Here is a 57,317-nt window from a genome sequence, read left to right as displayed (position 1 = left end):
AGGAGCACCCGGACCTGATCAACGCCGGCAAGGAGACGGTCACCGTGACGCCCGGCGCCGCGTACTTCGACTCCGCGTTCTCCTTCGGCATGGTCCGCTCCGGCCGGATCGACGTGTCCGTGCTCGGCGCGATGCAGGTCTCCGCGCACGGCGACCTCGCCAACTGGATGATCCCCGGCAAGATGGTGAAGGGGATGGGCGGCGCCATGGATCTGGTGCACGGGGCACGCCGGCTGATCGTGGTGATGGAGCACGTCGCCCGCGACGGGTCGCCGAAGATCGTCCAGGAGCTCACGCTGCCGGCCACGGGACGCCGCGTGGTCGACCGCATCGTCACCGACCTCGCCGTCGTCGACGTCACCCCGGACGGTCTGCGGCTGGCCGAACTGGCCCCGGGCGTCAGCGTGGAGCAGGTGCGGGCGGCGACGGCCGCCGACCTGCTGGTGCCGGAACCGGCCGCCTGACGCCGCCGGGCCCGGGGCCGCCGCCCCGGGCCCGGCAGCCGCCGAACCGCCGTCTCAGGCGCGGGCGACGGGAGAGGCGGCCACGGCGTCGCGCACATGCGCGGCGACGGTCCGGGCGCCGGAGAGGCCGAGCACGATCGAGTAGTGGTTCTCCCCGGGGACGAAGTGCAGCGCCACCCCCTCGGCCTCAAGGCCGGACGCGGCGACCACGTCCGGCGCGTAGAGCCCCACCGGTTCGTCCTGCAGGCCGCGCTCGGCCCACAGCATCTCGGCCGGAACGGTCAGTTCGTGGATCGCGGCGAAGACCTCGGGGTTGCGGAGTTCGTCCTCGGCGTCCTCGCGGATGGCCGCGGCGCGGCAGGCGGACCGCAACTCCGGCTCCGCACCGGTGAGATCCCGGTCCAGATAGGCCTCGACGTCCGGGCCGCGCAGTTCGGCGAACGCCGGATGGCCGGCCCAGAACGCGTGGTAGGCGGCGCGGTCCTCGAACGTCATCTCCAGCTTGCGCATGGCCGGGCCGATCACCGCGTGCAGCACGGCGTCGATGTCCGCGCCCTCCGGCACCGGGAAGCCCAACCCGCCGTCCACCAGCACCAGCCGGGAGTACCGCAGGGGATCGCGCCGGGCGGCGACGCACGCAACGAACCCGCCCATCGAGTGCCCGGCGAGCACGGCCCGCTCCACCGCGAAGTGGTCGAGCACCGCCCGCAGGTCGTCGGCGTGCCGGGCCATCGAGGCCGGGCCGGCGACGTCGCGGCTCAGGCCGCGCCCGCGCAGGTCCGGGGCGATGACCTCCACCCCGTCGAGCTCCCCGGCCACCCGCGTCCAGGCCAGCCCGTTGCTGGCGATGCCGTGCACCGCCAGCAGCGTCCCGGCCCCCGGGCGGCCCGGCCAGCGCCGTACCGCCAGCCGCCCGCCGTCCACCTCGACGCCCGTGTCCTCGTACTCCCGCTGCTGCTGCATCCGCTGCCTCGCCCTCTCCGCCGTGCCGTACGGCCCGAGCAGGATAGGGACCCGCGGGGCCCGCGGTCATGGGGTCCGGCCACACACCCGGGAGCCGCGCTGTGTGGCCGGGCGGCATCCGGCGCCCCGCGAGGCGCCCTTCTCCGGTGGGTGGCGGCTGTGCCGACCGCTCTGACGGCGGATCAGGTCCGCGGGCCGGGTGCGAAGCCCCGCGTGCACCACGTCGTGCCGTCCGGGCGCACCGCGAACGCCTCGACGCCCGGCAGCTCCCGCAGCCACGCAGGCGCGGCCGGGCCCATCGCGACGGCCGCGGTGGCCAGCACGTCGGCGTCCGTGAGGCCGCGGCACACCACCGTCACCGACGCGAAGGCCTGTTGCGGGGGCCGGCGGGTGCGCGGGTCGAGGATGTGCGCGCCGCGTTCGGCCGGGCCCGACGTCGCCACCGCGAGATCACCGTCGGCGTCGACCGCGGTGACCAGGGCGCCGGACCGCAGCGGGTCGCTGACACCGATGCGCCACGGCCCGCCGTGCACCTGGACGTCGCCGCCGCCGTTGACGCAGACCGCGTCGGCGCCCGCCGAGCGCAGCATCGCCGCCGCCCGCTCCACCGCCCAGCCCTTGACCAGTCCCGTCGGGTCGAAGCCGCCGGTGTACCCGGCGTCGAACCAGCCGCCGGTGCGGCGCCGCGCCTCGTCGCAGAGCCGGTGGACCTCCCAGACCTCGGGCGAGCAGGCGGACAGCGCCAGTGTGCCCGCCCGCAGCCGGCTGATCTGGCTCTCGGGCCGGTAGGTCGAGAACACCGCGTCCACGTGCCGCAGCCACTCGGCCGCCCCGGCCAGCGCCGCCGACGCCCGTCCGGCGTCGCCGCCGCGGACGTCGAAGGAGAACACCGTGCCCATGGTGTGCTCGACGTGCCGCAACCGGAGGTCCCCGGCCGGCTCCGGCCCCGAGGCCCCGGGCGCCCCGGGGATGTCACGCGTCGTCGTCATGCCGGCCACCGCGCCGTCGTGCCCGTCGCCATCTCAGAGTCCGGCCTTGTCGAGCGCGCTCTGCAGCGACTGCACATAGCCCTCGCTCGTGTAGGTCGCGCCGGACACGGAGTCGATCCGGGCGCTCTGCGCCGACAGCGTCTCCTGGGTGAGCTGCGGCACCGCGAAGCCGGAGATCTCGCTGTCGCGCGGGTTGTCCTGCGGCAACTGGACGGCGTTCACCGCGGTGATCCGGCCGCCGGTCAGGGTGATCCGCAACTGGACCGGACCGTAACGGGTCTGGATCGTGTCGCCGTCCACGGTCCGCTTCGCGGTGGACGACGAGCCCCCGCTCTTGGAGCCCGACGAGGGCGACGGCGACGCGGACGCCCCGCCCGAGGACGATCCGGCTGAACCGGACGTCCCGGAGGACGGCCCCGTGCCGGTGCCGCCGGACGGCGAGCCCGTCGCGGTCGGCCCGGGCGCCGACCCCGCCTCCGCCGGGGACAGGGCGCCCACGGTGGCGTGCGGCTTGAGTGCCAGCAGCACCAGACCGCCGGCGACCGTGGAGACGGTCGTCAGGACGATCCGCCGCAGGGGGCGGGAGGGAAGTGCGCTCATCGTCGGACCCTCACAGTTCGAAGGACTCGTGGTGGATACGGGAGGAGGGCACGCCCGCTTCCCGCAGGGCGTCGTAGGCCATCCGCATCAGCCCGGGCGGCCCGCACAGGTACACGTCGTGGAGCTCGATGTCCGGCAGCGCGGCCCGCAGGCCCCGCGCGGTCAGCACGGGACGGCGGCCGTCCGGGGTGTTCAGCGCGAACTGCAGCCGGGCGCCGCGGGCCGCCGCGATCGACTCCAGCTCGTCGCGCAGCGCGAGATCCGCCTCCGACCGGGCCCGGTAGATCAGCGTGAGGTCGCCGGGCCGGGCCGGCAGCGACTCGAAGAGCGCCCGCAGCGGGGTCACCCCGACGCCGCCGGCCAGCAGCAGCACCTTCTGCCGCGTCCGCCGATCGGCGGTCAGCGCCCCGTAGGGACCCTCCGCCCAGATCCGCGTCCCGGGCCGCAGCCGGGCCAGGGCGGCGCTGTGCGCACCGACCTCCTTCACCGTGATCCGCAGCATGCCGGGCCGCGGCGCCGCCGAGAGGGAGTACGGGCTCGCCGTCCACCACAGCCCCGGTGCCAGGAACCGCCAGCGGAAGAACTGGCCCGGCCGGGCCGCGAGCTCCGGCAGCCGCTCGCCGCGCACCACCACCGACACCACGTCCGGCGACTCCCGCACCACCGTGTGCACCCGCAGCCCGTGCCGCAGGTTCTGCCGCAGCGGGACCAGCAGCCGGAACCACAGCACCGCCGCGGCGGCCGACAGGTACAGCGCGTACCACAGCACCCGGGCCGGCTCGTTGCCCGCGAACTCCGCGCCGAGCGCGAGCTGGTGCCAGAACGCCAGGAAGATCGCCACGTAGGTCAGCAGATGCAGGTAGTACCAGGTCTCGTAGCGGACCTTGCGGCGCACCGCCCGCACCGACACCGCGCCCACGACGAGCAGCAGCAGCCCGCCGATCGTCCCCTTGATCATGTCCGGATAGGTGAAGGCGACCGTCCACGCCTCGCCGACCACGCCGCTGTGCGCCTGCACCGCGTAGCCCCACAGCACCAGCGTGATGTGGGCCACCAGCAGACAGACCGTGTAGCGGCCCGCCATCGCGTGCCAGCGCGCCACCCGGTCACTGCCCACTCCCTGCTCCAGCGTCGGGATCCGCGCCATCAGCAGGACCAGCAGCGCGCAGCAGTAGCCGGACAGCAGCCCGGCGATCCGGCCCGCGCCGATCAGCCAGTCCGCCGTGCCGACGACGGACCCCGTGTCCTGCCACCACAGGCCCACCACGACCGCCGCCCCCAGCCAGCCCAGGGCCAGCACCGTCGCTGCGGGGGAGCGCCGGCCGGTGGGGGCGGCGGCCGCGTGCCGGGCCGTGCGCGGGGGAGAAGCGGTGCTCATGCGGAGGTTCCTTTCGTGGCCCTTCGAGGGCGTCCGTCCGCCACTGTGCGGGGGAAACCTCTGAGCGAGCTCTGAACGGTCCCGAACGCCGGACATTCACAGCTGATCCAGAGGCACCGGTGCCCCGGTGGTGAGGCTCGTCATGGATGCTGGAGGCACCATGAACAGCAGCCCCCACCCCCTGGCCCATCCGGACGGCACCCCGGTCCGCGTCCTGGTCGTCGACGACGAGCCCGACCTCGCCGAAGTGCTGGCGGGCGTCCTCGGCTACGAGGGCTGGCAGGTGCGCACGGCCGGCGACGTCGCCACGGCCGTCGCCGAGGCCCGGTCGTTCCGGCCCGATGCCGTCGTGCTCGACGTGATGCTGCCCGACGGCGACGGGCTCGCGGTGCTGCGCGAGCTGCGCGCGGGCCAGCCGGACGTGTGTGTGCTCTTCCTCACCGCGCGCGACTCCGTGGAGGACCGCATCGCCGGCATCACCGCGGGCGGCGACGACTACGTCACCAAGCCGTTCAGCCTGGAGGAGGTGCTGGCCCGGCTGCGGGGGCTGCTGCGCCGGGCGGGCATGACCCGGGCCCGCGGCGACGCCGCCGTCCTCACCGTCGGCGACCTGGTGATGGACGAGGACGCGCGCGAGGTGACGCGCGGCGGCGAGGTGGTCGAGCTCTCCCCGACCGAGTTCGAGCTGCTCCGCTACCTCATGCGCAACCCCAGGCGGGTGCTCAGCAAGACGCAGATCCTCGACCACGTCTGGTCGTACGACTTCGGCGGGCAGGCCCACGTGGTCGAGCTCTACATCTCCTATCTGCGGCGCAAGATCGACGCCGGGCGCGAGCCGATGATCCACACGGTGCGCGGCGCGGGCTACCTGCTGAAGGCGGCGCCGTGGTGACGGCGCGGCCGCCGCGGCCCCGGCCCCGGGCGGCGTTCCGGCGCCTCCCGTCCCCCCGGGCCCTGCTGCCCCGGACGCTGCGGGCCCGGCTGACCTGCGGGCTCGTGGTGCTGCTCGCGGTCAGCTGTGCCGCCGTCGGCATCGCCGCGGTCCTCGGGCTGCGTGCCTTCCTCACCGAGCGGGTCGACCAGCAGCTCGCCGAGGCCGGCGGCCGCTTCCCCGCCAGCCTGGAGCACCCGGACCACGCGGCGGGGGGCAAGGAGCCGGACGGGGACAACGCCCACGTCGACACCCGCCGTCAGGCGCCCGGCACCTTCGGGGCCCGGCTGCTGCACGGCACGGTCACCGGCGCGGCCGTGGTCCGGTCCGGCGCCGACACCACCGTCACGCTGACCGCGGCCGACCGGTCCGCGATCGCCGCGATCCCGGTGGACGGGCACTGCCACGCCCTGGACCTCACGGTGCTCGGCGACTACCGGGTGAGCGCCGTCGACGGGGACGACGGCGACGTCCTGGTCACCGGTATGCCGCTGAGCGGCGTCGAGGACGCCGCGCACCGGCTCATCGCGGTCGAGGCCGCGGTGTTCGGCGGCGCGCTGGTGGTCGCCGGGGCCGCCGGCGCGTTCTGGGTGCGCTGGTCGCTGCGGCCGCTGCGCCGGGTCGCGACGACCGCCGCGTCCGTCACCGCCCTCCCGCTCGACAGCGGCGCGGTGACCCTGCCCGACCGGGTGCCCGACGCGGACACCGACCCGCGGACCGAGGTCGGCCAGGTGGGCGCCGCGCTCAACCGCATGCTCGGGCACGTGGAGGGCGCACTGGCCAAGCGGCAGGCGGGCGAGGAGCGGCTGCGGCGGTTCGCGGCGGACGCCAGCCACGAGCTGCGCACCCCGGTCGCGGCGATCCGCGGGCACGCGGAGCTGGCCCTGCGGCACCCCGAACCCGTCCCGGCCGGGGTGAGCCGGGCGCTGGACCGCATCGCCGCGGAGTCCGCGCGGATGACGGGCATGGTCGACGACCTGCTGCTGCTGGCCCGGCTGGACGCCGGGCGGCCGCTCGCTCGCGAGACCGTCGACCTGACGCGCCTGGTGCTGGACGCCGTCGACGACGCGCGCGCCGCCGGACCCGGCCACCTGTGGAACCTGGACCTGCCCGAGGAGCCCGTCGCGGTGACCGGTGACGGCCACCGCCTGCACCAGATCGCCGCCAACCTGCTGGCGAACGCGCGCGGGCACACCCCCAAGGGCACCCGCGTCACCGTGCGGCTGCGGCAGACCGCGCAGGACACCGAGATGGCGGTCATCGACGACGGTCCGGGCATCCCGGAGGCGCTGCGCGCGACGGTCTTCGAACGCTTCACCCGGGCGCCGCAGACCCGCAGCGGACACGGCGCGGGGCTGGGGCTGTCCATCGTCACCGCCGTGGCCGCGGCACACGGCGGCACCGCGGCCGTCGTCAGCCGCCCCGGCGAGACCACCTTCACCGTCACCCTGCCGACGGCGGGCGGTCGGGCGGACTGAGCGCGTCCCGGCAGATCGTCCGCACGCACGCCCCCACGTCGCGCACCGCGGTGTCGACGACGAGACGGCCGCGGACCCACGGCTCGTACTCCCGGCCGGTGATGTCGTCCCACGTGGGCAGCGGCAGGCCGGGGATGTCGACGGTGCGCTCGGCCGACCGCCGCCGGTGCTCGGACGTGTCCGAGCAGACCGTCTCGACCTCCAGCAGCCGCACTCCCGCGCGGGACGCGACGTCCCGCCACGCGTCACGGGTGACGGCGAGCGGGTTGACGGACTCCGCGATCACGGTGAGTCCCTGCCGCAGATGGTCCTCGGCCAGCGCGTACCCCACGGCGTACCCGACCGGGCCGACCGGGTGCCGGGCCAGGCCGGAGCGGACCACGGCCTGCTCGATGGTGTCGATCCGCAGGTGGACGGCCCCGAGTTCGCGGGCCACGGCCCGGGCCAGCGTCGTCTTGCCGGTGGCGGGCAGCCCGCCGAGACTGATCAGCACACGGCCATCCTGCCCCGAGGCTCCGACAGGGCGGCCCGGCACCGGGCGTGACGCGCGTCCACGCGACTCCGCCCGGTCCCGGATGCCTCCACCGCCGTCTAGCGGTGGCCGTCCGACCGCTTGCGGTGCAGCGTGAACTGCTCGAAGACGGTCAGCTCGCCGTTGGGCTTGTTGACGTTGTAGTAGGTGACGTGGATGCGGGTGGTGTCGCCGGGGAAGCGGCCCGGGTCGACGGTGAACGCCGCGAAGCCGTACGGGTGGTCGATGTCCCGCACGCCGGTCCAGACGGCCTCCTCCTTGACGTAGGTCGAGGTGCGCTTGCCGTTGGACCCGGGGGCCGCCGACACCGCCGTGATCACCTTGGCGGTGCCGTCCTTGAAGAACGCCTGGTTGGTGGTGCCCGAGACGCCACCGCCGCCGAGCACCATGTGCACGGTGCCGAGGCCCGTGTCGATGTCGTCGGTGCGGGTGGACGCCGGGTTCGGCGTGAGGGTCTCGCTGCCGCTGACGACGCCGCGCACCGCGAGCGACCGCTCGTAGTTGTGCTCGTGACCGCAGACCACCAGGTCCACACCGTAACGGTCGAACAGCGGGCCGTACTTGGCGCGCAGGCCGAGGTCGGCGCCGTTGGCGTCGGAGGAGGAGATCATCACCTGGTGCATGGCGACGACCACCCAGTCGACGTCGCGGTCCGCGCGCGCCGCCTTCAGCTCCCGCTCCAGGAAGGCGAGCTGGCGGCCGCCGGAGTAGCCGCTGATGTAGACGTCGCCGCCGTCCTGCAGGGCGTTGTCGTCGTTCTGCAGCACGATCACCCGCACCGAGCCGGCGGTGAACGCGTACCACAGGCCCGCGAGTTCGTCGTCCGTCTCGGTCGACGGCAGCTCGAAGTAGGTCTGGTAGGCGCCCAGGCCGATCGGGCCGTTGCCGCTCTCGATCTCGTGGTTGCCGGCCGCCGGCATCCAGGGGCGGAAGCGCGCCGAACGCGTGTTGTTGGTGAAGAAGTTGTTCCAGGTCCGCACCCGGTCGACGTCCAGGTTGGCGTAGCACAGGTCGCCGTTGAGCAGGTGGAACAGCGGCGCGACCTGCTCGACACCGGTGACGATGTCCTTGGTGGCGGGCGTGGAGTTGGCGTCCAGGCCCACCGCGCCGGCCGCCGTCCAGGTCACCTGCGGCGCCGACTGGTCGCCGAAGCTCGTGAAGGTCAGCGGCTGCCGGCCGCGCGGCGCGGTCCGGAACGTGCCGCTGTCCGGGGTCGCCCCGTCGTGCGACACCAGGTACAGGTAGTCCGTGCCCGGGGTCAGCCGGGACAGCGCCGCGTGGTGGACGTACACGGTGCGGCCCGACTTGCCGTCGGTGTACGTACGGGTGCGGGCCTCGGCGCCGGACCCCAGGCCGTGCCCCAGCGTGCCGTACAGCACCCGCGGGCGCTTGACCGGCCCGTCGGTGATCCACGACACGACCATCTGGGTGGCCGGGTCCTTGCCGAAGGTCAGGTGCAGGCCCTGCACGGGAGGGGCGCCGCCGGTGTCCGGCGAGGGAAGGAAGGCGGGTGCGGCGGCGGCCGGCTCGGCGGCGGCGGTGCCCGCCGTCAGCAGCGGCGCGGCGACCGCGCCCACGCCGGCGGTGCCGAGCAGGCCGACGGCCGTGCGGCGGCTCAGGCGGTCACCCGGCTGCGGGTTCCCGGACGGCTCCGGGGTGTCCATCTGTGCGACCATCGTTGCTCCTCGGTGCAAGGGCGGTGCGGGGTGTGAGAACCCGTGAAGACTCCCGCCCCCCGGCGACGGCCGGTTGAACGCCGCCTGTCCGCCCGGCGTCGGAACGCCGTGTGACCGCGCGGACGCGGCCCCGGCGGGCGGGCGCGGCACCAACGCCCGTACCGGCCGGGGCTGTTCGCGACGCGTACCGCGCCGCGTCATCCCGCGGACACCGGCCGGTCGCCTGCTGTCGCTGCTCTTGGGACCACCGACTCCGGTACCCACCACGCGAAGAGGCTGGTCAGTCATGTCCGAGCTCAACCGCCGGCGATTCCTCCAGATCGCCGGCGCCACCGCGGGCTTCTCGGCCCTGTCCCAGAGCATCGCCCGCGCCGCCGCCATCCCGGCCAGCCGCCGCACCGGTTCGCTGAAGGACGTCGACCACATCGTCGTCCTGATGCAGGAGAACCGGTCGTTCGACCACTACTTCGGGGCCCTGCGCGGGGTGCGGGGCTTCGGCGACCCGCGCCCGGTGACCCTGGACTCGGGCAAGTCGGTGTGGCACCAGAGCGACGGCACCAAGGACGTCCTGCCGTACCACCCCGACGCCGAGGACCTCGGCATGCAGTTCATCGAGGGCCTCAACCACGACTGGATCGGCGGCCACAAGGCCTTCAACGGCGGCAAGTACGACCGCTGGATCCCCGCCAAGGGCACCGGCACGATGGCGCACCTCACGCGGGACGACATCCCGTTCCACTACGCGCTGGCCGACGCCTTCACCATCTGCGATGCCTACCACTGCTCGTTCATCGGCGCCACGGACCCGAACCGCTACTACATGTGGTCCGGCTACACCGGCAACGACGGCCAGGGCAAGGGCCCGGTGCTCGGCAACGACGAGGCGGGCTACGCCTGGACGACCTACCCGGAGCGGCTGGAGAAGGCCGGGGTGTCCTGGAAGATCTACCAGGACGTCGGCGACGGCCTGGACGCGGCCCACTCCTGGGGCTGGATCGAGGACGCCTACCGCGGCAACTACGGCGACAACTCGCTGCTGTACTTCGACAACTACCGCAACGCCAAGCCCGGCGACGCCCTCTACGACAAGGCCCGCACCGGCACCGACGCCGCCGCGGGCGACGGCTTCTTCGACGAGCTGCGCGCCGACGTGAAGGCCGGCAGGCTGCCGGAGATCTCCTGGATCGCCGCCCCCGAGGCGTTCTCCGAGCACCCCAACTGGCCCGCCAACTACGGCGCCTGGTACGTCTCGCAGGTGCTGGACGCGCTCACCTCCAACCCCGAGGTGTGGAGCAGGACCGCGCTGTTCCTCACCTACGACGAGAACGACGGCTACTTCGACCACCTCGTGCCGCCGTACGCGCCGGCCGCCGGCCGCGGCGCGTCGACGGTGAGCACCGACGGCGAGCTCTTCGCGGGCGACGCGACGTACGCGGCCGGCCCCTACGGGCTCGGGCAGCGCGTCCCGATGATCGTCATCTCGCCCTGGAGCACCGGTGGTTACGTGTGCTCCGAGACCTTCGACCACACCTCGATCCTGCGGTTCATGGAGCGCCGGTTCGGCGTGCACGAGCCCAACATCTCGGCCTGGCGCCGCGCGGTGTGCGGCGACCTCACCTCGGCCTTCGACTTCGGCCTGCAGCACGACAAGCCGGCCCACCTGCCCGGCACCGACGCCTACCGGCCCACCGACGACCAGCGGCACCCCAGCTACGTCCCCGTGCCGCCGGCCAACCCGGTGCTGCCCAAGCAGGAGAAGGGCTCCCGGCCCACCCGGCCGCTGCGGTACGCGCCGCTTGCCGACGCGGCCGTGAGCGCGTCCCACGGCACCGTCACGGTCACCTTCGGCGGCGGTGTCGCGGCGGGCGCGGCCTTCCACGTCACCGCGGGCAACCGCACCGACGGACCCTGGACGTACACCACGGAGGCCGGCAAGAAGATCTCCGGCAGCTGGGACACCGCGGCCACCGGCGGCGCCTACGAGCTGACCGTGCACGGCCCCAACGGCTTCCTGCGCTCCTTCGCGGGCTCGGTGGCCAAGAACGGGCCCGAGGTGACAGCCCGCCACGAGGCGTCCGGGCGGATCGAGCTGACCCTGGCCAACGCGGGCCACGCCGACGTGCGGCTGACCGTCCGCAACGCCTACGACGGCAGCAAGGAGACCTTCACCGTCCGTGCCGGGCGGCGCGGGACGCACACCCTGGACCTGGGCCACAGCGGCCGCTGGTACGACCTGACCGTGACCTCGGACCACGACGCGGCCTTCCTGCGCCGCTTCGCCGGGCACGTGGAGAACGGCCGGCCGGGAGTCAGCGACCCTGCCCTCATCACCGGCTGACCCGGCTGCCGCCGGGCGGCACGGGACCGCCGGTCAACGGCCGCGGTCCCGTGCCGCCCTGGCGTAACGGGCCGGCGGAACGCCCAGATGACGGGTGAAGTGGCGGTTCAGATGCGCCTGGTCGTAGAACCCGACCGCGGCCGCCACGTCCGCAGGGCGCTCACCGGCCAGCAGCAGCCGCCGCGCCCGGTCGATCCGCCGGCCGGTCAGGTACGTGTGCGGCGGGAGCCCGTAGGCCTGGGTGAAACACCGGATCAGGTGCGTCGGGTGGGCGTGCAGCACCGATGTCGCCTCGTCCAGCGTGAGGCCGGTCCGGATCCGGGCGTCGAGCAGTTCGCGCAGCCGGGCGGCGAGCCGGTCCGCCTCCTGGCCGGGCGGGCGTACCCGGTGGGCGTCCAGGTGCACCAGCAGGCGCTCGCGGACGAACGCCAGCCGCGACTGCGCCTCCAGCGCGTCGTCCTCGTACGTCAGGGCGGTGTGGAGCCGGTGGATGCGGCGGCGCAGCGGCGCGTCGCCGAGGATCGGCCCGTCCACGGCCGGGCCGGCCAGCCGGTCCGGCAGCACGTCCGTGGTCAGGTACAGGACGCGCTTGCGGAAGCCGGCCGCGCTGACCGTCCTCCCGTCGTGCGGAACGCCCGGCGGGAGCAGCAGCACCCGTCCGGTGTCCGAGGCGCCGTGCCTGCGCCGGTCCAGGGCGAAGTCCACCGCGCCGTCGTCGAGGATCATCAGGTCCCACGTCTCGTGGGTGTGCCGCGGATAGGCGTGGTCGGTGAAGTGGGCGTGCAGCACCTCGGTGATCCCCGGCACGGCGGGCCGCCATGCGCGGAGCTCGTGGGTCCGGGGCCGCTCGGTGGTCACGTCAGGAATGTACAAGACGCCCCCAGGGCGACGGCGAGACGATCCCGGCATGAGCGAAAGCCGCACGACCGGCCCTGCCGCCGGAAAGACCGCCACCCGCAGCGGGACACCCGTGAACATCGCCGCCTGCCTGGCCCGGTTCGACGACCACTGGGCGCAGCGCACGATCGCCGCCGTCAACGACTACGAGGTGAAGGCCGCCAAACTGCTCGGGGAGTTCGTCTGGCACCGTCACGAGGACACCGACGAGCTGTTCCTGGTGGTCAGCGGCCGGCTGACCGTCCAGCTCCGGGACGGCGACGTCGTCCTCGGCCCGGGGGAGCTGTACGTGGTGCCGAGGGGCGTGGAGCACTGCCCGCGCGCCGATGAGGAGACCGCGGTCCTGCTGCTGGAACCGGCCGGCACCAGCAACACCGGCACCGCCGGCGGACCTCGCACCCGGGCGGCCGTCCCGCTGGACTGACCGGCGCCGGCGCCGGCCCCCGGCGCCCGGTCCGGGCCCGCGACCGGCCGGTGCTCAGCCGCCGCCGGCCGGGCTCAGGCCCGGATCGGTCACCGCGCGGCGGGCCGCGGCGAGCAGGACGTCCTGCAGGACGCGGGCGGCCCGCGGCGGGGCGACGTCGCTGCGGTGGGCCAGGGCGACCGTCCGGCGCAGGCCCGGGCGGGCGAGCGGGGTCACCCGCAGTTCGCTGCCCGCCCGCGCGGCCACCATCGTCGGCACCACGCCCAGGCCCAGGCCCGCCTTCACGAACCCGAGCACCGCGTCCATCTCGCCGCCCTCCACCGTGAAGTACGGCTCGAAACCGGCGGACCGGCAGGCTGCCAGCGTCAGCTCCCGCAGGTCGTAGCCGTGCCGGAACATCACCATCGGCTGCCCGGCCAGGTCGGCGACGCGCAGCGGGGACCGCGGCGCCTCGGCGTCCACCGACGAGACCACCACCAGGTCCTCCTGGAACAGCTCCACCGTGGTCAGCGCGGGCGACGGGCTCGGCAGCGGCAGCACGACGAGTGCCAGGTCGAGCGCCCCGCGGGCCAGCTCCCGGACGAGGTCGTGCGAGCCGCCCTCCTCGACGAGGAGCTGGATGCCGGGATGCCGGTCGTGGAAGTCCCGCAGCACATCCGGCAGCAGGCCGGTGCACAGGCTCGGCGGGGCGCCCAGCCGGACCCGGCCGCGCCGCAGCTGGGCGAGTTCCATCACCTCGTGGCGGGCGGTGTCGGCGTCCGCGAGGATCCGCCGGGCCAGCGGGAGCAGGGACTCGCCGGCGTCGGTGAGCGTGATGTTTCCGCGGGCCCGGCTGAACAGCGGCGCCCCCAGCTCCTTCTCCAGCGCCCGGATCTGCTGGGACAGCGACGGCTGCGAGACGTGCACCGCCTCGGCGGCGCGGGTGAAGTGGCGGGCGTCCGCGACGGCGACGAAGTAGGCGAGCTGCTGGAACTGCACACCTCCACCCTACCTCGCCATAGGCTTCGGCTATCGAGTCCAGCTCGATCATGTCTTGGACCACTGGTGTGCCGCGGTTCTACGGTCGTGCTCATGGCACTGGCAACGCGCCCCGACCGGCGCCCCACGGTAGTGCGCACCGTCTGGGACTCCACCATCGGCAAGAAGACGATCATGGCGGTCAGCGGGCTGCTCATGCTGACCTACCTGGCCGTCCACATGTTCGGGAACCTGAAGATCTTCTTCGGCCCCGGCACCTTCAACGGCTACGCGCACTGGCTGCGCACCCTCGGCGAGCCGTTCCTCCACTACGAGTGGGCCCTGTGGATCATCCGCGTCGGACTGGTGGTGTGCGTGGTGGCCCACGCCGTCTGCGCCTACCAGCTCAGCCGCCTCGACCGGCGGGCCCGCCCGGTCGGTTACGTCCACCGCAGGCCCCGGGCCAGTTACGCCACCCGCACCATGCGCTGGGGCGGAGTGATCCTCGGTCTGTTCATCGTCTGGCACCTGCTCGACCTGACCACCCTGACGGTCAACCGCAACGCCGAGCCCGGCCACCCGTACCAGAACGTCGTGGCCACCTTCCACACCTGGTACGGCGACGTCATCTACATCGTGGCGATGCTCGCGCTCGGCCTGCACATCCGGCACGGCTTCTGGAGCGCCGCACAGACGCTCGGCGCGGGCAGCCGCACCCGCGACCGCGTCCTGAAGTCCACCGCGAACGGCCTCGCCCTGGTGCTGACCGCCGGGTTCATCGCCGTGCCCGTCGGCGTCATGACCGGCGTCGTGAGCTGAGCGTGAACACCAGTCACCCGGGAAACCCAGGAGACCCAGGAAACCCAGGAGATCCAGAGGACATGGACCACTACACGGACTACGCGACCGGGGCACCGCTCGCCGACACCAAGGCGCCCGAGGGGCCGATCGCCGAACGCTGGGACACCCGACGCTTCGCCGCCAAGCTCGTCAACCCCGCCAACCGCCGCAAGCACACCGTGATCGTCGTCGGCACCGGCCTGGCCGGCGGCTCGGCCGGTGCGACGCTTGCCGAACAGGGCTACCACGTCCAGCAGTTCTGCTACCAGGACTCACCGCGCCGGGCGCACTCGATCGCCGCGCAGGGCGGCATCAACGCCGCGAAGAACTACCGCAACGACGGCGACTCCATCCACCGCCTGTTCTACGACACCGTCAAGGGCGGCGACTTCCGCTCCCGCGAGTCCAACGTGCACCGCCTCGCGCAGATCTCGGTGGAGATCATCGACCAGTGCGTCGCCCAGGGCGTGCCCTTCGCCCGTGAGTACGGCGGCCTGCTCGACACCCGCTCCTTCGGCGGCGTCCAGGTCTCCCGCACCTTCTACGCCCGCGGCCAGACCGGCCAGCAGTTGCTGCTCGGCGCCTACCAGGCGCTGTCCCGGCAGATCGCGGCCGGCAACGTCGAGATGCACCCGCGCACCGAGATGCTCGACCTGGTCGTGGTCGGCGGGCGCGCCCGCGGCATCGTCGCCCGCGACCTGATCACCGGCGAGATCACCACCCACCTGGCCGACGCCGTCGTGCTGGCCTCCGGCGGGTACGGCAACGTCTTCTACCTGTCGACCAACGCGATGAACTCCAACGCGACCGCCGTCTGGCGGGCACACCGCCGCGGCGCCTGGTTCGCCAACCCGTGCTTCACCCAGATCCACCCCACCTGCATCCCGCGCACCGGCGACCACCAGTCCAAGCTCACCCTGATGAGCGAGTCGCTGCGCAACGACGGCCGCATCTGGGTGCCGAGGACCAAGGGCGACACCCGCGCCCCCGGCGACATCCCCGAGGCCGAGCGGGACTACTACCTCGAGCGCATCTACCCCTCCTTCGGCAACCTGGTGCCGCGCGACATCGCCTCCCGCGCCGCCAAGAACGTCTGCGACGAGGGACGCGGCGTCGGCCCCGGCGGCCAGGGCGTGTACCTCGACTTCGCCGACGCCATCGCCCGGATGGGCCGCAAGGCCGTCGAGCAGAAGTACGGCAACCTCTTCGAGATGTACCAGCGGATCACCGCCGAGGACCCGTACGAGGTCCCCATGCGGATCTATCCGGCGGTGCACTACACGATGGGCGGCCTGTGGGTGGACTACGACCTGCAGACCACGATCCCGGGCCTGTTCGCGATCGGCGAGGCCAACTTCTCCGACCACGGCGCCAACCGGCTCGGTGCCTCCGCGCTGATGCAGGGCCTGGCCGACGGCTACTTCGTGCTGCCGGCCACCATCAACGACTACCTCGCCCGCAACCCCGGCCACGACACCGTCGACGCCGCGCATCCGGCGGTGGCCGGGGCGGTCGCCGAGACGAAGGAGCGGCTGCACCGGCTGATCAGCGTCGACGGCGACCGCACCGCCGACTCCTTCCACCGCGAGATCGGCGAACTGATGTGGGAGTACTGCGGCATGGCCAGGACCGAGGAGGGCCTGCGCAAGGCGCTCGACCGCATCCCGCAGATCCGCGAGGAGTTCTGGCGGCGGATCAAGGTGCCCGGCACCGAGGCCGAGTTCAACCAGTCGCTGGAGCGCGCCAACCGGGTCGTGGACTACCTCGAACTCGCCGAGCTGATGTGCCTGGACGCGCTGCACCGCGCGGAGTCCTGCGGCGGTCACTTCCGCGAGGAGTCCCAGACCCCCGACGGCGAGGCGGCCCGCAGGGACGAGGAGTTCTCCTACGCCGCCGCCTGGGAGTTCACCGGCACCGGGGACGCTCCCGTCCTGCACAAGGAAGACCTGGTCTTCGAGTACGTCCATCCCACCCAGCGGAGCTACGCATGAGGCTCACCCTGCGCGTCTGGCGCCAGAAGAACGACCGGTCGCCCGGAGCCATGAAGGAGTACCCGGTCGACGGCGTCTCCCCGGACATGTCGTTCCTGGAGATGCTCGACACCCTCAACGAACGGCTCACCCTGGAGGGCGAGGAGCCGATCGCGTTCGACCACGACTGCCGCGAGGGCATCTGCGGGGCGTGCAGCCTGGTCATCAACGGCGACGCCCACGGCCCGGAGCGCACCACCGCCTGCCAGCTGCACATGCGCTCCTTCCGCGACGGCGACACCGTCGACGTGGAGCCGTGGCGGGCCGCCGCGTTCCCGGTCGTCCGCGACCTGGTGGTGGACCGCTCCGCGTTCGACCGGATCATCCAGGCGGGCGGCTACGTCAGCGTGCCCACCGGCGCCGCGCCCGAGGCACACGCCACCCCCGTCCCCAAGGCCGCCGCCGACGCCGCCTTCGAGCACGCCGAGTGCATCGGCTGCGGGGCGTGCGTGGCCGCCTGCCCCAACGGCTCGGCCATGCTCTTCACCTCGGCCAAGGTCAACCACCTCAACGTGCTGCCGCAGGGCGCCCCCGAACGCGAGACCCGGGTGCTGGACATGGTGGCCCAGATGGACGCCGAGGGCTTCGGCGGCTGCACCCTCACCGGCGAGTGCGCCACCGCGTGCCCCAAGGGCATCCCGCTGACGTCGATCACCTCGATGAACAAGGAGTGGCTGCGGGCGAACCGCAAGGTCTCACGCGACTGAGGCTCCGCCGCGCCGGTGTGAGAAGGGGCGCTCGCCACCCCTCACCCCGGCGCGACACGCACCACGACGGCGCTCCACCCGCGCCGGGACGCGGGGAAAACGCGTTGCCCGGCCGTCCCCCGCTCTGCTGTAGTCGGGAGAACGCGACGCCGACCGAGGAGTGCTGATCATGCGCGGCCCCGTCATGACCCACCGGACAGGAATTCCCTCCTATCTCGAGGACATGACACTCCGTGCAATCCCTCAACCTCGGCATCCTCGCCCATGTCGACGCCGGTAAGACCAGCCTGACCGAACGCCTGCTGTACACCGCGGGCGTCATCGACCGGGTCGGCAGCGTCGACGACGGCAGCACCACCACCGACTCGCTCGCCCTGGAGCGGCAGCGCGGCATCACCATCAAGTCCGCCGTGGTGTCGTTCACGCTCGGCGGGCGCACCGTCAACCTCATCGACACCCCCGGCCACCCCGACTTCATCGCGGAGGTCGAGCGGGTGCTCGGCGTCCTCGACGGCGCCGTGCTCGTCGTCTCCGGCGTCGAGGGCGTCCAGCCGCAGACCAGGATCCTGCTGCGGACCCTGCGCCGGCTGCGCATTCCCACCCTGATCTTCGTCAACAAACTCGACCGCCGGGGCGCCGACCTCGACCGGACGGTGGCGGACATCAGGGCCCGCCTGACTCCCGACGTCGCCGTCATGACCGGCGCCGAAGGGCAGGGCACCCGCCGTGCCCGCGCCGTCGCGCGCCCCGCCGGCGACCCCGCCCTCCGGGCCGACCTCCTCGACGTGCTCACCGGGCACGACGAGGAACTCCTCGCCGCCTGGGCCGCGGACGAGAGCGCCGTCTCCGACGCACGGCTGCGCGGCGCGCTCGCCGACCAGACCGCCCGGTGCCTGGTCCACCCGGTCCACGCCGGATCGGCCGTCACCGGCGCCGGGGTGGACGCCCTGGTCACCGGGCTGCGCGAGCTGCTCCCGGCGCCCGCGGGCGATCCGGACGGGCCGGTCTCCGGCAGCGTCTTCAAGGTGGAACGCGGCCCGGCGGGGGAGCGCGTCACCTATGTGCGCCTCGCGTCGGGCACGATCAGGACCCGCGACCGGCTGCCGGTGCTGCGGGCCGGCCGCGCCGCCGGCGAGGGCAAGGTCACCGCCATCGGTGTCTTCGACCAGGGCACGGAGGCGCGGGCCGACGCGGTCGGGGCCGGCCGGATCGCACGGCTCTGGGGCCTGGGCGACGTCCGGATCGGGGACACCCTCGGCGTGCCGTCCCCGCAGGCGTCCCCCGAGCACCACTTCGCGCCGCCGACCCTGGAGACCGTCGTCGCCGCCCGCAGGCCCGCCGACCGCGGCCGCCTGCACACGGCCCTCACCCTGCTCGCCGAGCAGGACCCGCTGATCAACCTGCGGCGCGACGAGATGCGCCAGGAGGTCGCCGTGTCCCTGTACGGGGAGGTGCAGAAGGAGGTCATCCAGGCCACGCTCGCCGGTGAGTTCGGTGTGGAGGCGGTCTTCCACGGCACCACCACCCTGCACATCGAACGTCCGGCCGGCACCGGAGCGGCCTTCGAGGTCAAGGAGAAGGACGGCAACCCGTTCCTCGCCACCGTCGGACTGCGGATCGACCCCGCGCCGCCGGGCAGCGGCGCGGAGTTCCGGCGCGAGGTCGAACTCGGCTCGCTGCCCTACGCGTTCTTCAAGGCGGTCGAGGAGACCGTCGCGGAGACGCTGCGGCAGGGCCTGCACGGCTGGCAGGTCACCGACTGCGTGGTCACCATGACGCACTCCGGCTACAACGCCCGGCAGAGCCACGCCCACGCCGTCTTCGACAAGAGCATGTCCAGCACCTCCGGCGACTTCCGCAACCTGACACCGCTGGTGCTGATGACCGCCCTGCGCCGGGCCGGGACCCGTGTGTACGAGCCCATGCACCGGTTCCGGCTGGACGTCCCCGCGGACGCGCTCGGCGTGGTGCTGCCCGCGCTCGGCCGGCTGGAGGCCGTGCCGCGAACCCAGGCGCCGAAGGGCGGCGGCTACGTCGTCGAGGGCGACATCCCCGCCGCCCGGGTGCACGGCCTGGAACAGCGGCTGCCGACGCTGACCGGCGGCGAGGGCGTCCTGGAGACGGCGTTCGACCACTGGGCCGAGGTGCGCGGTCCGCTCCCCGGGCGGCCCAGGACCGACGCCGACCCACTCAACCGCAAGGAGTACCTGCTGCAGGTCCAGCGCCGCCTGTCCGGCATCGGGGCTGGGTCGTGACGGCCACCGGGCGGGCCCGGGCGCCGGGCACGGGAATGGACCGCCCGGCGCGGGCGCTGCACCAAGGAGCGGCACCCGGCTCCCGGGGAACCGCCGGTGTGCACCACCGTCCACCTCAGGGGAGAGCCCATGGAACGCACAGCACGTACCGTCAAGACGCCCGGCCCCGACCACCCCATCACCGTCGAGCCGACGGGTGCGCGCGTGGTCGTCCGGGCCGGGGGAGAGGTGATCGCCGACACCGCCCGCGCCCTGACCCTGCGCGAGGCCGACTACCCGGCCGTCCAGTACATCCCGCTGGACGACGTCGACGCGAACGTCCTGCGGCCCACCGGGACCGCGACCTACTGCCCGTACAAGGGCGACGCGTCGTACTACACGCTGACCGGTCCCGGCGGGGACGTCACCGACGCGGTGTGGACCTACCGGCAGCCCTATGACGCCGTCGGCCTGATCGCCGGTCATGTCGCCTTCTACCCGCAGCACGTGGAGATCGAGGTCGGCTGATCCCGCGTCCCGTCCGCACCCCACACTGGGGGGATGGGTGAGAACAAGCAGCGGATGCTGGCAGGCGACTGGTACATCGCGGACGACGAGGAACTGGGCGCCGCCTCCGTGCGGCGCGACCGGCTCTGCCGGACCTACAACACGACCGCGGACCCCGCCGAGCGGGCCGACGTCCTCCGGGACCTGCTCGGCTCGGTGGGGGACCGGGTCCACATCAGGCCCCCGTTCCTGTGCGACTACGGCGAGTACATCAGCATCGGCGCGCGGACGTTCGTGAACTTCGGCGCGGTGTTCCTGGACGCCGCGCCGATCACCGTGGGCGAGGACGTCCAGATCGGCCCCAACGTCCAGTTGCTGACGCCGACGCACGAACTCGACACCGAGCGCCGCCGCGCCGGCTGGGAGAAGGGGCTGCCGATCACCATCGGCGACAACGTCTGGCTGGGCGGCGGCGTGATCGTCTGCCCGGGCGTCACCATCGGCGAGAACACCGTGGTGGGCGCGGGGTCGGTCGTCACCCGGGACCTGCCCGCGGGTGTGCTGGCGGTGGGCAACCCGGCCCGGGTGCTCAGGAAGCTCGACGCCGGGGAGTGAGGTCACCGCCGCCGGGCCGTGAGCCGAGCGGCGTCAGGGGATCAGGTGCCGGGGTGGGCGTGGTGGCGCTGGTAGTGGCGGGCCACGCGCGCCCGGTTCCCGCAGGCCGCGGAGCACCACTCGCGGCGCGGATGCGTGCGCAGGAAGTACAGCACGCAGCCCGGGGCGAGGCAGGCGCGCAGCGAGGTCCGGTCGTCGCCGGCGAAGAGCCGGACGGCGTCCTCGGCGATCAGCGACAGGGCCGCGGCGGCCGGCTCGTGCGCCGACCGCAGGACGCGGGTGGGCGGGCCGTCCTGCGGCCACGCCAGGTGCGACCAGCCGGGCGCGTGGGCACAGGCCCGGTCGACCGCCTCCGCCGCCGCGCGGGTGGCGGACGGGTCGACCCGGCCGCCGGACCCCGCCACCGGGCGGGTGTCGTCGGTCACGTCGGCCGCCAGCACGCGCAGGGCGTCCCGCAGCTCACGGAACCCCGGCAGCAGCGCGGTCAGGTCGCCCGGCTCGGCGAGGGCGTCACCGGCTCCCCCGGGCAGCAGCGGCGCGATCGTCTCCAGCCACGCGGCCAGCCCGGCGGTGTCCTCCAGGCTGTCGTGCACACCGCCGGTGTCGGCCCAGAGCGTGTTCGTCAGCCGCACGGGCAGCGGCTCGCCCGGCAGCAGCGGCGCGCTCCCCGCCGGCGAGCCGTCCGTCCGGGGTCCGGTGGTCTCCATGGATCTCACGGTAACGCCGTTGCTAATGGTTGTCCACGAGGTCAACCATTTGACACCAGGGAGGATCCGTGCCATGGTTGCTAATGTCTGATTCGTGTCGCATCCATTAGGACTCGTGAGGGGCTCACGGGCCGGCCACGGCACGGACGGGCGTCGACACCGCCGCGAGAAGGAGGTCCCTGTGAGCATCGGCACCGACCGGGGAACGGGGTTCCACGACGGCGAGCTGGCCGTTCAGCACCGCGCGGGCGTGGGAGAGCGCGCCGCCCGGCTCTCGGGCATGCTCGCGCCGCCCGACCTCACCGGCGTTCCCGCCTTCTTCCTGGCGCAGCGCGACCTGGCGGTCCTCACCGCCGCCGACGGTGACGGACTGCTGTGGACCGTGCCGCTGACCGGGCACCCCGGGTTCCTGCACGTCGTGGACGAGACCACCGTGGACGTGCTCACCCTCCCGGCGCCCGGCGGACCGCTCGCCACCGGCCCGGCCCGCGGGAGCGCGGTCGGCATGATCGCCGTCGACTTCGCCCTGCGCCGGCGGTTCCGCGTCAACGGCACGGTGGTGGCCACCGGCCCGACCGGCTTCGCCGTGCGGGCGCAGCAGGCGTTCGGCAACTGCCCGCAGTACATCCAGCGGCGCGACGTCGAGGCGGACCCGGCCCCGCACGCCGGGGCGCCCGGACCGCGGGACGCGGCCGGCGCGGCGTGGCGCGAGGAGCCGGACGCCGACGACGTGCGGCTGATCTCCGGCGCCGACACCTTCTTCCTCGGCACGGTCCACCCCGGCTCGGGCGCCGACGCCTCGCACCGCGGCGGCGCGCCCGGTTTCGTGCGCGTCGAGGACGGCGGGCTGTGGTGGCCCGACTACCCGGGCAACAACATGTTCGCCAGCCTGGGCAACATCGACGCCGACCCGCGGGCCGCCCTGCTCTTCCCGGACTTCGCGAGCGGCACGATGCTCCAGCTCTCGGGCCGCGCCGCGGTCGAGTGGACCGAGCCGGGCGGCGGGGGAGACGACGGCGTCACGGGACGGCGCGTCCGGTTCACACCCGAGCGCGTCGTGCGGACACCGGCCGCGTTCCGGGCCGGGCCGGTGACCCCCTCCCCGCGCAACCCCCGGCTCGCCGGCTGAACCTCCGCCCGCGCCGGGCCGTCGGGCGTCCTCAGGAACCTGACGGCTCCGGCGGCACCGGGCCGGTCGAGCCGCGCAGCACGAGCTGCGTCGCCAGCTCGACGTGCAGGGTGTCGACGGTGTGCCGGTCCAGCAGCCGCATCAGCAGCGACACCGCCATCCGTCCCATCTCCTCCAGCGGCTGGCGGACCGTCGTCAGCCGCGGCACGGTGCTGCGGCTGAGGTCGATGTCGTCGAACCCGGTGATCGACAGGTCCTCCGGCACCCGGAGCCCGCGCTCGTACGCGGCCCGCAGCGCGCCGACGGCGGCCTTGTCGTTGAACGCGACCAGCGCGGTGGGCCGTCGGGGAAGGTCCAGCAGTTCGCAGGCCGCGTCGTACCCCCAGTCCGCGGTCGGCTCGATGCTGCGCAGCAGTTCCGGCGAGGGCAGCACGCCGACCTCGGCCAGTGCCGAGGTGTGCCCGGCCAGACGCGACCGGCTCGCCAGCCAGTCGCCCGGGCCGCCGATCACCCCGATCCTGCGGTGCCCGAGGCCGACCAGGTGCCCGGTGACACTGCGGGCAGCGGTCAGGTTCGCCGCCGACACCGAGGCGATGTCACGGGGGAGCGGGGTCCGCGGGTCGACCACCACGAACGGGAAGTCCTGGGCGCGCAGCGCCTCCAGCTCCCTTTCCGGTTCCGGCGGCACGATCAGCACGGCACCGGCGATCCCCGGGTCGTTCGGCAGACCCGGCAGTACCTGGATGTCCCGGGCCGCGTCCCCGGCGCTGAGCAGCAGCCGCCGGCCGTGCAGGTCCAGCGTCTCCGCGATCGAGGAGACGATCACCCCGAAGTAGTCCGTCAGCACATAGGGGCAGCGCACATAGATCGCACCGGTCGCGCTGCCGCGCCGCGCCGGGGCGGGCGCGCCCAGCCGGGCCACCGCCCTGCGCACCAGCTCCTGCGTCTCGGGCGCGACGTGGGCGTGCCCGTTCATCACGCGCGACACGGTGGCGATGGAGACACCGGCCTCCGCGGCGATGGCGCGAACGGTCGCCTGTGCCCCCTTCCGCCTAGCCACCTGTTACACGCATTCGTTTCATGGTGGCAGCGTACCGGCGCGCGGCGGCTGCCACATCACCTTTGCGACGGGGATCCGGTCCGGGCGGTTGACACGCTGCGCTGCGGCGGCTTATCTGACTCCCGCAGTGGGGTTGCAGAAAACGTTTCAGGTTGTTTCATACGCAGCCGAGCTCGAGCGAGGAGAACCATGACGAGACGCGCACTCGCGGCGGCGGTGGTCACCGCCGCTGCCCTCGGCCTGACCTGTGTGCCGGCCGCTCGGACCGTCGCGCAGACTCCGGCCGCGGACCACCCGGCCCCGGCCTCGTCGCAGTCCGTGCGTGCGTCGGTGTGGGTGACCACCGCCGACGGCGCGCAGCGGCTTCAGCAGCAGGCACCGGTGGACTTCCACCCCGGCGGATCCGACCTGACGACGATCACCGTCGACCCGGGCCGGCGCTACCAGAGCGTCGACGGCTTCGGCGGCGCGCTCACCGACTCCTCGGCGGCCGTGCTCAGTTCCCTGCCGGCCGCCGACCGGGACGCCGCCATGCGCGAGCTGTTCGACCCGAGCCAGGGCATCGGCGTGAGCTTCCTGCGGCAGCCCGTGGGCTCCTCGGACTTCACCGCCTCGCCCACGCACTACACGTACGACGACATGCCCGCGGGCCAGACCGACTTCGCGCTCCGGCACTTCAGCATCGCCCACGACCAGAAGCAGATCCTCCCGCTGCTCCGCCAGGCCGAGCGGCTGAACCCCCAGCTCACCGTGATGGCCACGCCGTGGAGCCCGCCGGCCTGGATGAAGGACGGCGACTCGCTCGTCGGCGGGCACCTGAAGGACGATCCGCGGATCTACCAGGCGTACGCGCGCTACCTGGTGAAGTTCGTGCAGGCCTACGCGGCGGCCGGCGTGCACATCGACTACCTGACCGTCCAGAACGAGCCGCAGAACCGCAAGCCGAACGCGTACCCCGGCACCGACCTGCCGGTCCAGCAGGAGACCGCGGTCATCGAGGCGCTCGGCCCGCTGCTGCGCGAGGCGAGCCCGCACACCAGGATCCTGGCCTACGACCACAACTGGACCACGCACCCCGACGACATCAAGACCGCCCAGCAGATGGGCGAGGACCCGCAGACCGACTACCCGTACCAGGTGCTGGACAGCCCGGCCGCCAAGTGGATCGCGGGTACGGCCTACCACTGCTACTCCGGTGACCCGAGCGCGCAGACCGCGCTGCACGACGCGCACCCGGACAAGGGCATCTGGTTCACCGAGTGCTCCGGCTCGCACGGCGCCACCGACACGCCGCCGCAGATCTTCCGCGGCACCCTGACGTGGCACGCCCGCACCATCACGGTCGGCACCACCCGCAACTGGGCGAAGTCCGTGGCCGACTGGAACCTGGCCCTCGACCCGCAGGGCGGCCCGCACAACGGCGGCTGCGACACCTGCACGGCGTTCCTGACGGTCGCGCCCGACCACACGGTGACCACCAACGCCGAGTACTTCACCATCGGCCACCTGTCGAAGTTCGTGAAGCCCGGCGCCGTCCGGATCGGCAGCACCAACTACGGCACCACCGGCTGGAACGGCCAGATCACCGACGTGGCCTTCACCAACCCGGACGGCTCCACCGCGCTGGTGGTGCACAACGAGAACGACAACCCCCGCTCGTTCGCGGTCGCGGTCGGCGGGCAGAGCTTCGCGTACACGCTGCCGGGCGGGGCGCTGGCGACGTTCACCTGGCCGAAGTCCGGCGCGCTGACCGGCAAGCTCCAGCAGATCCCGCTCACCGGCGCGACGGCCACGTCGTCCCCGGCCGGGCAGGGCTCGCCCCAGCTCGCGGCCGACGACGACGGAACCACCCGCTGGACGAGCGGCGCCGGGCAGACCCCGGGCCAGTACGTCCAGCTCGACCTGGGCCGCCGCACCGTGTTCCGGCGGGTGGACATCGACAGCGGCGACAACCTCGGCGACTACGCCCGCGGCTGGCAGCTCTCGGTCAGCGACGACGGCACCACCTGGCGGACCGCCGCCTCCGGCACGGGCACCGGCCAGCTCACGTCGGTGGACCTGCCGCCCACGCACGCCCGCTACGTGCGGGTGACGCAGACCGGCTCGGCGGGCAACTGGTGGAGCCTGGCGGACCTGCGCCTCTACCGCTGAGGCAGGGCCGCCGCACCGGGGGCAGGGCGGGACGGGGGTCCGCCCTGCCCCTCGCGTGCCCCGGGACCGCGCCGCGCGGGCGCGTCCCCAGCGGGCGCCGTCCCGGCCGCGCTCAGAACAGCCGCTGCTCCCGGTCGCGGACGACCAGCACCTGCCCGTCGCGCAGGGCGTGGTGAGCCGTGCCCGCCGCGCGGTAGGCGGCCGAGACCTGGCCCAGCAGGACCGTCTCGGGATGGCCGGGGGAGTCGACGTGCGGCACGAACGGGCGGTCGATCAGGCCCAGTCCGTCCCACACCGGCTCCTCGCCGTACACGCGGCGCACCGCCGTGACGTCGTCGCAGTGCTCCAGGCCGCGCAGCGACGGCGCGAGGACGCACGCCCCCGCGCTGTACCCGGCGTACACCAGGGCGTCGCGCCCCAGCAGCGCGGTGAACGCGGCGTCGGCCCCGCTGCGGGCCATCGCCTGGCGCAGCATGAACACGTTGCCGCCGCGCAGCCAGACCAGGTCGTGGCAGGCCAGCACACCCGCCAACTCCCCGGCGCCGCCCCCGGCGTGGTCGCGCAGGTCGAGCTCCACCGGGTCGAGACCCAGCCCTCGCAGCGCCGTCGCCTCCCGCCGCATCCCGGCGGCCCGCGCCTGCGGGCTCTCGGCGTCCATGGCGTTCCCGACCACCGCGACCGGGCGGCCGGTCGTCCCGCCGGGCAGCAGAGCGAGCAGGCGCTCGGCGTGGTCCCCGAGCCGGAAGGACGACAAGTACAGGCGCATGCGCCGACCTTAGAGCGCGGGACCACGGCCGTCACGGCATGCGGCGGGCCGCCGGCGGGAAGGAGTCCCGGCCTACGCTGCTGACCACGATCAGCGACCCCGCACAGCGAAGGAACAGCCACCATGACCGACCTCCGTCTCGGCGTCCTCGGCTACGGCATGCGCGGCACGCTCGCCCGCACCGCCCACCGGCCGGGGAACGGCGCCCGCGTCACCGCCGTCGCGGACCCCGACGCCGGCAGCCGGAAGCGCGCGGCCGAGGCGTTCGACGGCGCCGCCACGACCCCGGACCACCGCGAGGTGGTGGCGGATCCCGGCATCGACGCCGTCCTGGTCCTCACCCCCGACCACACCCACGCCGACCTCACCTGCGCGGCACTGCGGGCCGGCAAGGCCGTCTTCGTCGAGAAGCCGCTTGACATCACCGTCGAGCGGTGCGACGAGATCCTGCGCACCGCCCACAAGACCGGCAGCCGCCTGTACGTCGGGCACAACATGCGCCACATGCCGGTGATCCGGCTGATGCGCGACATCATCACGCGCGGCGAGATCGGCGCGGTCAAGACGGTCTGGGTGCGGCACTTCGTCGGCTACGGGGGCGACTTCTACTTCAAGGACTGGCACGCCGAGCGCCGCCACACCACCGGACTGCTGCTGCAGAAGGCCGCCCACGACATCGACGTCCTGCACTGGCTGGCCGGCGGATGGGCCGCGCGGGTCCAGGCGCTCGGCGACCTCATGGTCTACGGCGACCTGCCGCACCGCAGGGAGCCGGGTGTCCCCAAGACCGACGACTGGTACACCGCCGACGGCCACTGGCCGCCGGCGAGCCAGCGCGACCTGAACCCGGTGATCGACGTCGAGGACGTCTCGCTGGTCAACATGCGCCTCGACAACGGAGTGCTGGCCGCCTACCAGCAGTGCCACTTCACCCCCGACTACTGGCGCAACTACACCGTGATCGGCGACGCGGGCCGGCTGGAGAACCTCGGCGACGGTCCCGGCGCGGAGGTGAAGGTGTGGACCTCCGGTGTGTCCGGGCACCGCGCCGACGCCGACACCACCTACCGCGTGCCCGACGCGGAGTCCGCGGCCGGCCACGGCGGCGCCGACCCGCTGCTGATCGACGAGTTCCTGCGGTTCGCCCGGTCGGGCGGCCGCACCGACACCTCGCCGGTCGCCGCGCGGATGGCCGTCGCCGCCGGAGTGCGGGCCACCGAGTCGCTGCGGGACGGCGGCACCCCGCGCGACATCCCCCCGCTCGACCCCGCGCTCGTCCGCTACTTCGCCGACGGCCAGCCCGCCCGCTGAAGCGGCCGCCGGGGCCGGGAAACCGTCCCCGGCCCCGGCCGGCCGTGTTTGCTACCGTGGACAGGACCCGACGAGCGCGCCGTACCGGGACCCTGCAAAGACGGTGCACCCCCGTGAACACGCATTGTTCGGAGGTGCCGTCATGGCATGGGTCCTCATCGTCGTCGCCGGTCTGCTCGAGGTCGCCTGGTCGATCGGAATGAAGTACACCGACGGCTTCACCCGCCTGTGGCCGAGTCTGATGACCGGCGCGGGCGTCGTCGCCAGCATGATGCTGCTCTCGCAGGCCGCGAAGACGCTGCCCATCGGCACGGCCTACGGCGTCTGGGTCGGCATCGGCGCGGCCGGCGCCGCGGTGGTCGGCATGCTGCTGCTCGGTGAGCCCGCGAACGCCGCGCGGATCTTCTTCGTCGCCCTGCTCCTGGTGGCGGTGGTGGGCCTGAAGGCCACCTCGGGACACTGACCCGGTCCGGCCGTGGGCTACGGTCCGGCTGTCCCACCGCCGAGGAAAAGAGGCCGTGCCATGCTCCACCGTCGTCTGGGAACCTCCGGTCTGCAGGTCAGCGCGCTGTGTCTGGGCACGGCGTCCTTCGGCCGGGAGACGTCCGAGCGGGAGGCGCACCGCGTGCTCGACGTCTTCGCGGACGCCGGCGGCACCTTCGTCGACACCGCCGACCTCTACCAGGAGGGCGAGGCCGAGCGCATCCTCGGCGGCTGGCTGGCCGGGCGCGACCGGGACGCGCTGGTGGTGGCCACCAAGGTGTTCCGGGCCACCGGCCCCGGCGCCAACGACGGCGGCCTGAGCCGCAAGCACATCCTGTCCGCGGTCGAGGCCAGCCTGCGCCGCCTGCGCACCGACTACATCGACCTGTACCAGACGCACGTGTGGGACGCGCTCGCGCCGCTGGACGAGACACTGGCCGCCCTCGACGCGCTGGTCACCGCGGGCAAGGTCCGCTACCTGGGCGCGAGCAACCACCCGGCCGGGCAGTTGCAGAAGGCCGTGGACCTGGCCCGGCAGCGGGGCGGCGCGCCGTATGTGAGCCTGCAGCCGCTGTACAACCTGCGGCACCGCGAGGTCGAGTGGGAGCTCGCCGGACTGTGCCGGGCCGAGGGCCTGGGAATCCTGCCGTGGAGTCCGCTGGACGGCGGCCGGCTCACCGGCGCCCGGTCGCTGACCACCGGGCCGCACGCGCCCACCGACCTCGGCCGCGCCGAGGCGGTGCTGCGCACCCTCGACGCCGTCGCCCGCGATCTGGGGCGGTCGCCGGGGCAGGTCGCGCTGCGCTGGCTCATGGACCGGCCCGGCGTCACGGCCCCGATCACCGGGCCGCACACGGCCGGGCAGCTCGCCGACTGCCTCGGCGCGCTGGACCTGGTGCTCGGCGCGGAGGCCGGGGAACGGCTCACGCGAGCGAGCCGGATGCCGCTGCCGTACCCCTACGACCTGCTGGCGGAGTTCCGCGACCGGGGCTGAACCGGATCCCGCGCACCGGGCGCGACGTCGCAGACCGGGCGCCCGGCGCGTGAACAGGTCTCGCCCACGCATCGAATTTTAGTTTATTAGGAATAATCGTTGACACCCCTCCGGTGCCGCGGTCACAGTCATCCGCGGGCAGGCGCCGGGGCTTCACCGCCGCGCCGGCCCGCGTATCCCCAACTTCCGGGAGAACCACGTGACTTCGCATCGTCCAGGGATGGCGCGCGCCCGGCGTGCGGCGCTCGCCGCCGGCGCGGCCGCACTGCTCGCCGTCGCCCTGCCCGGCGTGGCCCAGGCCCGCTCGGCCGCACGGCCCGCGACCACCGGCGCCGGCGTGCCGGCCTACTACGGCAGCGGCCTGTCGCCGACGCCCCCCATGGGCTGGAACACCTACTACGGCCTCGGCGCGCCGACCGAGACGCAGGTCGAGAGCGTCGCCGACTTCATGGTCAGCAGCGGTCTGCGCGACAGCGGCTACGACATCGTCTGGCTCGACGGCGGCTGGCAGGCCGACAACCCCCGTGACGCGCAGGGGAATCTGACCGCCAACCCGACGCGGTTCCCCTCCGGGATCCCGGCGCTGGTGGACTACCTGCACGCCCGCGGTCTGCGGGCCGGCATCTACACCGACGCCGGGGACTACGACCCCGCGAACTGCGGCCTCGGCAGCCGCGGCCACTACCAGCAGGACGCCGACCAGTTCGCACGGTGGAAGATCGACGCGGTCAAGGTCGACTTCCTGTGCGGCATCGGCGAGAAGCTCGACCCGGGCCCGGCGTTCCGGCAGTTCAGCGACGCGATCGCGCACTCCGGGCGGCCCATGCTGCTCAACCTGTGCAACCCGCTGACCGACGACTGGGGTCTGCCCCACACCGCCGCCCAGGACGCGCACAACACCTACGTGTACGGGCCGACGACCGCCGACTCCTGGCGCACCGGCACCGACATCGCGTGGGGCTCGCCGACGGCCGGTGAATTCCCCAACGTACTGCGGAACATGGACGCCAACGCCTGGCACCCCGAGGCGCAGGGGCCCGGGCACTTCAACGACCCCGACTACCTGATCCCCATGCGCGCCCTGTCCGACGGCTCCTACGAGCTCGACCGCGAGGAGTCCACGACCCAGTTGGTGATGTGGGCCGAGATGGCCTCGCCGCTGGTCATCGGCTCCGACCCGCGCACGCTCGACAAGGCCATGCTCGACACCCTGCGCAACCCCGAGATCCTGGCCGTCGACCAGGACCCGCTGGGCATCCAGGGCGTGCGGATCGCCACCGACGCGACCGGCGACACCTACAGCAAGGTCCTGACGGGCCACGGCCGGCGTGCGGTGGTGCTGCTCAACCGCTCCGACCAGCCCGCGCAGCGCACGGTCACCTTCGCGCAGGCGGGCCTGACCGGCCAGGTCGCGGTCCGCGACCTGCGGGCCCGCGCGAACCGCGGCTCGTACACCGGCGGTTACACCGTGACCGTGCCGGCCCACGGCACGGCCTTCCTCGGGCTGACCGGCGCCGACGACGCGCCGGGGACGGTGACCGGCGCCGCCTCGGCCGCGGACCCGTCGATCGTGCGTGACGGCGACGTGCTCACCGCCTTCACCCAGCAGGCCAACGGCTCGCTGAGCGCGCGGACCGGCCGCGACGGGCAGTGGGCTGGCGGCACCGTCACCGAGCTCGGCGGACCCACCCGGGGCCGCTTCCAGGGCCAGCCGGCGGCCTACGCCTCGGCCGGCGGGCGCATCGACGTCTTCGTCCGCGGCCTGGACGACGCGGCCTATGTGCGCACCTACAGCGGCGGCCTCTGGGGGCCGTGGCAGAGCCTGGGCGGCGACCTCGCCGACGCGCCGTCCGCGGCCGTCACCGGCCCCGGCCGGTGGACGCTCTTCGCCACCGGCGCCGACGGCGGCGTGATCACCCGCACCCAGGCCGCCGGATGGAGCTCGCTGGGGGCGCCCGACGGGCTCGCCCTGTACGGCCGTCCCTCGGCGGCGGCCGACGCGCAGGGCCGCACCCATGTGGCCGTGCGCACCGCCGACGACGCCGTGTGGACCCGGGTCCAGGACGCGTCCGGCGCGTGGTCCGGCTGGTCCTCGCTCGGGGGCACCGTCAGCGGCAGCCCGACGCTCGTCGCGACCGGGGACAGCGTCCAACTGCTCGCCCGTGCCGGGGACTACACGCTCTGGCAGCGGACCTACGACGCCACCGCCGGCCACTGGGGCGACTGGTTCCCCGACCGGCAGTTCGTCAGCAACAGCTTCGACGGCGCGCTCGGCGCCACCGCGGGACCGGGCGGCACCGTGCTCGCCGTCTCCCGGGGCGTCGGCGGAACGGTCCGTCAGAGCGCCTTCTGAACCATCCCGCCGGGGCGCGCCGCCCCGGCGGAACGGTGGAGCGCCGCAACCGAAACTAAATAAATTACGAATTAATCTTGACGGCGCTCCACCGTCGCGACAGTCTGTAGCAGCCGAAAGGGAGTCCGACCCATGAACACCGAGAACTTCACGCCGCCCAGCCGCCGCCACTTCCTGGCCGGCGCCGGCGCCGTAGGGGCCGCCGCACTGATGAGCGGCTGCGTCACCTCCAGCTCCACCGGCAGCAGCAGCCAGTCGAGCAGCGGTTCCGTGAGCCTGCAGTCGAACCTGTCGTCGCCGCAGGCCAAGACCGCGATGCAGGACCTCGTCGCCGCCTACGACAAGCGGGGCGGCACCAAGGCGTCGCTCAACACCGTCGCCTCCGAGACCTTCCGCACCCAGCTTCCGACCTACCTGACGTCCGCCAACCCGCCGGACCTGCTGACCTGGTACCCCGGCTCGGTCGCCGACGGCTACGCCAGGAAGAACCTGCTGCTGGACGTCAGCGACATCTGGCAGACCGGCGAACTGGCCGGCTACAGCGACGCCTTGAAGAAGCTGTGCACCGACTCGGCCGGCGCGAAGGTGTTCGTGCCCGCGAGCTACTACTGGTGGGGCCTGTTCTACAAGAAGTCCAACTTCGCCAAGTGGGGCGTGCAGGAGCCCAAGACCTGGGACGAGTTCATCGCCCTCTGCGAGAAGCTCAAGTCCAAGGGCGTCACGCCGATCGGCCTCGGCGCCGGCGGCGGCACCGCCTGGGTCGCCTCCGCGTGGTTCGACTACCTGAACATCCGCATCAACGGCGCCCGGTACCACCGCGAACTGCTCGCCGGGAAGCACAGCTTCACCGACCCGCAGGTCCACAAGGTCTTCGACAAGTGGGCCGAGGTGCTGCCGTACTTCGACCCCAACGGCACCGCGCTGGCCTTCCAGGACGCCACCACCGCGATGCTCAACAACCGCACCGGCATGATGCTGATCGGAACCTTCTTCGCCGACGCCGCGCCCAAGGACCAGCTCGACGACATCGACTTCTTCCAGTTCCCGATCATCGACCCGAGCGTCCCGGTCGCCGAGGAGGGCCCCACCGACGGGTACTTCGCCAGTGCCCGCACCCGCCACAAGGCCCAGGTCAAGGACCTGATGAGCTACCTGGCGACGGCCGAGGCGCAGGAGATCTACCTCAAGGGGTCCTCCGGCACCTCGCTGCCGACCAACCCCAAGGCCAAGGACTCCGGCACCCCGCTGGTGAAGAAGGGGCGCGCGCTGATCGAGAGTGCTGCCGACGTCACGCAGTTCTTCAACCGCGACTCCAGCGACGCGCTGCAGCCCACCGCGGACAACGCGCTGACGAAGTTCATCGCCAAGCCCAAGGAGGTCACCTCCATCCTCACCGCCTGGCAGCGCGACGCGCAGAAGATCTGGAGCCAGTGACATGGCGGTACTGAGCGCGAACACCCGGGCGCGCGGCCGCCGCGGGCGCGCCACCCGGGTGCCGCCGGTGGTCCTGGCGTTCCTGCTGGTGCCGCTGCTGGCCGAGGGCTTCTGGGTGTTCTGGCCGGCCCTCCAGGGCTTCTACCTGTCGCTGACGAAGTGGGACGGCGTCTCCCCGCCGCAGTTCGTCGGGCTCGGCAACTACCGGGAGATGCTGCACGACACCGTCTTCCACACCGCGGTGCTCGACACCGTGCTGTGGCTGGCGCTGTTCGGCGGTCTCTCGGCCGTGCTGGGCCTCGGCGCGGCGCTGCTGCTCCAGCAGGAGCGCCGCGGAGTCGGGTTCTACCGCGCCGCGCTCTTCCTGCCCGTGGTCTTCTCGCTGACCGCCACCGCGCTGGTGTGGCAGGCGATGTACCAGCCGGACGGGCTGATCGACCGGACGCTGTCCGGCGTCGGCCTCGGCAGCCTCACCCACCCGTGGCTGGCGGACCAGGACACGGCCCTGTACGCGGTGATCGTGCCGGCCCTGTGGCGGCAGATCGGCTACGTGATGGTGCTCTACCTGGCCGGACTCAAGGGCATCGACCCGGCGCTGTACGAGGCCGCGAAGGTCGACGGGGCCACCCGCCGGCAGCAGTTCCGGCACATCACCCTGCCGCAGCTCAGCAGCGTCAACGCCGTGGTGCTGTCGGTCATCGTGATCGACAGCCTGCGCTCCTTCGACGTCGTGTGGGCCCTGACCCGCGGCGGCCCGTACCACTCCTCCGAACTCCTCAGCACCTACATGTACTCCACCGCGTTCCAGTCCCTGCGGCTCGGCTACGGCTCCGCGCTGGCCGTCGTCATCTTCGTGCTGGCCTTCGGCGTCATCGCCACCTATCTGGTGCGCGCCTTCCGGGAGGCCGACTGATGACCGTCACCGAACACCTCGCGCCCGCCCGGGCCGCCGACGGCGGCGGGGCGCGCGCGGCCCGCGCCGCCCGGCGGCCGGCCCGGCGGATGTGGGGCACCGCGGCCTTCCACGCGAGCGCCGGCCTGCTCTCGCTGATCTGGCTGGTGCCGATCGCGGTGGTCCTGATCACCGCGACCCGCTCCTTCGACGACATCGCGGCGAACGGGCTGGGCAGCCTGCCGCACTCCTTCACCCTCGGCGGTTTCCGCCAGGCCTGGGTGGACGGCGGGCAGCAGCAGGCGCTGATCAACAGCCTGATCGTCACCGTCCCGACCGTGCTGCTGTCGCTGCTGCTCGCCTCGATGGCGGCCTTCGCACTGAGCCGCTACGACCTGCCGTTCCGGCGGGCGCTGCTGCTGCTCATGCTCGCGGGCAACCTGCTGCCCCCGCAGATCCTGCTGATCCCTGTCTCCAAGCTGAGCGAGCAACTCGGCCTGTACGACTCGCTGTACGCGCTGATCGGTGTGCAGATCGGGTTCGGCGTCGGCTTCTACGTGTTCGTGCTGCACGGCTTCATGCGGGCCATCCCGCAGGAGATCCAGCAGGCGGCCGTCATCGACGGCGCCGGACCCTGGCAGATCTACACCCGCGTCATACTGCCGCTCGCCAAGCCGGCCCTCGCCGCCCTGACGTCGCTCTCCTTCACCTGGATCTTCAACGACCTGCTGTGGGCGATCACCGTGCTGCGCACCGACACCAAGATGCCGATCACGGCGTCGCTGCTCGGACTGCAGGGTCAGTACGTCTCGCAGTGGAACGTCATCGCGGCCGGCTCGGTCATCGCCGCCGCCCCGACCGTCATCGTCTTCCTCCGCTTCCAGCGCCACTTCGTGGCCGGCCTCAACCTCGGAGCCGTCAAGTGACACCGCACCCCGCGTGGTCGGTCCGCACCGACCACACCGTCTACGCCGTCCGCCTGGAACCCGGCGGGCGCTGGGCGGAGACCGCCGCGTGGGGACCGCTCGGCGCCGAGTCCGGCCCGTCTCCGTACGACTGGTCGTGCCGCACGCACTTCATCACCCCCGCCGACGCCGCCCCCGCCGAGTATCTGCCGTACGGGCTGCGGCCGTTCGGCGGCCCCGACCTCACCGTGCGGCGCCCGGACGGCGAGCGCGGCCTGTGGTGGACGTTCACCGGCGCGGTCCAGGACGACGAGCGGTCGCTGCGGCTGGAGTTCACCGACGAGCCGACCGGCCTGCGGACGGTCCTGGCTTACGAGGCCGTGCCCGGCACCGATGTGGTGCTGCGCTGGACGGAGGTGGAGAACACCGGGAGCGAACCGCTGCACCTCGAACGTCTGGACTCCGCCGCCGTCAACGTCCCGGTCACCGCCGGCGCCCGGCTCACCCACCTGGCCGGGCAGTGGTCCCAGGAGTTCACCCGCACACAACTCGACCTGGTGCGCGGCCGGTTCACGATGGAGTCCACGCAGGGCGTACCCGGGCACGCCTACGCGCCGTGGCTCGCCGTCCAGGACACCGCCCTCGCCGACGGCCCGGACACCCCCACGTACGGCGTGGCGCTGGAGTGGCCCGGGAACTGGCACATCACCGCCGACGCCGAACCCGGCGGCACGGTCCGGATCCGGGCCGGCCGGGTTCCCCACGAGGGGGCCGTCCTGCTGCGGCCCGGCAGCCGGCTGACCACCCCCCGGCTGGCCTGCGCGTTCAGCCCGGGCGGCCTCGACGGACTGAGCCAGGTGTGGCACCGCTACGAGCGGCGGCTGGCCGGTGAACGCCTGCACCGCACCCGCAAGGTGCTCTACAACTCATGGGAGGCCACCGGCTTCGGCGTCGACGCCGCCTCCCAGCTCGAACTCGCGGACCTCGCCGCCGGCCTGGGCGTGGAGTTGTTCGTCGTGGACGACGGCTGGTTCACCGGCCGCACCGACGAGAAGGGCGGCCTCGGCGACTGGGATCCCGATCCGGCCGCGTTCCCCGACGGCTTCGACGCGTTCGTCGACGGCGTCCGCGGCCTCGGCATGGACTTCGGCCTGTGGGTGGAGCCGGAGGCCGTCAGTCCCGCGTCCCGGCTCTACGCCGAACACCCCGAGTGGGTGTACCGCATCGACGGCCGTCCGGCCACCCTGGTCCGCGAGCAGCTGCTGCTCGACCTCGGCCGCGAGGACGTGCAGGACTTCGTGACCGGCACCCTCGACCGGCTGCTCACCCGCCACCGCGTCGACTACCTCAAGTGGGACATGAACCGCCCGCCGACCGAACGCGGCCGGCCCGGCGCCGGCCCCGCGGGGAAACAGGACCTCGACGCCGCCCATGTCGCGGGCTACCTGCGGGTCCTGGACCACCTGCGGGCCGAGCACCCGCATGTCACTGTCGAGGGCTGCTCGGGCGGCGGCGGCCGCATCGAGCACGCCACCCTCGCCCGCACCGACGTGGTGTGGCCCAGCGACAACACCGCGCCGCTGGACCGCCTCGCCGTCCAGTACGGCTACCTGCACGCCCACGCGCCGCACACCATGAGCTCCTGGGTCACCGACGCGCCGGGCGTCTTCGACCCGCGGCCGCGCTCGCTGGCCTTCCGCTTCGTGCTGGCCGCGGCCGGCGTGCTCGGCATCGGCGCGGACATCCGGCGCTGGACCCCCGCGCAGCGGGCGGAGGCCGCCCGCTGGGTGGCCCGCTACAAGGAGGTCCGCACGGTCGTCCACCACGGCCGGGCCCGGCTGATCGGCTCGCCCGCCGACCCCACCTGCGGCGTCCAGTACGACGAGGCGGACGGCCCGCGCACGGTCGTGGCCGCCTGGAGCACCGGCCGCCTGGACGGCGCGCCGCTGGTACCGGGCCGCGCCTCGCGGCTGCGGCTGCGCGGCCTGGACCCGGCCGCCCGCTACCGCGACGAGCACGGCACCCTCTACAGCGGCGCCCATCTGCTCCACTCCGGACTGCCCCTGGCCTGGACCGCCGCGCACGACGCCGAGCTGGTGGTGCTGACCAGGCAATGACCACGTCCCCGCAGCCCGTCTCACTAGAGTCGCCGGCAAGACCGCACCCCGAGGAGTCGACCCGTCCCATGAACGCACCCGCACCCGCCGCCCGCTTCACCGGGCGGGTCGCCGTCGTCACCGGCGCCTCCTCCGGGATCGGCGCGGCCACCGCCGAGCGGCTCGCGGCGGAGGGCGCGGCCGTCGTGCTCGCCGACGTCGCGGCGGACGCCGGCGAGGCGGTCGCCGACGGCATCCGCGCCCGGGGTGGTCAGGCCCGATTCGTGGCCGCCGACGTCGCCTCGCCGCAGGACTGGGAGAGCGTCGCCGAACACGCCCGCGCCCTCGGCCCGGTCGGAGTGCTGGTGAGCAACGCGTTCACCGTCGACGTCCGGGCCGCCCACCTGCTGTCGCTGGCCTCCTGGGAACGGCAGCTCGCCGTCAACCTCACAGGCAGCTTCCTCGGCTTCACCACGCTCCTGCCCGACCTGGGCGAGCACGGCGGCGCGGTCGTGCTCACCTCGTCGGTGCACGCCCACCGCGGACTGCCCGGCCACCCCGCGTACGCCGCCTCCAAGGGCGCGCTGCTGTCCCTGTGCGGGCAGCTCGCGGTCGAGTACGGACCACGGGTGCGGGTCAACGCGGTGGTGCCGGGACCGATCCTCACCGCCGCCTGGGACCGGGTGCCGGAGGAGGACCGGGCGGCGAGCGTCGCCGAGACCGCCGCGGGGCGGTTCGGCACCCCGCAGGAGGTGGCCGCCGCGATCGCCTTCCTGGCGGCCGACGAAGCCTCGTACATCACCGGATCGAGCCTCGTCGTGGACGGCGGCTGGAGCGTCGTGAAGTCCTCCGCCTGACCCGCCGTACCCCGACCCGACACGACCTGCAGAAAGGCAGAACGACATGACCCCATACGCGCGCCGCGGGGTGCACGGCCAGACCGTGGAGACCCTCGCGCGCCGGGTGCTCAGCGGTGAGATCCCGGAGGGGGCGACACTCGACCTGCCGGCCCTGCAGAGCGAGCTGGACGTGAGCCTGACCGCACTGCGCGAGTCGCTGAAGGTCCTCGCCGCCAAGGGCATGGTCGACGCCCGCCAGAAGCGCGGCACCTTCGTGCGGCCGCGCGCCGACTGGAACCTGCTGGACGCCGACGTCCTGCGCTGGCAGTTCGCCGGCGGCACCACCACCGGCACCGACCTGGCCCTGCTCCGCAACCTCGGCGAGGTCCGCGGCATCGTCGAGCCCGCCGCCGTCCGGCTCGCGGCGGTCCGCCGCAGCGACGCCGACCTGGCCGCACTGGACGACGCGCTCGCCGCGATGGGGCAGCACGACCTCGGCGCCGCGCACGCGGTCCAGGCCGACCTCGCGTTCCACCGCGCGCTGCTCGCCGCCACCCACAACGAACTGCTGGAACGCATGGAGATGGTCATCGAGTCCGGGCTCGCCCACCGCGACGAGATCGTGCACTCCTCGCCGCACGGCGAGGACCCCGTGCCCAGTCACAGCGCGGTGCTCGCCGCCGTCCGCGACCAGGACCCGGACGCCGCCGAGGCGGCCATGCGCGCCCTGCTCGAACAGGCCGTGCGCGACCTGGACCTGGTGCACGGCTCCGGCGACGGCGAACGGGCCGGCGCCGGGGGGCCCGCCCGGTCCGTCCCGGCCGACGACGACGCGGCGGCCGCCCACGAGGCCGACGCAGCCGCCGCCGACGCAGCCGGGGACGGCGGCGGCACACCCAGCCGGGAGGACACCCTGTGAAGATCGTCCGCATCGAGACCTTCCTGGTCGCGCCGCGCTGGCTGTTCTGCCGCGTGGAGACCGACGACGGCCTGGTCGGCTGGGGCGAACCGGTCGTCGAGGGCCGCGCCGAGGTCGTCCGCGCCGCCGTCGACGTCCTCGCCGAGTACCTCGTCGGCCAGGACCCGCTGCGCATCCAGGACCACTGGCAGGTCCTCAGCAAGGGCGGCTTCTACCGCGGCGGCCCGATCCTCTCCAGCGCCGTGTCCGGCCTCGACCACGCCCTGTGGGACATCGCGGGCCAGGCGTACGGCGCGCCCGTGCACGCGCTGCTCGGCGGCCCGGTCCGGGACTCCGTCCGCGTCTACGCCTGGGTCGGCGGCGACGAGCCGTCCCGTCTCGCCGAGGAGATCGCCGCCCAGATCGACGCCGGCTTCACCGCCGTGAAGATGAACGGCGCCGGGCGCACCGACCCGCTCACCACACCGGCCGGCACGGCCGCCGCAGTGGAGCGCATCGCCACCGCGCGTGAGGTGCTGGGCGCCGAACGCGATGTGGCGGTGGACTTCCACGGCCGCTTCAGCCCGGCCGGTGCCCGCCGCGTCCTGAGCGAGATCGCCGCGCTGCACCCGCTGTTCGTCGAGGAACCGCTGCTGCCCGAGCACGGGCACCAGCTCGCCGCCCTCGCCGCCTCGACGCCGATACCCCTGGCCACCGGCGAACGGCTCTACGGGCGGGCCGAGTTCCTGCCGGCGCTCACCGCGGGCATCGCCGTGGCACAGCCCGACCTGTCCCACGCCGGCGGCATCACCGAGGTCACCCGGATCGCCTCGCTCGCCGACACCTTCGGCGTCCAGTTGGCCCCGCACTGCCCGCTCGGTCCCATATCGCTCGCCGCCAGCCTCCAAGTCGCCTTCTGCACGCCGAACTTCCTGATCCAGGAACAGAGCCTCGGCATCCACTACAACAAGGACGCCGACCTGCTGTCGTACGTCGTCGACACCGAGCCCTTCCGGTTCGTCGACGGCCACGCGCACCGCACCGACCGCCCCGGCCTCGGCGTCACCGTCGACGAGGCCGCCGTCCGCGCCGCCGACCGTGCCGGGCACCGCTGGCGCAACCCCGTATGGCGCCACGACGACGGGTCGTTCGCGGAATGGTGAGCACCTCGGTCCCGGTGAGCGTCGGCACCGACCCCCGCCACGGCGGGCGTTGGACCTCACTGCGCGCCGGCGGCCGCGAATGGCTGTGGCACCGGGCGGAACCGCGCCGGGCCGGCGCGGTCCCCGGCGACCCGTTCGCCGACGCGGGCGGCCTGGAGGAGTGCGTGCCCACCGTCCGCGGCCTGCCCGACCACGGCGACGCATGGTCCCGCGCCTGGGCACCCGGCGGCCCCGAGGCGCCGGCCGGGCCCGTCACGCACACCGTGGAGTGCCCCGGCTTCCGGCTCACCCGCACCCTCACCGGCCGGGCGGCCGACGGCGCCGTGATCGCGGACTACCGGCTGTCCGCCGCACCGGGCTACCGGTTCGTGTGGGCCGCGCACGCCCTGCTCGAGGTGTCCCCGCAGGGCCGGGTCGCGCTGCCCGGCGGCAGCGCGGGACGCCTCTACCCGGACGGCGGCGCGGCGTGGACACCGTTCGCCTGGCCGCGAGCCGGGGACACCGCCCTCGACCGGCTGGGCCCGGACGACGGCACGGCCCTCGGCGCCGTGGTCGACGCCGGGCAGGCCACCGTCCACGACGGCCCGGACCGACTCCGGTTCACGCTGGAAGCTGAGGGGCAACCGGTGTCGGTGGCCCTGTGGCGCAACCTCCGCGGCTTCCCCGAGGAGGCTCCCTACCGGTCCATCGGCGTCGAGCCCATGCTCGGCAGGGTGTTCGACCTGGCCGCGGCGGGGGAGGGGGACGCCGCCCACGTTCCGGCGTCCGGCGAAGCGGTCTGGCGGCTCACCGTCACCGCCGCCACGACACCGTGAACGGCGTGCTTCGGCGAACCGTACGCAGATCCATTCCTGACCGGCCGTCAGTTGGGACGGCCATTTCGTCCTGCTCATCCGCCCTCGCAGAACCCGTCCGCCGCCCGTCACTTCGGCGTCCGGACACATCGCCCAACCAGAGAGGACCCCGCACGTGGACCTGTTGACCGCGCTGCGCACCCACCGCCTGGTCGCCATCGTGCGCGGCGCCGACCCCGACGCGGCCCTGCGCTCCGTGCTCGCCCTCGTGGAGGAGGGCGTGCCGCTCGTGGAGGTGTCGCTCAGCGGACGTGACGCACTCGACGTCATAGCGCAGGCCCGGGCCGCGCTCGGCCCGGACGCCTTGCTCGGCGCCGGGACCGTGCTGACCGACGAGGACGCCCAGGCCGCCCACCGGGCCGGCGCCGCCTTCGCCGTCACCCCCGCGCTCGGCGAAGGGGTTGTCGCCGCCCGGCAGTTGGGACTGCCCGTGCTCGGCGGTGTGATGACGCCCACCGAGGTCGTGGCCGCTCGGGCGCTGGGCGTCGAGGCGTTCAAGATCTTCCCGGCCCGGCAGGCCGGCGGCCCCGGTTATCTGCGGGCGCTGCACGGGCCTTTCCCCGGGCTGCCGTTCGTGCCGGTCGGCGGTGTGGACGCCGCCGCCGCCCGTGAGTACCTCGCCGCCGGTGCGATCGCGGTCGGCGTGGGCAGCCCGCTGCTGGGCGACGCCGCGGACGGTGGCGGCATCCCCGAACTCCGCGCGCGGGCCGGGGACTTCCTGGCCGCCGTGCGCCCGGCGGACCCGGTGGCCCACCCCTGATCACCGACTGCCGCCCGCCACGCGCCTCCGTGCCCTCCGGGTTCGTTCGCTGAACTCCGCCGTGCGGCGCGGACGCCGCTCGCCGCAGCACGACGTGCCGCCGTCCGCCGGAAGGCTGGGCGAGACAGCACCGACCGCTGCCGTGGGCGACGCGGCACCGACCGCAGCCGTGGGCCGTGCAGCACCGACCATCGCGGTGGGCCCGACCGCACCCGCGCCGCCATCCGTCCCGCCCGCCCGACCCGAAAGCCGCGCCATGTCCTCCACCCCGCCCGCCGCGACCCTCCCTCCTCCGCCGCAGCACTCCGGATCAGCCGTCCCGCCGCTGGTGCCCCTCGGGCCCGGCCCGGTCGTGTGCGTGGGGGAGACCATGGCGGCGCTCGTGCCGGACCCGGTCGGCCCGCTGGCCGTCGCGGCGGGGCTCGGGCTCGCCGTCGCCGGGGCGGAGTCGAACGTGGCGATGTACCTCGCGGACCACGGCGTGCCGGTGCGCTGGGTGTCCGCGGTCGGCGCCGACCCGTTCGGCACGCGGGTGCTGGCCGAGGTGGGCGGGCGCGGGGTCGATGTGACCGGCGTACGCACCGACCCGGACCGCCCGACCGGCCTGCTGGTGAAGGACCCGGGACCCGACGGCACCCGCGTCCACTACTACCGGCGCGGCTCGGCCGCCTCCGCCCTCGGACCGGAGCTGCTCGCCGGCCCCGCCGTGCACGGCGCGGTACTCCTCCACCTCACCGGGATCACCGCCGCGCTGTCGCCGAGCTGCCGTCGGCTGCTGGAGGAGGCGCTGGCCGGCCCGGTACCGGTGAGCTTCGACGTCAACCACCGGACCGCGCTGTGGCCGGACGGCTCGGCGCCGGCCGTCCTCCGCGACCTGGCAGACCGCGCCGACGTGGTCTTCGTCGGCCTGGACGAAGCGCAGGCGCTGTGGGGGAGCGGTGTCGGGACGCCGGCGGACGTCCGCGCGCTGCTGCCCGGGCCGGGCCTGCTCGTCGTCAAGGACGGGGCCCGCGCGGCCACCGCGTTCCACGGCCCGGCCGTCTGCGCCGTGCCCGCGCCGCGGGTCGAGGTCGTCGAACCGGTCGGCGCCGGGGACGCGTTCGCCGCAGGATTCCTCGCCGCCCTCCACCGCGGAGAGCCGCTGCCCCGGGCGCTGCGCCTGGCACACCTCACCGCGGCGGCCGCCCTCCGCGTCCCCGCCGACCACGGCCCGCTCCCGTCCCCCGGCCGTCTCGCCGCGCTGCTCGCCGTTCCGGACGAGGAGTGGGCGTCGCTGACCGTGCCGGAGACGGCCCCGGCGGCGCGCACGGCCGGGAGCCGGGGGTGAACCCGGGGATCCGCCGCGTCGCCGTTGCGGGGGAAACGCCGCGAACCCCGTTACGGGAAGCGACCGTTCAGCGGGCGGGCGCCACCGCGTGCGGCCAGGTGACGCAGACCGCGGGTGAGCGTGTCGCGGACGCCGCCGTTCACATGGCGTGCCCAGGCCGGACGCCGGTCGCCGCGCAGGAAGGACCAGTAGGCCAGGGCGTAGCCGAACTCGGGCTCGGTCAGGTAGCCGAGCCGCGACGTCGGCTCGTTGGCCAGTCCGGTGAGCATGCGCTCGGTCAGGTCGCCGACGGGCAGGACGGAGAAGCTCTGTGCCTCCGCGGCACGGGGAAAGGAGTTGGCCGCGTTGGCGGTGAAGACACCCATGCCGAGGAAGACCGTGAGCAGGTCCGTCAACCTCTCGCCGTCGGCCCGGCCTTGAGCCATGCGGCGCTCGCCGAGCAACCGGGCGTGCGCCAGTTCGTGGGCGATGATCGCGGTGAAGACCGCCGGACGCGCGGCCTCCAGCCGGTCGAGCTCGATCAGGGTGCGGCCCAGGACACGTCGGTAGCGGCCGACACCGTGCCGTCGCCGCAGCTCGGCCGGTGGGCTCTCGAAGAGGTGCACCGTCACGCCGTCCGCATCCGCGCCCATCACCGCGGCGACCCGGGCGACCAGCTCTTCGGTCTGCTCCTGCGTCGCCGTGAAGCCCGGGGGAACGAACTCCGGTCCCGGCACGGCGATCCGGCCGTGCAGCGCCTCCTCCCCGAACTCCCGCAGGTACCGGTCCAGTCCCGCCTCGATCCACTGCCGCGTGCCGTCCGGCACCGGGCAGGCGCTGGGATCGCCCCTCCGCACCCACGGCTTCGGGCCGGTCGTGGAGACCGCGCCGCGCCCCTGGTACTCGCGGAGTCCGCGACTCCGTCCGCGCGTCCTCCGTCGCCGCCACCGGGTGAACCATCCGCCCATGAGCCCCCCTCGACCCGAACCGGCCGTCCCCCTGGACCGGAACACGCGCGCCCGGCGTACCACGGTTCCGGGGGACCCGCCCGGGCCGGCGGCCGCGCGAACGCCCCACCGCGCCGCGGCGGCGCGCGGCGGAAGCGGGACCCGGGACGGCGCCCGGGGCGGCATGATCGACGGCGGCGGGCCGCGCGTGTCCGCTGGAGACGGAGGACGACGACGTGAACGGCGAGGACACCGGCCGGCCGGGCACCCGCAACGCCCTGACCGACGTCGCCGGCCTGCGGGTCGGGCATGCCCAGCGGACCGGGGACGGCTGGCTCACCGGCGTCACCGTGGTGCTCGCTCCGGAGGGCGGGGCGGTCACCGCGGTCGACGTGCGCGGCGGCGGCCCGGGCACCCGCGAGACCGACGCGCTCGACCCGCGCAACCTGGTGCAGCAGGTCGAGGCGGTGGTGCTCACCGGTGGCAGCGCCTTCGGCCTGGACGCGGTCTCCGGCGTCGTGGCCTGGCTGGAGGAGCAGGGCCGCGGCTTCCGGGTGGGGCCGCCCGGCCGGGTCGTGCCCGTCGTGCCTGCGGCCGCGCTCTTCGACCTGGGCCGCGGCGGACGGTGGGAGGCGCGGCCCGACGCGGCGATGGGACGGGCCGCGGTGGAGGCGGCGGCGCGGACCGCCGAGGGCGCGCCGGTCGCCCAGGGCTCCGTGGGCGCCGGCACCGGCGCGGTGGCCGGCGGGCTCAAGGGCGGTGTCGGGACGGCCAGTTGGGTGCTGCCGTCCGGCACCGTGGTGGCCGCGCTGGCCGTGGTGAACGCGGCTGGCTCGGTGGTCGACCCCGGCACGGGCGCCCTGTGGGGTGCGCGGGCGGCCTGGGACGCCGAGTTCGGCACGGACGGCACACCCCGGTCCGCCGAGGTGACCGCCCGGGCGCGCGAGCGGATGGCCGCTGCCGCGGAGGCACGGCCGTTCAACACCACGCTGGCCGTGGTGGCGACCGATGCCGCGCTGACCCGCGCACAGGCGCAGAAGCTCGCCGGGACCGCGCACGACGGGCTGGCGCGCGCGGTGCGGCCGGTGCACCTGATGTCCGACGGCGACACCGTCTTCGCCCTGGCCACCGGGACCCGCCCGCTGCTCCCCGCGGACGGCCCCGCCCCCGCCGACCCGGCGTTCGGCACGCACCTCGCGGCCGGCGCGCTCAACGAGATCCTCGCCGCGGGCGCCGACGTCCTCACCCGAGCGGTGCTGCACGCGGTGCTGACCGCCGACACCGTCGAGGGGCCCGGCGGCACCTTCCCGTCCTACCGGGACGTCTACGAGGTCAGCCCTCCGGACGGCGGCTGACGCGAGGGGACGGCAGGCCGGTCCCCAGCGTGACGAGCGCGCGGGACCGGCCGGCCCCCGACTCGGCCTGCGGCTCGGCCCGGTGGACCTGGCGCCGCCCGACGCCTGAGCGCCTTCATGCGACGGGTCACCGCCGGGCGGAACGTGCGCTGCCGTTCGGGCTGGTCTCGGTCGGCGCCTGCGATCCGGATGGTGTGCTCGGCTGCTCGCACCGTCCCCATGGCCCCGTGCCGTACTGGCCGGCTCATGCTGGTCGTGCCGGCCGATCGCCACGAGCGGAGGAACCGGCCGGCCGCCACCGCCGGCCGCACCGCTCATCGCCGGGGCTGCCTCTGCCGCTCGGGCTGGGCGCGGTCGGCGCCTGCGCCCTCCACCGCAGCCCGCAGGCCCCCGCCCGGCCAGCCACTGCGGCCGACCGTCCGCCGACCGTCGGCGCCGTCCGTGACCCGTTGCCGCCCCGAACACCCGCCCCCCGCGGGCTACAGCGGCTCCGGCAGCGGTGCCCACGCCACTCCGCGATGGACCTGCTCGATCAGCGCACCGTACGCGGCCACCATCCGGGTGCGGCTGAACTCCTCGCGGCCGGCCTCCAAGGCCGGGGCGAACAGGGGGGCCCGGGCGACCGCCTCGCTCCAGGCGGAGGCGATCGCCGCCGGGTCGGGCTGGGTCAGCAGGCCGCGCCCGGCCACCAGCAGCGCGCTGTCGCCGACGTCCGTGGCCACCGGGACGGCGCCGCACATCATGCCCTCGATCAGGCAGAGCGGGGCCGCCTCGCCGGACGACGACGTCAGCGCCACCACGTCGCCGGCCGCGTAGACCGCCTCCATGTCCGAGCGGACGCCGAGCAGCAGGATCCGCTCGGCCAGCCACGGCTCGCCGCGCACGGCCGCGGTGATCTCGGCCCGCAGCCCGGGGTTGTCCCCGGTCATCCCGGCCCCGCACATCACGACGCGCGCGTCGGGGTCGCGGCGCAGGAACTCCCGGGCCGCGGCGAGGAACAGCGGCACGTTCTTCATCGCCGCCCAGCGCGCCGCGAAGACCACCACCGGCGCCTGCGCGGGGACGCCCAGCGCGGCCCGCAGACGCGCGCGGGCGGCCGGGTCGGGGCGGAAGCGCAGCAGGTCGACGCCGTTGGGGATGACGTGCAGCAGTTCCTCCGGGACACCGGCGGCCGCGTAGGCGCGGCGGGTGGACTCCGCGCAGCACACGACCGCCCGCACCCGCCCGGCCGCCACCGCCGCCAGGAGGGCGTCCAGCGCCGGACCCTGGTTCTCCGGATCGGAGCGGTGCAGGCACACCACGACCGGCCGCAGCGGCAGGCCCGCCTGGTTGAGCAGCGCCAGCGGCTGCTCCTTGAGGGACAGGATCACGTCGGCCGCGGCGGTGGCCCGCGCGGTGGCCGCGACCTCGTCGGCGGTGAACGCACTGCCGCCCGCGCCCGGCACCAGCGGCCCGTTCGTGCCGCGGCGCAGCGCCGACACCGGCACGCCCGCCGCGGTCAGCGCGCGGTAACAGGCGTCCTGCTCCATCGGCTGCCGGGTCGCCTCCCGGTGCATCTCGCCCTCGACGCTCAGCACGGCGTGCCGCTGGACGCCGCCGTGCAGGCCCAGCACCACATCGCTGTGCAGAATGCGGGCCCCGCCGGAAAAGAAACCCTCGTAGATCGACAGCACACGCACTTCGCTCATAACGCGCACCCATCGGGACGTCCCGCGACAACGGGAAAATGGACCGGATCCCCCTTGACCAGCGGGGTAGCCGCGATGGGAGCAGGTGAAACTGGACGGCGTGTGAATTCCCCATTTCCGTCCGGGGCCCTCCGTGTTTCCGGCGGCCATCCGTGCTGGGAGGAGCCCGTGCCGCCCTGTCCGCGACCGGGGAAAGGCGAGTCGCGTACGCGGCCGCACGGGCTTTTCCGGCCGGCACGGAACCGCCGGGTACCTCCGGAGGCTGCACCTGACCGGGGGGTTCGGGGTGACCGCGCGTGAGGTCGCGGCGTTGGTGCGGAAGGACACGTGGTGCGGGGACCGGCACCGCGGCCCCACCCGTGCCGACCTGCGCTTCCGCGCCGCCCGAAGGAGATCCGTATGTCTGACGCCCCGGCCGACGCGGTGCTCGACGCCCTCCCGCCGAGCGGCGGCGCAGGCGCGACCACCGGGCTCACCCGGGCGGCCCGCGCGGCGGCCCGGGGCCTGCCGGGCGGTTCGGAGGCGCGGGCGTGGTTCGGCGTCGGCTTCGGTGCCGCGCTGGGGGCCACCCTGGCCTGGCTGCTGGTGCAGATGGTGCTGCGGCTCAGCCAGTTGCTGACGCTGCTGCTGCTCGCCGCGTTCATCGCCGTCAGCCTGGAGCCGGTGGTGGCCTGGCTGGGCCGCCGCGGGATGCGGCGGGGATGGGCGGTGCTGTCGGTGGTCGTGGGGCTGGCCGGGGTGCTGGCGGGCTTCGTCGCCCTGGTCATCCCGCCGGTCACCACCGGGGTGACGGCGCTGACCGGCGCGGTGCCGCGCTGGCGCCGCCAGTTGCGCGACCACCACTCGCTGCTCGGCCGGATCGAGGACCGCTACCACGTGATCGAGCACGCCCAGGCCCAGCTCGGCTCCCGGGGCGGCGCCTCGGAGGTCGCCGGCGGCGTGCTCGGCGCGGGACGGCTGGTCGTCAGCGCCCTGACGTCCCTGGTGATCATCGTGACGGTGACGCTCTACGTGATGGCCGCGCTCCCCGCCATCAAGCGGTTCTGCTACCGCTTCGTGCCCGGCACGCGTCGCGCGAGGGCCGAGGCGCTCAGCGAGGAGATCCTCAGCCGGGTCGGCCGGTTCATGCTCGGCAACACCCTGACCTCGGTCGTCGCGGGCCTGGCCACCTTCGCCTGGTGTTCCGCGACCGGCGTGCCGTTCCCCGCCGCCCTCGGCTTCTTCGTCGCGCTGGTCGACATGGTGCCGGTGGTCGGCTCGACGGTCGGGGGAGTGGTGGTGAGCCTCGTCGCGCTGTCCGTCTCGCTGCCGGTCGCGATCGCCACGACCGGCTTCTACGTCGCGTTCCGGCTCGCCGAGGACTACCTGATCATGCCGCGTGCGATGAAGTTCGCGGTCGACGTGCATCCGGTGGTGACCGTGGTGGCGGTGCTCGTCGGCGGGTCGCTGCTGGGCATCGTCGGGGGACTGGTGGCCATTCCGGTGGCCGTCGCGCTCGGGATCATCCTCGACGAGTGCGTCTTCCCGCGCACCGACGCGTCCTGAGCGGCCGCTCCCCGCGGGGAACGGCCGCCTCGGGCACGGTTCGGGCCGTCCGTGCCGCCGTCAGCGCCGCCCGCGCGCCCGGGCCGCCTCCCCGCCACCGGTGTCCACCGCGCCGGCGTCAGCGACCGCGGCGCCGCCCGCGGGGCCGTCCACGTCCCGGATCAGCAGCACCAGCGAGCGTGCCTCGGCCTTGACCCGCTCCCCGGGGGCGTACGACGTCACCGTGCCGTCCGGGGCCGCCGTCGGATCCGCGGCGGTGTCCACCTCGACCGACCAGCGGGCACCGAACTCCGGGCCGGGCAGGGTGAACACCCGGTGCTCCCAGTGGGAGTTGACGAGCACCAGGAACGAGTCGTCGCGCACCGGGCGGCCCCGGGTGTCGCGTTCGGCGATCCCGTCGCCGTTGAGGTGGACGGCGACGGCGTGGGCGTCGTCCTCACGCCAGTCCCGCTCGGTCATCTCCCGGCCGTCCGGCCGCAGCCAGGTGAGGTCCGCCGGCCGGTCCGCGCCGGGGGCCCGCCCGCGGAAGAACCGGCGCCTGCGCAGCACCGGGTGGGCCCGGCGCAGCGCGATCAGCCGCCGGGTGAAGTCCAGCAACTGCCGCTGCTCGGTCCCGAGCTCCCAGTCCACCCAGCTCAGTTCGCTGTCCTGGCAGTAGGCGTTGTTGTTGCCCTGCTGGGTCCGGCCCAGCTCGTCGCCGTGGCAGATCATCGGCACGCCCTGTGAGAGCAGCAGCGTCGCCAGGAGGTTGCGCTGCTGCCGGCCCCGCAGCGCCAGCACGTCCGGGTCGGCCGTCGCACCCTCCGCGCCGCAGTTCCAGGACCGGTTGGTGCTCTCGCCGTCCTGGTTGTCCTCGCCGTTGGCCTCGTTGTGCTTGTCGTTGTACGACACCAGGTCGCGCAGGGTGAAGCCGTCGTGGGCCGTGACGAAGTTGATCCCGGCGCGCGGGCGGCGGTGGTTGCCCTCGTACAGGTCGGACGAGCCGGTCAGCCGGGACGCGAACTCGGGCAGGGTGCCGGGCTGCGCCCGCCAGAAGTCCCGCACGCTGTCGCGGTACTTGCCGTTCCACTCGCTCCACAGCTGCGGGAAGTTGCCCACCTGGTAACCGCCGTCGCCGACGTCCCAGGGCTCGGCGATCAGCTTGACCCGGCTGACGACCGGGTCCTGCTGCACCAGGTCGAAGAACGCCGAGAGCCGGTCCACCTCGTGGAACTGCCGGGCCAGGGTGGCGGCCAGGTCGAACCGGAAGCCGTCGACGTGCATCTCGGTCACCCAGTAGCGCAGGCTGTCCATGATCAGCTGCAGCACATTGGGGTGCCGCATCAGCAGGCTGTTCCCGGTGCCGGTGGTGTCGAAGTAGTGGGCCGCGTCGTCGTCGACCAGCCGGTAGTACGCGGCGTTGTCGATGCCGCGGAACGACAGGGTCGGGCCCATGTGGTTGCCCTCGGCGGTGTGGTTGTAGACCACGTCGAGGATCACCTCGATGCCCGCCGTGTGCAGCGCCTTCACCATCGCCTTGAACTCGGTGACCTGCCCGCCGCGGCCGCCCGAGGCGGAGTACGCGTTGTGCGGGGCGAAGAAGCCGATGGTGTTGTAGCCCCAGTAGTTGGTCAGACCGCGGTCGAGCAGGTGGCCGTCCTGGACGAACTGGTGCACCGGCATCAGCTCCACCGCGGTGACGCCCAGCTTCGTCAGGTGCTCCAGCACGGCCGGGTGCGCCAGGCCGGCGTAGGTGCCCCGCAGCTCCGGCGGCAGCGCCGGGTTCCGGCGGGTCAGTCCGCGCACGTGCGCCTCGTACATCACCGACTCGTGGTACGGGCGCTTGAGGGGGCGGTCGCCGTCCCAGTCGAACGCCGGGTCCGCCACCACCGACAGCATGGTGTGCGGCCGGCTGTCCGCGGGGTCCGGGCGGCCGGGGTCGTCCGGGCGGTAGCCGAGCAGGGCCCGGTGCCCGTCGGCCTGGCCCTCGACCGCCTTCGCGTACGGGTCCAGCAGCAGCTTCGCCGGATTGCAGCGATGCCCGCGGTCCGGGTCGTAGGGACCGTGCACGCGGTAGCCGTACCGCTGCCCGGGACCCACCTCCGGCAGATAGGCGTGCCAGATGACCCCGTCGACCTCCTCCAGTGCGATGCGCTCCTCACCGCCGCCGTCGTCGAGCAGGCACAGCTCGACCTTCTCGGCCACCTCGGTGAACAGGGCGAAATTGGTACCCGAGCCGTCGTGATCGGCTCCGAGCGGGAACGGATGTCCGGCCCACTTCTGCATGCGGCGACCTGGCCTTCACGTCAGGGAACTCGTCGGCAAGGGGGCTCCCAGTCCACACAGCGGGCCCCCCGGCCCGCAACCCCGGCCGGGCAAACAGGTGGCCGAAAAGCCGGCCCCGGCACCTCGTCGCACGCCGGTGGCATAGGCGGCGCACCGGTGGGTACGCGATTCTCGGTCGCGGGCGCGGCCAGACGGGTACGGGAGATGAGCATGGCGTACGTGACGGCCGGGCGCGGCCGGGAGGGCAGCCCACGTCCCAGCCTGCGCGCAGGCGCGGCCTACGAGGGCAGCACCGAGTCGATCTCCGACGCCCGGGTCCTCACCCGCACCTTCCTCGACCAGGCACGCGCCGGCGGTGTCCGGGTCTCGGACCGCGCCTGGTCCGACGCCCAGCTCGTGGTCAGCGAGCTGGTCACCAACGCCTGCAAGTACGCGCCCGGGCCCTGCGCCCTCGGCCTGGAGGTCCACGGGCCGCTGCTGGAGATCACCCTGTGGGACAGCGAGCCCACCCTGCCCATGGCCCGCGCGGCGGAACCCGGCCGCATCGGGCAGCACGGCCTGGAGATCATCTTCGCCCTGTGCGACGGCTTCGAGGTCCGGCGTGAACCGGTCGGCAAGCGGATCTGCGTGCGCCTCTCCCTCAGCCTGCACGTGGTCGGCTGAGCACCCGCGCAGGCGGCCCTCCTAGACTTCATGATCGGTTCACGCCCTCCGGCACCGCCGGTGCGGCGTGTTCCGCCCGGCACCGTCCATCCGGCCCGCCCGCCGTCGCGCGTCGCGGGCCACGCCCTGGGAGGCACCGCAATGCGCTACACCCGGCTCGGCTCGACCGGCCTGGAGGTCTCCGCGATCAGTCTCGGCTGCATGAGCTTCGGGGACTCCTCGCGCGGCAACCACCAGTGGACCCTGGACGAGGAGTCCTCCCGCGCCCTGATCCGGCGCGCGCTGGACGCCGGCGTGAACTTCTTCGACACCGCGAACGTGTACTCCGACGGCAGCAGCGAGGAGATCCTGGGCCGCGCGCTGCGCGACTTCGCCTCCCGCGACGAGGTCGTCATCGCCACCAAGGTGCACGGCCGGATGCGTCCGGGGCCCAACGGCGCCGGCCTGTCCCGCCGCGCCGTCCTCAGCGAGATCGACCACAGTCTGCGCCGCCTGGGCGTGGACCACGTCGACCTCTACCAGATCCACCGCTGGGACCCCGAGACCCCGATCGAGGAGACGCTGGAGGCCCTGCACGACGTCGTGAAGGCCGGCAAGGCGCGCTACATCGGCGCCTCGTCGATGTACGCCTGGCAGTTCGCCAAGGCCCTGCACATCGCCGACGCGCACGGCTGGACCCGGTTCGTGTCCATGCAGAACCACTACAACCTGCTCTACCGCGAGGAGGAGCGGGAGATGCTGCCACTCTGCGCGGACGAGGGCGTGGGCGTCATCCCGTGGAGCCCGCTGGCCCGCGGGCGGCTCACCCGGCCGTGGGACGCCACGACCGCGCGGACCGAGACCGACGAGTTCGGCAAGACCCTGTACCAGGACGACGACCGCGTCATCGTCGAGCGGGTCGCGGCCATCGCCGAGCGCCGGGGGCTGCCGCCCGCGCAGATCGCCCTCGCCTGGCTGGCCGCCAACCCCGTGGTGACCGCGCCCATCGTCGGAGTGACGAAGGACCGGCACCTGGAGGACGCGATCGCGGCCGTCGACGTGGAGCTGGACCCCGAGGAGATCGCGCACCTCGAGGAGCCCTACACCCCGCACCCCGTCGCCGGCTTCCGCTGAGCCGCTGCCGCCGGCCGGACGCGCGGCCCCGCCGCTGGTGGGACCGCCCGTTCGGCCGCGGCCGGCCGCGCGGGCTCAGGTCAACCGGCGGAGAATGGCACGAGCAGGCCACGTGACGACCACGGTGGGAGCAGCGGCATGACTGGATCGGGTGGATCGGCCGGAACGGACGCGAAGGGCGGCTCCGGCGGCCCGGGCGGCGACGGCCTGGCGGACATCGGCATCACCGGTCTCGCGGTGATGGGCAGCAACCTGGCGAGGAACTTCGCCCGCCACGGCTATACCGTCGCCCTGCACAACCGCACCAAGGCCAAGACCGACGCCCTCATGGAGGAGCACGGCGAGGAGGGGATGTTCGTCCCGGCGGCCACGGCGGAGGAGTTCGTGGCCTCCCTGGCCCGGCCCCGGCGGCTGATGATCATGGTCAAGGCGGGCGGCCCCACCGACGCGGTCATCGAGGAGTTCGCCCCGCTGCTGGAGCCCGGCGACATGATCATCGACGGGGGCAACGCGCACTTCGAGGACACCCGGCGCCGTGAGCGCGAGCTGCGCGAGAAGGGCATCCACTTCGTCGGCGCGGGCATCTCCGGCGGTGAGGAGGGCGCGCTGAACGGCCCCTCGATCATGCCCGGCGGCTCCAAGGAGTCCGCCGCCGCGCTCGGCCCGATGCTGGAGGCGATCTCGGCCAAGGCCAAGGACGGCGCCCCCTGCACCACCCACATCGGCCCGGACGGCGCCGGCCACTTCGTGAAGATGGTGCACAACGGTATCGAGTACGCCGACATGCAGCTCATCGCCGAGGCCTACCACCTGCTGCGCGCCGTCGCGGGCTATGAACCCCGGGAGATCGCCGAGATCTTCCGCACCTGGAACACCGGACGGCTCGACTCCTACCTCATCGAGATCACCGCCGAGGTGCTCGCCCACACCGACGCGGAGACCGGGCGTCCCTTCGTCGACGTGGTCGCCGACATGGCCGAGCAGAAGGGCACCGGCCGCTGGACCGTGCAGATCGCGCTCGACCTCGGCGTCCCGGTGTCGGGGATCGCCGAGGCGGTCTTCGCCCGCGCCCTGTCCGGCCACGCCGACCTGCGCGCCGCCTCCCGCCACCTCGCGGGGCCGGACGCCGGAACCGAGCGGGCGTCCGGCGCGGGCCCGGACGCCGCCGCCTTCGCCGACCAGGTCGAACAGGCGCTGTACGCGTCCAAGATCGTCTCCTACACGCAGGGCTTCCACCAGATCCAGGCGGGCAGCGACACCTACGGCTGGAACATCGACCTGGGCAGGATCGCCGCGATCTGGCGCGGCGGCTGCATCATCAGGGCCGCGTTCCTCGACCGGATCACCGCCGCCTACGACGCCCGGTCCGACCTGCCCAGCCTGCTGTCCGACCAGCGGTTCGCCGAGGAGATCGGCGCCGCGCAGGACGACTGGCGGGCGGTCGTGGTCGCCGCGGTCCGGCACGGTGTGCCCGTCCCCGGCTTCTCGGCGGCACTGGCCTACTACGACGCACTGCGCGCCGACCGGCTGCCCGCCGCGCTCACCCAAGGCCAGCGGGACTTCTTCGGCGCCCACACCTACCGCCGCACCGACCGCGACGGCGTGTTCCACACGCTCTGGGGCGGCGACCGCACCGAGGTGAGTGCGGGGTGAGGCCCGCGGCGCCGCCCGGGGGCAGGAGCGGCCCGGGCGCCCTCGTCCGGGCGCGCCGCACCGACCACGGATAGCGCCGGGACACCGGGGCAGACGGACAAGGAGGGCACCGGTTGTGCCCGCGGCAGGAGGGCAGAGATGATCCGACCCGCTGATCTCCGCGAGTGGCGTGACCACGACGTGGTCGACGAGAGCGACCACAAGATCGGTGTCCTGGAGGCGGTGTACGTCGACACGGCGACGGACCAGCCCTCCATGGCGACCGTCCGCACCGGTGTGCCCACCCGCCACCGGCTGGTCTTCGTGCCGGTCGGCGACGTGATCGCCGGACCGGGCTACGTACGGGTCCCGTACGCCAAGTCGCTGGTGAAGTCGGCCCCCTCGATCGGTACGGACGACGTCCTGCCGGCCGAGGAAGAGGAGGCGATCTTCCAGCACTACGGACTGCCGTACAAGCCCGGCGCGGACGGCGTCCGCCAGCTCGCCCGCCGCTGAACCGCGGCGGGGACCCACCCCACCGGACGCGACCGGGAAAGGAGCCGGACGATGTCCCTGTTCCTGCTGCTGATCATCGTCGCCTTCGTGCTCGGCATCATCGGCGCGGTCGCCGGCGGCCTCGGCTTCCTGCTGGCCATCGCCGTGGTCCTCTTCGTCGCCGACCTGGCCTACGGCTTCGTGCGGCTGCGCGGTCGCCGGCGCCCGGTCAGGTGAGGGGAGCCGCCGCGGTATGCACAGCATCACGGACTGGCTGCAGCACGCGTCGGCGCCCATGGTCTACGCCGTCGTGGGCGCGCTGGTCTTCTGCGAGGACGCGCTGTTCTTCGGTTTCGTGCTGCCCGGCGAGACCGCCGTCGTGCTCGGCGGCGTGGTGGCGTCCCAGGGACACGTCTCCGTGTACTGGCTGTGTGTGGTCGTGGTCCTGGCCGCCGTCCTCGGCGACAGCGTGGGATACGAGGTCGGGGCGCGGTTCGGGCCGCGCATCCTGGAGATCCGGTTCCTGCGCAAGCACCGCGACCGCATCGGCAGCGCGCAGGAGCTGATCCGGCGCCGGGGACCCGTCGCGGTCTTCCTGGGCCGGTTCATCGCCTTCTTCCGCGCCCTCATGCCCGCGCTGGCGGGCATCTCCCACATGCCGTACCGGGTGTTCCTGGTCTTCAACGCGGCCGGCGGCCTCGTCTGGGGCGTCGGCTTCACGCTGCTCGGCTACTTCGCGGGCACCGCCTACAAGCAGGTCGAGCGGACGGCCGGCACCGCGGTGGCGATCGCCGTCGCCGGGATCGTCGTCGTCGCCCTGATCGTGTGGGAGGTCCGGCGGCACCGCAGGGGCGAGGGGAAGCAGGGGCGCGGGCGGAAGCCCGGGGAGGCCGGGGAGTCCGGCTCGGCGGAGGAACACGGCGGCCACGCGCCGTCCGGCGGCGCCCACGAGGCCTCCGTCGACCGTTCAGGCGGTTACGAGGCGGCCAGGGAATCCCACGCCCGTCACCAGCCGGACGGGAACGGCGACGGGAACGGGAACGGCCCGGCCGTGCCGGAGGAGCAGCAGCGGCGCCCCGGCTGAGCTCGCCGCCCCGCCCGCACGCCCCGCGCCGTCGCGCGCGCACGAAGAGGCGGATCCCGCACGGGGGTTCGGGGCGGCGTCACCGAATGTACGGGATCGGCAACAATCGAGACCGCCGAGGTTCGAAGGGCCGTCCCCGTGAGTAGCCGAAGAGTATGGGTACTCCGACGCACCACCCCTCCGGCCCCACCCGGCGCACGCGGCACCTGCCGCTTGCCGCGGCGGCGGTGACCCTGCTGGCCCTGGCCGCGACCGGCTGCGGCACCGGCGCCTCCCCGGCGTCCACGTCGCCGCCGTCCGCCGGCACGACCGCCCCGGCTTCGGTCTCGGCCTCCGCCACCCCCGCCCCGCCGTCCGCCACGTCCGGGCCGGCCGAACCCGCGCCGTCGGCCACCGGATCCCCGGCGGCGCCCTCGGCCCGGACCCCCGCCGCGGCCGGCACGCGCTGCACGGTGACGGAGCTGCGGATGCGGCTCGGCGCCGCCGACCACGGCGCCGGGAACGTCTACTACCCGCTGCGGTTCACCAACACCGGCGGTCGCACCTGCACCCTGGACGGTTTCCCCGGGGTCTCCCTGATCCGCGGCGACGGCAGTGTCATCGGCCGGCCCGCCGACCGGCAGGGCCCGGCCGGCACGGTGGTGCGGCTGGCGCCGGGCCGGACCGCGGAGGCGGACCTGCACAGTCTCAACGAGGGCATCAAGAGCGGGGGTTGCTGGCGCAAGCCGACCTTCCTCAAGGTCTACCCGCCGGGTTCCACCGCGTCCATGACCCTGGCAACATCGAGCCCCGTCGTGTGCGGCGACACCTTCGACGTCGGCGCCGTGCACTGATCCGCCGCACGCCGCACGCCGCACGCCGCACGCCGCACGCCGCACGCCGCACGCCGCCGAACCGGCGGCCGCCGAGAAGGGCAGGACCGCACCGGACCACCGACGACCCCGAGACCCACCGAGGACCACCGAGCACCGCGGGCCACGGCCCGTGAACCGATGGGCACCGCCGTCAGCACCTGGGGCGCGCCCGTACGAAAGGACCGCCCATGACCGTCAGCGGCATCGACGTCGCCTCCTATCAGAGCACCGACTACAACACCGCGGGCCTCAGCTTCGTGATGGTGAAGGCGACCGAGGGGAGCAGCTACGTCAACCCCCGGCACGCGGGGCAGGTCGCCACCGGCCGCAGCCACGGGCTGGTCGTCGGCCACTACCACTTCGTCCGCCCCGGTTCGATGACCGCGCAGGCCACGTACTTCCTGCAGCACGCGGCGCCCAAGGCCGGCGAGATCCTGGCGCTGGACTGGGAGGACGCGGGGGTCTCGAACGCCGACAAGGACGCCTGGATCAAGCATGTGCAGGCGGCCGCTCCCACGCACCGGGTGATCCTGTACTGCAACCGCGACTTCTGGCTGAACCGCGACCACACCGGCTTCTGCGGTGACGGCCTGTGGATCGCCGACCCGAACGCGCTGGCCGGGCACCCCGGGGTGACGCACGCCTGGACCTTTCACCAGTACAGCGAGGCCGGCGGGCTCGACCACGACGTGGCGAACTTCGCGAGCGCGGCGTCGCTGCGCACCTGGGCGGCCAAGAGCCACCCGCCCGCCTACGAGCCGTTCCCCGGCGCGGCCTGGTTCACCGTCGGCCGCCGCTCGCCGATCGTCGCGGCCATGCACGACCGGCTCGTGGCGGTGGGCTGCAACCACTACCAGAGCAGCGCCAACAAGGACGTGATCGGCTCCGGCGACATCGCCTCCTACGAGGCGTGGCAGCGCAAGTACAACACCGAGCACCACAAGGGCTGGACCGGGTCGGCGCTGAAGTGGCCGCCCGGCAAGGAGACCTGGGACGCCCTGAAGGTCCCCAACGT

General features: G+C 73.9%; 51 protein-coding genes and 1 riboswitch (1 of these 52 running past the window's edge). Of the genes, 37 read left to right on the top strand and 14 right to left on the bottom strand.

Features of this window, described 5'->3' with window-relative positions:
• Positions 1-464 carry the 3' portion of a CoA transferase subunit B gene (locus tag K7862_RS17285; RefSeq protein WP_222963564.1) on the top strand. The gene continues 181 nt to the left of window position 1, outside the view, so the window shows 464 of its 645 coding nt (coding positions 182-645); its start codon lies beyond the left edge, outside the window; the stop codon is at positions 462-464.
• Positions 465-518: 54 nt separating this feature from the next.
• Here K7862_RS17285 and K7862_RS17280 read toward each other — a convergent pair whose 3' ends face one another.
• The 4 genes from K7862_RS17280 to K7862_RS17265 form a co-directional block, all read right to left on the bottom strand.
• Positions 519-1,427, bottom strand: a complete 909-nt coding sequence (locus tag K7862_RS17280) for an alpha/beta fold hydrolase (RefSeq protein WP_222963504.1) — start codon at positions 1,425-1,427, stop codon at positions 519-521.
• A 182-nt stretch (positions 1,428-1,609) separates the two neighbouring features.
• Positions 1,610-2,326 carry an FAD:protein FMN transferase gene (locus tag K7862_RS17275; RefSeq protein WP_222963563.1) on the bottom strand — a complete coding sequence of 239 codons (717 nt, stop codon included), beginning with the start codon at positions 2,324-2,326 and terminating at the stop codon, positions 1,610-1,612.
• Between the two features lie 123 nt (positions 2,327-2,449).
• A complete protein-coding gene (locus K7862_RS17270) occupies positions 2,450-3,016 on the bottom strand; it encodes an FMN-binding protein (protein ID WP_222963503.1) in 567 nt (188 codons plus the stop codon).
• A 10-nt stretch (positions 3,017-3,026) separates the two neighbouring features.
• On the bottom strand, positions 3,027-4,394 hold the full coding sequence (locus K7862_RS17265) for a ferredoxin reductase family protein (RefSeq protein ID WP_222963502.1): 1,368 nt from the start codon (positions 4,392-4,394) through the stop codon (positions 3,027-3,029).
• 160 nt (positions 4,395-4,554) lie between these two features.
• On the opposite strand from K7862_RS17265, the gene K7862_RS17260 reads away from it, so the two are divergent.
• Both K7862_RS17260 and K7862_RS17255 read left to right on the top strand, forming a co-directional pair.
• The gene (locus K7862_RS17260) at positions 4,555-5,286 is read left to right on the top strand and encodes a response regulator transcription factor (RefSeq protein ID WP_272493233.1); all 732 of its coding nucleotides are present in this window, start codon (positions 4,555-4,557) and stop codon (positions 5,284-5,286) included.
• Entirely contained in the window at positions 5,283-6,803 is a 1,521-nt protein-coding gene (locus K7862_RS17255) for an ATP-binding protein (RefSeq protein ID WP_222963562.1), read from the top strand. Before K7862_RS17260 ends, K7862_RS17255 begins: the two co-directional genes overlap by 4 nt.
• On the opposite strand, the gene K7862_RS17250 is transcribed toward K7862_RS17255, so the two are convergent.
• Together K7862_RS17250 and K7862_RS17245 are read right to left on the bottom strand one after the other, a co-directional pair.
• Positions 6,769-7,296: a P-loop nucleotide/nucleoside kinase family protein gene (locus K7862_RS17250; protein ID WP_222963501.1), complete on the bottom strand. Its 528-nt coding sequence runs from the start codon at positions 7,294-7,296 to the stop codon at positions 6,769-6,771. The genes K7862_RS17255 and K7862_RS17250 overlap by 35 nt on opposite strands.
• A gap of 98 nt (positions 7,297-7,394) precedes the next feature.
• Entirely contained in the window at positions 7,395-9,011 is a 1,617-nt protein-coding gene (locus tag K7862_RS17245; RefSeq protein ID WP_222963500.1) for a purple acid phosphatase family protein, read from the bottom strand.
• 286 nt (positions 9,012-9,297) lie between these two features.
• Here K7862_RS17245 and K7862_RS17240 point away from each other — a divergent pair, with 286 nt between their 5' ends.
• Positions 9,298-11,349 (top strand): phosphocholine-specific phospholipase C, encoded by a 2,052-nt coding sequence (locus K7862_RS17240; RefSeq protein ID WP_222963499.1) that lies wholly within the window; start codon positions 9,298-9,300, stop codon positions 11,347-11,349.
• Positions 11,350-11,382: 33 nt separating this feature from the next.
• Here K7862_RS17240 and K7862_RS17235 read toward each other — a convergent pair whose 3' ends face one another.
• Positions 11,383-12,207, bottom strand: coding sequence for a helix-turn-helix transcriptional regulator (locus K7862_RS17235; RefSeq protein ID WP_308012035.1), 825 nt, complete (start codon positions 12,205-12,207; stop codon positions 11,383-11,385).
• A gap of 49 nt (positions 12,208-12,256) precedes the next feature.
• On the opposite strand from K7862_RS17235, the gene K7862_RS17230 reads away from it, so the two are divergent.
• A complete protein-coding gene (locus K7862_RS17230; RefSeq protein ID WP_222963497.1) occupies positions 12,257-12,670 on the top strand; it encodes a cupin domain-containing protein in 414 nt (137 codons plus the stop codon).
• A gap of 54 nt (positions 12,671-12,724) precedes the next feature.
• Here the strand turns inward: K7862_RS17230 and K7862_RS17225 are convergent, their stop codons facing one another.
• A complete protein-coding gene (locus K7862_RS17225; protein ID WP_222963496.1) occupies positions 12,725-13,648 on the bottom strand; it encodes a LysR family transcriptional regulator in 924 nt (307 codons plus the stop codon).
• Between the two features lie 93 nt (positions 13,649-13,741).
• On the opposite strand from K7862_RS17225, the gene K7862_RS17220 reads away from it, so the two are divergent.
• The 6 genes from K7862_RS17220 to K7862_RS17195 all read left to right on the top strand — a co-directional run bounded on the left by K7862_RS17220 (position 13,742) and on the right by K7862_RS17195 (position 20,560).
• Positions 13,742-14,446 carry a succinate dehydrogenase cytochrome b subunit gene (locus K7862_RS17220; protein WP_222963495.1) on the top strand — a complete coding sequence of 235 codons (705 nt, stop codon included), beginning with the start codon at positions 13,742-13,744 and terminating at the stop codon, positions 14,444-14,446.
• Between the two features lie 62 nt (positions 14,447-14,508).
• Positions 14,509-16,458, top strand: a complete 1,950-nt coding sequence (locus tag K7862_RS17215; protein WP_222963494.1) for a fumarate reductase/succinate dehydrogenase flavoprotein subunit — start codon at positions 14,509-14,511, stop codon at positions 16,456-16,458.
• Entirely contained in the window at positions 16,455-17,204 is a 750-nt protein-coding gene (locus tag K7862_RS17210) for a succinate dehydrogenase/fumarate reductase iron-sulfur subunit (protein ID WP_222963493.1), read from the top strand. Before K7862_RS17215 ends, K7862_RS17210 begins: the two co-directional genes overlap by 4 nt.
• Positions 17,205-17,437: 233 nt before the next feature.
• Positions 17,438-19,459 carry an elongation factor G gene (locus K7862_RS17205; RefSeq protein ID WP_222963492.1) on the top strand — a complete coding sequence of 674 codons (2,022 nt, stop codon included), beginning with the start codon at positions 17,438-17,440 and terminating at the stop codon, positions 19,457-19,459.
• A 129-nt stretch (positions 19,460-19,588) separates the two neighbouring features.
• On the top strand, positions 19,589-19,966 hold the full coding sequence (locus tag K7862_RS17200) for a DUF427 domain-containing protein (RefSeq protein WP_222963491.1): 378 nt from the start codon (positions 19,589-19,591) through the stop codon (positions 19,964-19,966).
• Positions 19,967-19,999: 33 nt separating this feature from the next.
• On the top strand, positions 20,000-20,560 hold the full coding sequence (locus K7862_RS17195; RefSeq protein WP_222963490.1) for a sugar O-acetyltransferase: 561 nt from the start codon (positions 20,000-20,002) through the stop codon (positions 20,558-20,560).
• 41 nt (positions 20,561-20,601) lie between these two features.
• Here K7862_RS17195 and K7862_RS17190 read toward each other — a convergent pair whose 3' ends face one another.
• Entirely contained in the window at positions 20,602-21,267 is a 666-nt protein-coding gene (locus tag K7862_RS17190; protein ID WP_222963489.1) for a CGNR zinc finger domain-containing protein, read from the bottom strand.
• Positions 21,268-21,448: 181 nt separating this feature from the next.
• Between K7862_RS17190 and K7862_RS17185 the strand changes: the two genes are divergently transcribed.
• Entirely contained in the window at positions 21,449-22,396 is a 948-nt protein-coding gene (locus K7862_RS17185) for a pyridoxamine 5'-phosphate oxidase family protein (RefSeq protein WP_308012034.1), read from the top strand.
• A 31-nt stretch (positions 22,397-22,427) separates the two neighbouring features.
• Here K7862_RS17185 and K7862_RS17180 read toward each other — a convergent pair whose 3' ends face one another.
• Complete coding sequence (locus K7862_RS17180; RefSeq protein ID WP_222963488.1) at positions 22,428-23,456, bottom strand: LacI family DNA-binding transcriptional regulator; 1,029 nt, start codon at positions 23,454-23,456, stop codon at positions 22,428-22,430.
• A 189-nt stretch (positions 23,457-23,645) separates the two neighbouring features.
• On the opposite strand from K7862_RS17180, the gene K7862_RS17175 reads away from it, so the two are divergent.
• Positions 23,646-25,607, top strand: coding sequence for a discoidin domain-containing protein (locus tag K7862_RS17175; RefSeq protein WP_222963487.1), 1,962 nt, complete (start codon positions 23,646-23,648; stop codon positions 25,605-25,607).
• 112 nt (positions 25,608-25,719) lie between these two features.
• On the opposite strand, the gene K7862_RS17170 is transcribed toward K7862_RS17175, so the two are convergent.
• Positions 25,720-26,373, bottom strand: a complete 654-nt coding sequence (locus K7862_RS17170; protein ID WP_222963486.1) for a Type 1 glutamine amidotransferase-like domain-containing protein — start codon at positions 26,371-26,373, stop codon at positions 25,720-25,722.
• A 123-nt stretch (positions 26,374-26,496) separates the two neighbouring features.
• Here K7862_RS17170 and K7862_RS17165 point away from each other — a divergent pair, with 123 nt between their 5' ends.
• From K7862_RS17165 to K7862_RS17100, 14 genes are all read left to right on the top strand, one after another.
• Positions 26,497-27,684 (top strand): Gfo/Idh/MocA family protein, encoded by a 1,188-nt coding sequence (locus tag K7862_RS17165; protein ID WP_222963485.1) that lies wholly within the window; start codon positions 26,497-26,499, stop codon positions 27,682-27,684.
• A 41-nt stretch (positions 27,685-27,725) separates the two neighbouring features.
• Positions 27,726-27,794, top strand: a riboswitch (guanidine-III (ykkC-III) riboswitch).
• Between the two features lie 32 nt (positions 27,795-27,826).
• Entirely contained in the window at positions 27,827-28,147 is a 321-nt protein-coding gene (locus tag K7862_RS17160) for a DMT family transporter (protein ID WP_222963484.1), read from the top strand.
• Positions 28,148-28,207: 60 nt separating this feature from the next.
• The gene (locus K7862_RS17155) at positions 28,208-29,161 is read left to right on the top strand and encodes an aldo/keto reductase (protein WP_222963483.1); all 954 of its coding nucleotides are present in this window, start codon (positions 28,208-28,210) and stop codon (positions 29,159-29,161) included.
• 220 nt (positions 29,162-29,381) lie between these two features.
• Positions 29,382-31,514, top strand: coding sequence for a DUF8189 domain-containing protein (locus K7862_RS17150; protein WP_222963482.1), 2,133 nt, complete (start codon positions 29,382-29,384; stop codon positions 31,512-31,514).
• Between the two features lie 132 nt (positions 31,515-31,646).
• Complete coding sequence (locus K7862_RS17145; RefSeq protein ID WP_222963481.1) at positions 31,647-32,948, top strand: ABC transporter substrate-binding protein; 1,302 nt, start codon at positions 31,647-31,649, stop codon at positions 32,946-32,948.
• Position 32,949: 1 nt separating this feature from the next.
• Complete coding sequence (locus tag K7862_RS17140) at positions 32,950-33,861, top strand: carbohydrate ABC transporter permease (protein WP_222963480.1); 912 nt, start codon at positions 32,950-32,952, stop codon at positions 33,859-33,861.
• A gap of 89 nt (positions 33,862-33,950) precedes the next feature.
• Complete coding sequence (locus tag K7862_RS17135; RefSeq protein ID WP_222963559.1) at positions 33,951-34,766, top strand: carbohydrate ABC transporter permease; 816 nt, start codon at positions 33,951-33,953, stop codon at positions 34,764-34,766.
• The gene (locus K7862_RS17130; RefSeq protein WP_222963479.1) at positions 34,763-36,862 is read left to right on the top strand and encodes an alpha-galactosidase; all 2,100 of its coding nucleotides are present in this window, start codon (positions 34,763-34,765) and stop codon (positions 36,860-36,862) included. Before K7862_RS17135 ends, K7862_RS17130 begins: the two co-directional genes overlap by 4 nt.
• A 68-nt stretch (positions 36,863-36,930) precedes the next feature.
• A complete protein-coding gene (locus tag K7862_RS17125; protein WP_222963478.1) occupies positions 36,931-37,698 on the top strand; it encodes an SDR family NAD(P)-dependent oxidoreductase in 768 nt (255 codons plus the stop codon).
• A gap of 46 nt (positions 37,699-37,744) precedes the next feature.
• A complete protein-coding gene (locus tag K7862_RS17120; protein WP_222963477.1) occupies positions 37,745-38,599 on the top strand; it encodes a FadR/GntR family transcriptional regulator in 855 nt (284 codons plus the stop codon).
• The gene (gene dgoD, locus K7862_RS17115) at positions 38,596-39,741 is read left to right on the top strand and encodes a galactonate dehydratase (RefSeq protein WP_222963476.1); all 1,146 of its coding nucleotides are present in this window, start codon (positions 38,596-38,598) and stop codon (positions 39,739-39,741) included. Before K7862_RS17120 ends, dgoD begins: the two co-directional genes overlap by 4 nt.
• Entirely contained in the window at positions 39,735-40,556 is an 822-nt protein-coding gene (locus K7862_RS17110) for a hypothetical protein (RefSeq protein WP_222963475.1), read from the top strand. The genes dgoD and K7862_RS17110 overlap by 7 nt, the downstream gene beginning before the upstream one ends.
• A gap of 154 nt (positions 40,557-40,710) precedes the next feature.
• Positions 40,711-41,355 carry a bifunctional 4-hydroxy-2-oxoglutarate aldolase/2-dehydro-3-deoxy-phosphogluconate aldolase gene (locus K7862_RS17105; protein WP_222963474.1) on the top strand — a complete coding sequence of 215 codons (645 nt, stop codon included), beginning with the start codon at positions 40,711-40,713 and terminating at the stop codon, positions 41,353-41,355.
• Between the two features lie 370 nt (positions 41,356-41,725).
• Complete coding sequence (locus tag K7862_RS17100; protein ID WP_372461582.1) at positions 41,726-42,682, top strand: sugar kinase; 957 nt, start codon at positions 41,726-41,728, stop codon at positions 42,680-42,682.
• 50 nt (positions 42,683-42,732) lie between these two features.
• Here the strand turns inward: K7862_RS17100 and K7862_RS17095 are convergent, their stop codons facing one another.
• Positions 42,733-43,488, bottom strand: a complete 756-nt coding sequence (locus tag K7862_RS17095) for a hypothetical protein (protein ID WP_222963472.1) — start codon at positions 43,486-43,488, stop codon at positions 42,733-42,735.
• Positions 43,489-43,844: 356 nt separating this feature from the next.
• Here K7862_RS17095 and K7862_RS17090 point away from each other — a divergent pair, with 356 nt between their 5' ends.
• Positions 43,845-44,963 (top strand): P1 family peptidase, encoded by a 1,119-nt coding sequence (locus tag K7862_RS17090; RefSeq protein WP_222963471.1) that lies wholly within the window; start codon positions 43,845-43,847, stop codon positions 44,961-44,963.
• Positions 44,964-45,442: 479 nt separating this feature from the next.
• On the opposite strand, the gene K7862_RS17085 is transcribed toward K7862_RS17090, so the two are convergent.
• Complete coding sequence (locus K7862_RS17085; RefSeq protein ID WP_262413304.1) at positions 45,443-46,651, bottom strand: glycosyltransferase; 1,209 nt, start codon at positions 46,649-46,651, stop codon at positions 45,443-45,445.
• A 399-nt stretch (positions 46,652-47,050) separates the two neighbouring features.
• On the opposite strand from K7862_RS17085, the gene K7862_RS17080 reads away from it, so the two are divergent.
• Positions 47,051-48,196, top strand: coding sequence for an AI-2E family transporter (locus K7862_RS17080; RefSeq protein WP_222963470.1), 1,146 nt, complete (start codon positions 47,051-47,053; stop codon positions 48,194-48,196).
• Between the two features lie 60 nt (positions 48,197-48,256).
• On the opposite strand, the gene glgX is transcribed toward K7862_RS17080, so the two are convergent.
• The gene (glgX, locus tag K7862_RS17075) at positions 48,257-50,461 is read right to left on the bottom strand and encodes a glycogen debranching protein GlgX (RefSeq protein WP_222963469.1); all 2,205 of its coding nucleotides are present in this window, start codon (positions 50,459-50,461) and stop codon (positions 48,257-48,259) included.
• 210 nt (positions 50,462-50,671) lie between these two features.
• Between glgX and K7862_RS17070 the strand changes: the two genes are divergently transcribed.
• The 8 genes from K7862_RS17070 to K7862_RS17035 all read left to right on the top strand — a co-directional run.
• Positions 50,672-51,124, top strand: coding sequence for an ATP-binding protein (locus K7862_RS17070; RefSeq protein WP_262413303.1), 453 nt, complete (start codon positions 50,672-50,674; stop codon positions 51,122-51,124).
• Positions 51,125-51,265: 141 nt separating this feature from the next.
• Complete coding sequence (locus tag K7862_RS17065) at positions 51,266-52,237, top strand: aldo/keto reductase (RefSeq protein ID WP_222963468.1); 972 nt, start codon at positions 51,266-51,268, stop codon at positions 52,235-52,237.
• Positions 52,238-52,477: 240 nt separating this feature from the next.
• Positions 52,478-53,890, top strand: a complete 1,413-nt coding sequence (gnd, locus tag K7862_RS17060; RefSeq protein ID WP_372461581.1) for an NADP-dependent phosphogluconate dehydrogenase — start codon at positions 52,478-52,480, stop codon at positions 53,888-53,890.
• 138 nt (positions 53,891-54,028) lie between these two features.
• Positions 54,029-54,385, top strand: coding sequence for a PRC-barrel domain-containing protein (locus tag K7862_RS17055; RefSeq protein ID WP_222963466.1), 357 nt, complete (start codon positions 54,029-54,031; stop codon positions 54,383-54,385).
• 51 nt (positions 54,386-54,436) lie between these two features.
• The gene (locus K7862_RS17050; RefSeq protein WP_222963465.1) at positions 54,437-54,601 is read left to right on the top strand and encodes a hypothetical protein; all 165 of its coding nucleotides are present in this window, start codon (positions 54,437-54,439) and stop codon (positions 54,599-54,601) included.
• Between the two features lie 16 nt (positions 54,602-54,617).
• Positions 54,618-55,448, top strand: a complete 831-nt coding sequence (locus K7862_RS17045) for a DedA family protein (RefSeq protein WP_222963464.1) — start codon at positions 54,618-54,620, stop codon at positions 55,446-55,448.
• A gap of 155 nt (positions 55,449-55,603) precedes the next feature.
• A complete protein-coding gene (locus K7862_RS17040) occupies positions 55,604-56,281 on the top strand; it encodes a DUF4232 domain-containing protein (RefSeq protein ID WP_222963463.1) in 678 nt (225 codons plus the stop codon).
• Positions 56,282-56,490: 209 nt separating this feature from the next.
• Positions 56,491-57,317 (top strand): GH25 family lysozyme (locus K7862_RS17035; protein ID WP_222963462.1); only part of this gene is annotated, 827 nt, incomplete at its 3' end.

It is taken from the genome of Actinacidiphila acidipaludis (assembly GCF_019890725.1).
GTDB lineage: Bacteria > Actinomycetota > Actinomycetes > Streptomycetales > Streptomycetaceae > Actinacidiphila > Actinacidiphila acidipaludis.
Note: the sequence above shows the minus strand (reverse complement) of the source record. Positions and strands in the feature narration are given on the sequence as shown.

Coding starts and splice junctions, on each gene's coding strand:
- K7862_RS17280 (WP_222963504.1), bottom strand. CDS start 1,427: ATGCAGCAGCAGCGGGAGTACGAGGACACGGGCGTCGAGGTGGACGGC.
- K7862_RS17275 (WP_222963563.1), bottom strand. CDS start 2,326: ATGGGCACGGTGTTCTCCTTCGACGTCCGCGGCGGCGACGCCGGACGG.
- K7862_RS17270 (WP_222963503.1), bottom strand. CDS start 3,016: ATGAGCGCACTTCCCTCCCGCCCCCTGCGGCGGATCGTCCTGACGACC.
- K7862_RS17265 (WP_222963502.1), bottom strand. CDS start 4,394: ATGAGCACCGCTTCTCCCCCGCGCACGGCCCGGCACGCGGCCGCCGCC.
- K7862_RS17260 (WP_272493233.1), top strand. CDS start 4,555: ATGAACAGCAGCCCCCACCCCCTGGCCCATCCGGACGGCACCCCGGTC.
- K7862_RS17245 (WP_222963500.1), bottom strand. CDS start 9,011: ATGGTCGCACAGATGGACACCCCGGAGCCGTCCGGGAACCCGCAGCCG.
- K7862_RS17240 (WP_222963499.1), top strand. CDS start 9,298: ATGTCCGAGCTCAACCGCCGGCGATTCCTCCAGATCGCCGGCGCCACC.
- K7862_RS17230 (WP_222963497.1), top strand. CDS start 12,257: ATGAGCGAAAGCCGCACGACCGGCCCTGCCGCCGGAAAGACCGCCACC.
- K7862_RS17220 (WP_222963495.1), top strand. CDS start 13,742: ATGGCACTGGCAACGCGCCCCGACCGGCGCCCCACGGTAGTGCGCACC.
- K7862_RS17215 (WP_222963494.1), top strand. CDS start 14,509: ATGGACCACTACACGGACTACGCGACCGGGGCACCGCTCGCCGACACC.
- K7862_RS17210 (WP_222963493.1), top strand. CDS start 16,455: ATGAGGCTCACCCTGCGCGTCTGGCGCCAGAAGAACGACCGGTCGCCC.
- K7862_RS17200 (WP_222963491.1), top strand. CDS start 19,589: ATGGAACGCACAGCACGTACCGTCAAGACGCCCGGCCCCGACCACCCC.
- K7862_RS17195 (WP_222963490.1), top strand. CDS start 20,000: ATGGGTGAGAACAAGCAGCGGATGCTGGCAGGCGACTGGTACATCGCG.
- K7862_RS17190 (WP_222963489.1), bottom strand. CDS start 21,267: ATGGAGACCACCGGACCCCGGACGGACGGCTCGCCGGCGGGGAGCGCG.
- K7862_RS17175 (WP_222963487.1), top strand. CDS start 23,646: ATGACGAGACGCGCACTCGCGGCGGCGGTGGTCACCGCCGCTGCCCTC.
- K7862_RS17170 (WP_222963486.1), bottom strand. CDS start 26,373: ATGCGCCTGTACTTGTCGTCCTTCCGGCTCGGGGACCACGCCGAGCGC.
- K7862_RS17165 (WP_222963485.1), top strand. CDS start 26,497: ATGACCGACCTCCGTCTCGGCGTCCTCGGCTACGGCATGCGCGGCACG.
- K7862_RS17160 (WP_222963484.1), top strand. CDS start 27,827: ATGGCATGGGTCCTCATCGTCGTCGCCGGTCTGCTCGAGGTCGCCTGG.
- K7862_RS17155 (WP_222963483.1), top strand. CDS start 28,208: ATGCTCCACCGTCGTCTGGGAACCTCCGGTCTGCAGGTCAGCGCGCTG.
- K7862_RS17150 (WP_222963482.1), top strand. CDS start 29,382: ATGGCGCGCGCCCGGCGTGCGGCGCTCGCCGCCGGCGCGGCCGCACTG.
- K7862_RS17145 (WP_222963481.1), top strand. CDS start 31,647: ATGAACACCGAGAACTTCACGCCGCCCAGCCGCCGCCACTTCCTGGCC.
- K7862_RS17140 (WP_222963480.1), top strand. CDS start 32,950: ATGGCGGTACTGAGCGCGAACACCCGGGCGCGCGGCCGCCGCGGGCGC.
- K7862_RS17135 (WP_222963559.1), top strand. CDS start 33,951: ATGTGGGGCACCGCGGCCTTCCACGCGAGCGCCGGCCTGCTCTCGCTG.
- K7862_RS17125 (WP_222963478.1), top strand. CDS start 36,931: ATGAACGCACCCGCACCCGCCGCCCGCTTCACCGGGCGGGTCGCCGTC.
- K7862_RS17120 (WP_222963477.1), top strand. CDS start 37,745: ATGACCCCATACGCGCGCCGCGGGGTGCACGGCCAGACCGTGGAGACC.
- K7862_RS17110 (WP_222963475.1), top strand. CDS start 39,735: ATGGTGAGCACCTCGGTCCCGGTGAGCGTCGGCACCGACCCCCGCCAC.
- K7862_RS17100 (WP_372461582.1), top strand. CDS start 41,726: ATGGCGGCGCTCGTGCCGGACCCGGTCGGCCCGCTGGCCGTCGCGGCG.
- K7862_RS17085 (WP_262413304.1), bottom strand. CDS start 46,651: ATGAGCGAAGTGCGTGTGCTGTCGATCTACGAGGGTTTCTTTTCCGGC.
- K7862_RS17080 (WP_222963470.1), top strand. CDS start 47,051: ATGTCTGACGCCCCGGCCGACGCGGTGCTCGACGCCCTCCCGCCGAGC.
- glgX (WP_222963469.1), bottom strand. CDS start 50,461: ATGCAGAAGTGGGCCGGACATCCGTTCCCGCTCGGAGCCGATCACGAC.
- K7862_RS17070 (WP_262413303.1), top strand. CDS start 50,672: ATGGCGTACGTGACGGCCGGGCGCGGCCGGGAGGGCAGCCCACGTCCC.
- K7862_RS17065 (WP_222963468.1), top strand. CDS start 51,266: ATGCGCTACACCCGGCTCGGCTCGACCGGCCTGGAGGTCTCCGCGATC.
- gnd (WP_372461581.1), top strand. CDS start 52,478: ATGGGCAGCAACCTGGCGAGGAACTTCGCCCGCCACGGCTATACCGTC.
- K7862_RS17055 (WP_222963466.1), top strand. CDS start 54,029: ATGATCCGACCCGCTGATCTCCGCGAGTGGCGTGACCACGACGTGGTC.
- K7862_RS17050 (WP_222963465.1), top strand. CDS start 54,437: ATGTCCCTGTTCCTGCTGCTGATCATCGTCGCCTTCGTGCTCGGCATC.
- K7862_RS17045 (WP_222963464.1), top strand. CDS start 54,618: ATGCACAGCATCACGGACTGGCTGCAGCACGCGTCGGCGCCCATGGTC.
- K7862_RS17040 (WP_222963463.1), top strand. CDS start 55,604: ATGGGTACTCCGACGCACCACCCCTCCGGCCCCACCCGGCGCACGCGG.